48 protein-coding genes (2 of these 48 running past the window's edge) are annotated in these 56,856 nt (G+C 72.8%); 26 read left to right on the top strand and 22 right to left on the bottom strand.

Going from position 1 to position 56,856, the window contains the following annotated elements:
- The 4 genes from ACH4UK_RS09405 to sodN all read right to left on the bottom strand — a co-directional run.
- Positions 1-750 carry the 5' portion of an acyltransferase gene (locus ACH4UK_RS09405; RefSeq protein WP_398355713.1) on the bottom strand. Its footprint begins 423 nt before the window's first position, so 750 of the gene's 1,173 nt are visible here — the first part of the coding sequence; it begins with the start codon at positions 748-750; the stop codon falls past the left edge of the window.
- A 4-nt stretch (positions 751-754) separates the two neighbouring features.
- A complete protein-coding gene (locus tag ACH4UK_RS09400; protein ID WP_398355431.1) occupies positions 755-1,723 on the bottom strand; it encodes an alpha/beta hydrolase in 969 nt (322 codons plus the stop codon).
- A gap of 139 nt (positions 1,724-1,862) precedes the next feature.
- Complete coding sequence (locus ACH4UK_RS09395) at positions 1,863-2,735, bottom strand: alpha/beta fold hydrolase (RefSeq protein ID WP_398355430.1); 873 nt, start codon at positions 2,733-2,735, stop codon at positions 1,863-1,865.
- A 297-nt stretch (positions 2,736-3,032) separates the two neighbouring features.
- Positions 3,033-3,428, bottom strand: coding sequence for a superoxide dismutase, Ni (gene sodN / locus ACH4UK_RS09390; RefSeq protein WP_018959076.1), 396 nt, complete (start codon positions 3,426-3,428; stop codon positions 3,033-3,035).
- A 189-nt stretch (positions 3,429-3,617) separates the two neighbouring features.
- On the opposite strand from sodN, the gene sodX reads away from it, so the two are divergent.
- Entirely contained in the window at positions 3,618-4,046 is a 429-nt protein-coding gene (gene sodX / locus ACH4UK_RS09385) for a nickel-type superoxide dismutase maturation protease (protein WP_398355429.1), read from the top strand.
- On the opposite strand, the gene ACH4UK_RS09380 is transcribed toward sodX, so the two are convergent.
- Complete coding sequence (locus ACH4UK_RS09380; protein WP_398355428.1) at positions 3,959-4,579, bottom strand: CGNR zinc finger domain-containing protein; 621 nt, start codon at positions 4,577-4,579, stop codon at positions 3,959-3,961. The two genes, sodX and ACH4UK_RS09380, sit on opposite strands and share 88 nt — an antisense overlap.
- A gap of 97 nt (positions 4,580-4,676) precedes the next feature.
- On the opposite strand from ACH4UK_RS09380, the gene ACH4UK_RS09375 reads away from it, so the two are divergent.
- Positions 4,677-5,429: a class I SAM-dependent methyltransferase gene (locus tag ACH4UK_RS09375; RefSeq protein ID WP_398355712.1), complete on the top strand. Its 753-nt coding sequence runs from the start codon at positions 4,677-4,679 to the stop codon at positions 5,427-5,429.
- A 156-nt stretch (positions 5,430-5,585) separates the two neighbouring features.
- Here the strand turns inward: ACH4UK_RS09375 and ACH4UK_RS09370 are convergent, their stop codons facing one another.
- From ACH4UK_RS09370 to ACH4UK_RS09360, 3 genes are read right to left on the bottom strand one after another with little or no spacing between them, the layout of a single operon-like run.
- A complete protein-coding gene (locus tag ACH4UK_RS09370) occupies positions 5,586-6,353 on the bottom strand; it encodes an amino acid ABC transporter ATP-binding protein (RefSeq protein ID WP_398355427.1) in 768 nt (255 codons plus the stop codon).
- Positions 6,350-7,291: an amino acid ABC transporter permease gene (locus ACH4UK_RS09365; protein WP_398355426.1), complete on the bottom strand. Its 942-nt coding sequence runs from the start codon at positions 7,289-7,291 to the stop codon at positions 6,350-6,352. Before ACH4UK_RS09365 ends, ACH4UK_RS09370 begins: the two co-directional genes overlap by 4 nt.
- A 29-nt stretch (positions 7,292-7,320) precedes the next feature.
- Entirely contained in the window at positions 7,321-8,280 is a 960-nt protein-coding gene (locus ACH4UK_RS09360) for an ABC transporter substrate-binding protein (protein WP_398355425.1), read from the bottom strand.
- Positions 8,281-8,806: 526 nt separating this feature from the next.
- Between ACH4UK_RS09360 and ACH4UK_RS09355 the strand changes: the two genes are divergently transcribed.
- The 6 genes from ACH4UK_RS09355 to ACH4UK_RS09330 all read left to right on the top strand — a co-directional run bounded on the left by ACH4UK_RS09355 (position 8,807) and on the right by ACH4UK_RS09330 (position 14,054).
- On the top strand, positions 8,807-10,048 hold the full coding sequence (locus ACH4UK_RS09355; protein ID WP_398355424.1) for an NADP-dependent malic enzyme: 1,242 nt from the start codon (positions 8,807-8,809) through the stop codon (positions 10,046-10,048).
- Between the two features lie 187 nt (positions 10,049-10,235).
- The gene (locus ACH4UK_RS09350; RefSeq protein WP_398355423.1) at positions 10,236-11,204 is read left to right on the top strand and encodes a zinc-binding dehydrogenase; all 969 of its coding nucleotides are present in this window, start codon (positions 10,236-10,238) and stop codon (positions 11,202-11,204) included.
- Between the two features lie 89 nt (positions 11,205-11,293).
- Positions 11,294-12,715 carry a cellulase family glycosylhydrolase gene (locus ACH4UK_RS09345; RefSeq protein ID WP_398355422.1) on the top strand — a complete coding sequence of 474 codons (1,422 nt, stop codon included), beginning with the start codon at positions 11,294-11,296 and terminating at the stop codon, positions 12,713-12,715.
- Positions 12,693-13,232, top strand: coding sequence for a GNAT family N-acetyltransferase (locus ACH4UK_RS09340; protein ID WP_398355421.1), 540 nt, complete (start codon positions 12,693-12,695; stop codon positions 13,230-13,232). Before ACH4UK_RS09345 ends, ACH4UK_RS09340 begins: the two co-directional genes overlap by 23 nt.
- Positions 13,233-13,263: 31 nt before the next feature.
- On the top strand, positions 13,264-13,473 hold the full coding sequence (locus ACH4UK_RS09335; RefSeq protein WP_007447814.1) for a sigma factor-like helix-turn-helix DNA-binding protein: 210 nt from the start codon (positions 13,264-13,266) through the stop codon (positions 13,471-13,473).
- Positions 13,473-14,054: a Clp protease N-terminal domain-containing protein gene (locus tag ACH4UK_RS09330; protein ID WP_398355420.1), complete on the top strand. Its 582-nt coding sequence runs from the start codon at positions 13,473-13,475 to the stop codon at positions 14,052-14,054. The genes ACH4UK_RS09335 and ACH4UK_RS09330 overlap by 1 nt, the downstream gene beginning before the upstream one ends.
- 55 nt (positions 14,055-14,109) lie before the next feature.
- Here the strand turns inward: ACH4UK_RS09330 and ACH4UK_RS09325 are convergent, their stop codons facing one another.
- The gene (locus tag ACH4UK_RS09325) at positions 14,110-15,159 is read right to left on the bottom strand and encodes a helix-turn-helix transcriptional regulator (protein ID WP_398355419.1); all 1,050 of its coding nucleotides are present in this window, start codon (positions 15,157-15,159) and stop codon (positions 14,110-14,112) included.
- Between the two features lies 1 nt (position 15,160).
- The gene (locus ACH4UK_RS09320) at positions 15,161-16,018 is read right to left on the bottom strand and encodes a DUF4097 family beta strand repeat-containing protein (RefSeq protein ID WP_398355418.1); all 858 of its coding nucleotides are present in this window, start codon (positions 16,016-16,018) and stop codon (positions 15,161-15,163) included.
- Positions 16,019-16,228: 210 nt separating this feature from the next.
- Here ACH4UK_RS09320 and ACH4UK_RS09315 point away from each other — a divergent pair, with 210 nt between their 5' ends.
- A complete protein-coding gene (locus ACH4UK_RS09315) occupies positions 16,229-17,074 on the top strand; it encodes a hypothetical protein (RefSeq protein ID WP_398355417.1) in 846 nt (281 codons plus the stop codon).
- A 43-nt stretch (positions 17,075-17,117) separates the two neighbouring features.
- On the opposite strand, the gene ACH4UK_RS09310 is transcribed toward ACH4UK_RS09315, so the two are convergent.
- Positions 17,118-17,303 carry a DUF6104 family protein gene (locus ACH4UK_RS09310; RefSeq protein WP_398355416.1) on the bottom strand — a complete coding sequence of 62 codons (186 nt, stop codon included), beginning with the start codon at positions 17,301-17,303 and terminating at the stop codon, positions 17,118-17,120.
- A 234-nt stretch (positions 17,304-17,537) separates the two neighbouring features.
- On the opposite strand from ACH4UK_RS09310, the gene ACH4UK_RS09305 reads away from it, so the two are divergent.
- From ACH4UK_RS09305 to fxsT, 7 genes are all read left to right on the top strand, one after another.
- A complete protein-coding gene (locus ACH4UK_RS09305; protein ID WP_398355415.1) occupies positions 17,538-17,837 on the top strand; it encodes a CU044_2847 family protein in 300 nt (99 codons plus the stop codon).
- A complete protein-coding gene (locus tag ACH4UK_RS09300) occupies positions 17,830-19,794 on the top strand; it encodes a trypsin-like peptidase domain-containing protein (protein WP_398355414.1) in 1,965 nt (654 codons plus the stop codon). Before ACH4UK_RS09305 ends, ACH4UK_RS09300 begins: the two co-directional genes overlap by 8 nt.
- A gap of 126 nt (positions 19,795-19,920) precedes the next feature.
- The gene (locus tag ACH4UK_RS09295) at positions 19,921-20,940 is read left to right on the top strand and encodes an AAA family ATPase (protein WP_398355413.1); all 1,020 of its coding nucleotides are present in this window, start codon (positions 19,921-19,923) and stop codon (positions 20,938-20,940) included.
- Between the two features lie 7 nt (positions 20,941-20,947).
- Positions 20,948-24,292 carry an SAV_2336 N-terminal domain-related protein gene (locus ACH4UK_RS09290; RefSeq protein WP_398355412.1) on the top strand — a complete coding sequence of 1,115 codons (3,345 nt, stop codon included), beginning with the start codon at positions 20,948-20,950 and terminating at the stop codon, positions 24,290-24,292.
- Positions 24,289-24,465, top strand: coding sequence for a YxD-tail cyclophane-containing RiPP peptide (locus ACH4UK_RS09285; protein WP_398355411.1), 177 nt, complete (start codon positions 24,289-24,291; stop codon positions 24,463-24,465). The genes ACH4UK_RS09290 and ACH4UK_RS09285 overlap by 4 nt, the downstream gene beginning before the upstream one ends.
- On the top strand, positions 24,462-25,694 hold the full coding sequence (locus ACH4UK_RS09280; RefSeq protein WP_398355410.1) for an FxsB family cyclophane-forming radical SAM/SPASM peptide maturase: 1,233 nt from the start codon (positions 24,462-24,464) through the stop codon (positions 25,692-25,694). Before ACH4UK_RS09285 ends, ACH4UK_RS09280 begins: the two co-directional genes overlap by 4 nt.
- A gap of 118 nt (positions 25,695-25,812) precedes the next feature.
- Positions 25,813-28,797 carry an FxSxx-COOH system tetratricopeptide repeat protein gene (gene fxsT, locus ACH4UK_RS09275; protein ID WP_398355409.1) on the top strand — a complete coding sequence of 995 codons (2,985 nt, stop codon included), beginning with the start codon at positions 25,813-25,815 and terminating at the stop codon, positions 28,795-28,797.
- Between the two features lie 81 nt (positions 28,798-28,878).
- Here fxsT and ACH4UK_RS09270 read toward each other — a convergent pair whose 3' ends face one another.
- The 4 genes from ACH4UK_RS09270 to ACH4UK_RS09255 form a co-directional block, all read right to left on the bottom strand.
- Complete coding sequence (locus tag ACH4UK_RS09270; protein ID WP_398355408.1) at positions 28,879-32,685, bottom strand: multifunctional oxoglutarate decarboxylase/oxoglutarate dehydrogenase thiamine pyrophosphate-binding subunit/dihydrolipoyllysine-residue succinyltransferase subunit; 3,807 nt, start codon at positions 32,683-32,685, stop codon at positions 28,879-28,881.
- Positions 32,686-32,967: 282 nt separating this feature from the next.
- Positions 32,968-34,044 (bottom strand): ATP-binding protein, encoded by a 1,077-nt coding sequence (locus ACH4UK_RS09265; protein ID WP_398355407.1) that lies wholly within the window; start codon positions 34,042-34,044, stop codon positions 32,968-32,970.
- On the bottom strand, positions 34,041-34,778 hold the full coding sequence (locus ACH4UK_RS09260; RefSeq protein WP_030079431.1) for a response regulator transcription factor: 738 nt from the start codon (positions 34,776-34,778) through the stop codon (positions 34,041-34,043). The genes ACH4UK_RS09265 and ACH4UK_RS09260 overlap by 4 nt, the downstream gene beginning before the upstream one ends.
- 233 nt (positions 34,779-35,011) lie before the next feature.
- Positions 35,012-35,713: a spermidine synthase gene (locus ACH4UK_RS09255; RefSeq protein ID WP_398355406.1), complete on the bottom strand. Its 702-nt coding sequence runs from the start codon at positions 35,711-35,713 to the stop codon at positions 35,012-35,014.
- Between the two features lie 290 nt (positions 35,714-36,003).
- Here ACH4UK_RS09255 and lon point away from each other — a divergent pair, with 290 nt between their 5' ends.
- The gene (gene lon, locus ACH4UK_RS09250; protein WP_398355405.1) at positions 36,004-38,424 is read left to right on the top strand and encodes an endopeptidase La; all 2,421 of its coding nucleotides are present in this window, start codon (positions 36,004-36,006) and stop codon (positions 38,422-38,424) included.
- 110 nt (positions 38,425-38,534) lie between these two features.
- Here lon and ACH4UK_RS09245 read toward each other — a convergent pair whose 3' ends face one another.
- Positions 38,535-39,287 carry a polysaccharide deacetylase family protein gene (locus ACH4UK_RS09245; protein WP_398355711.1) on the bottom strand — a complete coding sequence of 251 codons (753 nt, stop codon included), beginning with the start codon at positions 39,285-39,287 and terminating at the stop codon, positions 38,535-38,537.
- 254 nt (positions 39,288-39,541) lie between these two features.
- Here ACH4UK_RS09245 and ACH4UK_RS09240 point away from each other — a divergent pair, with 254 nt between their 5' ends.
- On the top strand, positions 39,542-40,024 hold the full coding sequence (locus ACH4UK_RS09240; protein ID WP_398355404.1) for a MarR family winged helix-turn-helix transcriptional regulator: 483 nt from the start codon (positions 39,542-39,544) through the stop codon (positions 40,022-40,024).
- Positions 40,025-40,091: 67 nt separating this feature from the next.
- On the opposite strand, the gene ACH4UK_RS09235 is transcribed toward ACH4UK_RS09240, so the two are convergent.
- Positions 40,092-40,886, bottom strand: coding sequence for a hypothetical protein (locus ACH4UK_RS09235; protein WP_398355403.1), 795 nt, complete (start codon positions 40,884-40,886; stop codon positions 40,092-40,094).
- Between the two features lie 363 nt (positions 40,887-41,249).
- On the opposite strand from ACH4UK_RS09235, the gene ACH4UK_RS09230 reads away from it, so the two are divergent.
- The 5 genes from ACH4UK_RS09230 to ACH4UK_RS09210 are packed head-to-tail and all read left to right on the top strand — an operon-like array spanning position 41,250 to position 47,234.
- A complete protein-coding gene (locus ACH4UK_RS09230) occupies positions 41,250-44,435 on the top strand; it encodes a nitrate- and nitrite sensing domain-containing protein (protein ID WP_398355710.1) in 3,186 nt (1,061 codons plus the stop codon).
- Complete coding sequence (locus ACH4UK_RS09225; RefSeq protein WP_398355402.1) at positions 44,432-44,923, top strand: roadblock/LC7 domain-containing protein; 492 nt, start codon at positions 44,432-44,434, stop codon at positions 44,921-44,923. Before ACH4UK_RS09230 ends, ACH4UK_RS09225 begins: the two co-directional genes overlap by 4 nt.
- The gene (locus ACH4UK_RS09220) at positions 44,920-45,336 is read left to right on the top strand and encodes a DUF742 domain-containing protein (protein ID WP_030079413.1); all 417 of its coding nucleotides are present in this window, start codon (positions 44,920-44,922) and stop codon (positions 45,334-45,336) included. The genes ACH4UK_RS09225 and ACH4UK_RS09220 overlap by 4 nt, the downstream gene beginning before the upstream one ends.
- On the top strand, positions 45,317-45,967 hold the full coding sequence (locus ACH4UK_RS09215) for a GTP-binding protein (protein ID WP_398355401.1): 651 nt from the start codon (positions 45,317-45,319) through the stop codon (positions 45,965-45,967). The genes ACH4UK_RS09220 and ACH4UK_RS09215 overlap by 20 nt, the downstream gene beginning before the upstream one ends.
- A 31-nt stretch (positions 45,968-45,998) precedes the next feature.
- Positions 45,999-47,234 carry a styrene monooxygenase/indole monooxygenase family protein gene (locus tag ACH4UK_RS09210; protein ID WP_398355400.1) on the top strand — a complete coding sequence of 412 codons (1,236 nt, stop codon included), beginning with the start codon at positions 45,999-46,001 and terminating at the stop codon, positions 47,232-47,234.
- 137 nt (positions 47,235-47,371) lie between these two features.
- Here ACH4UK_RS09210 and ACH4UK_RS09205 read toward each other — a convergent pair whose 3' ends face one another.
- The 5 genes from ACH4UK_RS09205 to ACH4UK_RS09185 all read right to left on the bottom strand — a co-directional run bounded on the left by ACH4UK_RS09205 (position 47,372) and on the right by ACH4UK_RS09185 (position 54,157).
- Positions 47,372-48,580, bottom strand: a complete 1,209-nt coding sequence (locus ACH4UK_RS09205; RefSeq protein WP_398355399.1) for an NlpC/P60 family protein — start codon at positions 48,578-48,580, stop codon at positions 47,372-47,374.
- Positions 48,581-48,782: 202 nt separating this feature from the next.
- On the bottom strand, positions 48,783-51,941 hold the full coding sequence (locus ACH4UK_RS09200; protein WP_398355398.1) for a PQQ-binding-like beta-propeller repeat protein: 3,159 nt from the start codon (positions 51,939-51,941) through the stop codon (positions 48,783-48,785).
- A 203-nt stretch (positions 51,942-52,144) separates the two neighbouring features.
- Positions 52,145-52,402, bottom strand: coding sequence for a hypothetical protein (locus tag ACH4UK_RS09195; protein WP_398355397.1), 258 nt, complete (start codon positions 52,400-52,402; stop codon positions 52,145-52,147).
- Between the two features lie 4 nt (positions 52,403-52,406).
- Entirely contained in the window at positions 52,407-53,186 is a 780-nt protein-coding gene (locus ACH4UK_RS09190) for a TetR/AcrR family transcriptional regulator (RefSeq protein ID WP_398355396.1), read from the bottom strand.
- 35 nt (positions 53,187-53,221) lie between these two features.
- Entirely contained in the window at positions 53,222-54,157 is a 936-nt protein-coding gene (locus tag ACH4UK_RS09185; RefSeq protein ID WP_398355395.1) for a diiron oxygenase, read from the bottom strand.
- Positions 54,158-54,431: 274 nt separating this feature from the next.
- Here ACH4UK_RS09185 and ACH4UK_RS09180 point away from each other — a divergent pair, with 274 nt between their 5' ends.
- The 3 genes from ACH4UK_RS09180 to ACH4UK_RS09170 form a co-directional block, all read left to right on the top strand.
- Complete coding sequence (locus ACH4UK_RS09180) at positions 54,432-55,541, top strand: ferritin-like domain-containing protein (RefSeq protein WP_398355394.1); 1,110 nt, start codon at positions 54,432-54,434, stop codon at positions 55,539-55,541.
- Positions 55,542-55,635: 94 nt separating this feature from the next.
- Complete coding sequence (locus ACH4UK_RS09175; RefSeq protein WP_398355393.1) at positions 55,636-56,535, top strand: ADP-ribosylglycohydrolase family protein; 900 nt, start codon at positions 55,636-55,638, stop codon at positions 56,533-56,535.
- A gap of 121 nt (positions 56,536-56,656) precedes the next feature.
- Positions 56,657-56,856: the beginning of a hypothetical protein gene (locus ACH4UK_RS09170; RefSeq protein ID WP_398355392.1), read on the top strand. 658 nt of this gene lie beyond the right edge of the window; only the first 200 of its 858 coding nucleotides appear in the window; the start codon lies at positions 56,657-56,659; its stop codon lies beyond the right edge, outside the window.

Below are 56,856 nucleotides of genomic sequence, written 5' to 3'. Positions count from 1 at the left end.
CCGGCCGCCCGGAACGCCGACCATGGCGGCCGGATACCCGGCCCACAGCACGAGCGCGACGGCCGCCGCGGCCCCGCCGGACAGCAGAGCCCAGCGGTTCCTCCGGCCCCGCAGCCCGCCCCGGGCCACCAGCGCCCCCAGGCAGTACGGCACCAGCCACCCCGCGACCACATTGATCCACCCCAGCTCCCGCGGACCGCCGAGTCCCAGGCGTACGAGGTCGACGTGCAGCACCACCACCAGCGGCCACAGCGGATGCAGCCGGGCCACCAGCGGAGTCAGCGCGGTCAGCGCGGCGAAGACCAGCAGGAACCACAGCGGCGACCAGACCAGCTTGACCAGCGCCCGGACCGTCGGCTCGCCCACTCCGGCCACCAGCATCGCGGCCGCCGCGAGCGTCCACACCGCGAGCACCGCCGCCACCGGCCGGAACAGGCGTGCCAGCCGGCCGCCCACCCACCGCCGGTACGGCACGCCCCGCTCCCGGGCCGAGGCCCAACTCCCGGCCGCCACCTGCCCGCCCACCAGGAAGAACACCGCGAGGGTCTGGAACACCCAGGAGACCGGCGTCAGCCGGGGCAGGTACGCCAGGGGGCTCGCCCCGCGCACCGTGCCGCTGTCGGCGACCAGCGCGGTCACCAGCCAGTGCCCGCCCACCACTCCGAGGATCGCCAGGGCCCGCAGGGCGTCGACGGCCCGGTCCCGGCCGGGCGGGGTGGCGGCCTCGATCCGCGCGACGAGTTGGCGCAGTTCCCTACGCACGCGGGGCCTCCAGCGGTTCGGCGCCTGCCACGATCCGGGCCAGGTTCGTCAGCGAACGGGAGCCGGGCAGCAGGTAGTCGCTGTGACCGCCCTCGCCCGCGTCGAACACCTCGGCCCCGAACCGGTCCGCCACCGGATCGGTCCCGAACCCCACCGTCGCGACGAACGGCACCCGCACCCGCACATGGGGCACCCGGGCGATCCAGTCCCCGCCGCCGCGGCCCGCCCACACCCGGGCCTCCGTGCGCAGCGAGCCGGCGTCCCGGGCCCCGACCCCGGGGCTGCCGTAGAGGACGAGGGCGTCGGCGGAGGTCCCCGGAGCCGACCGGGCGCAGATCACCGAACCGTAGGAGTGGCAGAGCAGGCTGATCCGGGCGGCGGGCCGCACCGCGCTCAGCCCGTCCACCAGCACCCGCAGCCCCGGCGCGGCCCCCTCGGCCCGCGCGGTGGTCAGGGCGGCCGGGCTGACGGTGGCGGGCGAGCGGTACCCCAGCCAGACGACCACGGCCGCCCCCGCGCCCGACTCCCGCTGCAACGCCACCGCTCCGCGCCGCAGCCGCCCGTACGCGTCCAGGCCGACACCGGCTCCCGGCACCAGGACGGCGATGCGCCGAGCCGTGGCCAGCTCCCCGACGACCTCCGTGCTCCGGCCGCCGTCGCGCCCGTCGAAGGACAGGAACTGCCGCCCCGGCGTGGCCATCGCCCGCAGGGAGGCCGCCCGCCTGAGGTCCCCGTGCCCGTCCGCGGCCCGTTCGGCGGCCAGGATGTCCCGCCTGCTCACCGCGTACCGCTCCGCCAGCGCCGCCGGGCTCGCGTCGCGCAGCGGCCCCGGCGCGGTCGGCGCGGGGGCGGGCACGGCGGCCGGACGGGCCGCTCCGGACACCGGCACGGCCACCGCGAGGGTGACGAGGGCGGCGAGCAGGGTGCGGCGCAGGCGGGGTCTGCGCGGGCGGTCGGCCATGGGGCGAGGTCCTTCCGTACCAGGGGCATCGGGTGCTTCCGGTACAGAAGTTAGGGACGGGGGGCGGTAGTCGGCGTCCCGCTGGAGGGGGTACCCCGTGGCTGGCTCTCAGGTATGACGCGGGGGAGGTGGCGCGGCGTCAGCTCCGGCCGGTGTGGTCCAGGATCGCGGCGGCGAGCGGGGCGTGGACCGCGCGGGGGAGGGCGTGGCCCATACCGGGGATCTCGACGAGCCGGGCGCCCCGGATCGCCTGGACGAGGTGCTCGGCGTGCGGGGGAGGGGCGACCGGTTCGGCGGGCGCCGAGATGACCAGCGTGGGCACCCGGGTCCGGGCGAGCTGCTCGGTGCGGTCCATGCCGGAGTAGTCGGCGCGGGCGTGCGCGGTGCCGGCGTGGTGGTGCCCGGTGTGTGCGATGATCCGGCGTTCCTGTTCGCGGGCGTAGTCGGCGTCGAAGGGGATCCGGCCGCCGCCGAGCGCCCGCCAGTGTTCGACCCGGCGCTCCAACTCCGCCTCCAAGCCGCGGTCCTCGACGGGCCGCGACCACAGCTCCATCAGCTCCGGGGCAACGCCGGGCAACTCCTCCGGCGGGACGCGGCGGCCGTCCGGCGCGACGTACGGCACGGAGCTGAGCGCGTTCGTCCCGATGACGGTGGCGCTCAGCAGCCGCTCGGGGAGGTCGGCGACGAGCAGCTGCGTGAGCATCCCGCCCATCGACATCCCCACCACATGCGCCCGCACCACGCCGAACGCGTCCAGCACGGCCACGGCGTCCCCGGCCAGCGCGGTGAGCGGGTAGGGCTCCGCGTCGAAGGACCAGGTGGAGCGGCCGGTGTCCCGGTGGTCGTACCGGATCACACGGTGCCGGGCGGCGAGCAGCTCCACCAGCTCGTCGGGCCAGCCGAGTCCGGACGCCTGCGCCCCCATGACCAGCAGCAGGGCAGGGGCGTCGGGAGCACCGTGCTCCTGGGCCCAGAGGCGCACGCCGGGGGCTGCATCGACGAAGCGTTCCATGGGGGACCTCGCTGTCCTGGAGAGGGGCCGACGGGGCGAGACGTATCGTCTCGTTTGCAGTGTAGCGTATCGCCCGTGGCCGGAGACGGCTGGAGCGTGCCCTTGACGCGCCCCGGGCGAGCACGCACGCCGACGGTGCGGCGGCGGCCGGCAGGACCGGGCCGGGCCGGGCCGGCCCGGGAAAAGAAGACCGCACCCGGCCCGTCATGGACGCCGTGATCGGCGACCTGCGGGCCGGGTGCGGACAGTTAGGCGACGTGACTAGCGAAACCGCAGGTCAGACGGCCTAGCCAGAGATCAGGCCTTCTTGGTCTCCCAGAAGATCCTGTCGATCTCGGCGATCAGGTCCAGGGCCTTCTGGCCCGTCTTCGGGTCGTTCGAGCCCTTGGCCGCGGAGAGCGCCTTCAGGGTGTCGTTGACCAGCTGGTGCAGCTCCGGGTACTTCTCGAAGTGCGGGGGCTTGAAGTAGTCGCTCCAGAGCACCGAGACGTGGTGCTTCGCGAGCTCGGCGCGCTGCTCCTTGATCAGGACGGCGCGGGTGCGGAAGTCCGCGTCCTCGTTGGCCTGGTACTTCTCCTGGACGGCCTTGACCGACTCGGCCTCGATGCGGGCCTGGGCCGGGTCGTACACGCCGCAGGGCAGGTCGCAGTGGGCGCTGACCTTCACCTTGGGGGCAAACAGGCGGGAAAGCATGGAGCTGTCCTCCTCGTGATCGTCTTCTCAGGTGGGACATTACTCCGTGGAGCGCCGCTTTCCGTGGCTGCCCCAGGGGCTTAGGTCAAAAGTCCGGGGTGGACACCGGGCTGTCGGCCGAATGTACGGAGCGGTACGCGGGGCGATGCGCCGACGAGGTGCTGGAGGAGGAACCGGGAGGTGCCGGAGATGCCGGAACGGCGAAAGGTGTCCGGGGGTGGGCGGGTGACGCGGCGTCCGTTGCGGGTGGTGGAGGTGACGGGCCCCTCGATGGTGCCCACGCTCTACCACGGCGACCTGCTGCTCGTGCAGTACGGGGCGCCGGTGAGCCCCGGTGACGTGGTGATCCTGCGTCACCCCTTCCAGCAGGACCTGCTGGTGGTCAAGCGTGCCACCGAGCGGCGGCCCGGCGGCTGGTGGGTGCGGGGCGACAACGCGTTCGCGGGCGGGGACAGCACCGACTACGGGACCGTGCCGGAGGAGTTGGTGCTGGCCCGGGTGCGGGCCCGCTACCGGCCCCTGGCGAAGGGTCAGCGGTCGGTGACGGCGGTGCTGGGCTGGGCGGCCTCCGCGCTGCGGCCGGTGCGCTCGGCCTCCTCGCGCTTGCGGGCCCGGTAGGCGGCCACGTTGGCCCGGGTCGCGCAGCGGTCCGAGCAGTAGCGCCTGGACCGGTTGGTGGAGGTGTCCAGGTAGGCGTTGCGGCAGGGGAGCGCCTCGCACAGGCCGAGCCGGTCCACGCCGTGCCCGGTCAGATGGAAGGCGAGGCCCATCGCCGCGATGGCCGCGTAGCCCGCGGTCGCGTTCGACGGGTGGTCGGCCAGGTGCATGTGCCAGTCCGGCCTGCCGTCCTCGTCCCGTACGTCGTGCCCCGAGATCTGCGGGCTCACCGGGAACTCCAGCAGCAGCGAGTTCAGCAGGTCGACCGCGAGCGTCTCGTCGTCGCCGTCCGCCGCCTCGAAGACCGCGCGCAGCCGGGCCCGTACGGAACGGAACCGGGTCACGTCCGCGTCCGTCGTCCGCCGCGCCGCCTGCTGATTGGCGCCGAACAGTTCCCGGACCGCCTCGACGGAGGTGAGGGCGTCCTTGTTGCGGGCCGGCTCCTCGGTGTTGACCAGGCGCACGGCGTAGTCCGAGTAATAGGCCAGTTCCACTTGTAGTCCTTACGGCGTCGGTCTAGAGTCGGGGCATCGACCAGTGTAATGGTCGGTTGACGGGAATGGGTATTACGTGGAGGTTGACGTGACGGAGATGGCTACGGGCACCGACTGGCAGTCCTGGCAGGAGAGCTGGGACCGGCAGCAGGAGTGGTACATGCCCGACCGCGAGGAGCGGTTCCGGGTGATGCTGGACATGGTCGAGGCGGTCGTCGGACCGGAACCGCGGGTGCTCGACCTCGCGTGCGGTACGGGAAGTATTACGGACCGGCTCCTCAAGCGGTTCCCGAACGCCACGAGCACCGGCGTCGATCTCGACCCCGCGCTCCTGGCCATCGCCCGCGGCACCTTCGAAGGCGACGACCGGGTCGCCTTCGTCACCGCCGACCTCAAGGACCCCGACTGGACCGCCCGGCTGCCCCACACCTCGTACGACGCCGTCCTCACCGCCACCGCCCTGCACTGGCTGCACAGCGAGCCGCTCGCCGCGCTCTACGGGCAGCTCGGCGGGCTGGTCCGGGACGGCGGGGTGTTCATGAACGCCGACCGCACGATCGACCCGGGCACCCCCCGCATCAACGCCGCCGAACGCGCCCACCGGCACGCCGCGATGGACCGCGCCAAGACCGCCGGTGCGCTGGACTGGGCCGAGTGGTGGGCCGTCGCCGCGAAGGACCCGGTCCTCGCCGGGCCCACCGCCGAACGCTTCGCGATCTACGGCGAGCACGCGGACGGCGACATGCCCTCCGCCGACTGGCACGCCCGCACCCTGCTCGCCTCCGGCTTCGGTGAGGCCCGCGCGGTCTGGGCGTCCCCCTCGGACACCCTGGTGCTCGCCGTGAAGTAGGTGGACGCGGCGGGGCGGTTGCGGGCAGCGGCAGGGCGGTGCGGACAGCGGGGCGGTGTCCCTCTTCACCGGCCGTGGACGGTCCGACCGGTCAGCAGAGTGCGCCCCGAGCCGACCGGCTCGGGGCGCACTCTGCTGACCGGCAAAACCGCCGTCCTACAGCACCTTGGACAGGAACGACTTCGTCCGGTCGTGCTGCGGATGGGTCAGGACGTCGCGCGGGTGGCCGGACTCGACCACCACGCCGTCGTCCATGAAGACCAGCGCGTCGCCCACCTCGCGGGCGAAGCCCATCTCATGGGTGACGACGATCATCGTCATGCCGTCCTCGGCCAGCCCGCGCATGACGTCCAGGACGTCGCCCACCAGCTCCGGGTCGAGCGCGGACGTCGGCTCGTCGAAGAGCATCAGCTTCGGCTCCATCGCCAGCGCACGGGCGATCGCCACGCGCTGCTGCTGGCCGCCGGAGAGCTGGGAGGGGTAGTTCTTCGCCTTGTCGGCGAGGCCCACCCGGTCCAGCAGTCTCTCGGCGCGGGCCCGTGCCACGGCCCTGGTCTCGCCCTTGACCTGGACCGGGGCCTCCATGACGTTCTCGATGGCCGTCATGTGCGGGAACAGGTTGAAGCGCTGGAAGACCATGCCGATGTCACGGCGCTTGAGGGCGACCTCGCTGTCCCTGAGCTCGTAGAGCTTGTCGCCCTTCTGCCGGTAGCCCACCAGCTCGCCGTCGACCGAGAGCCGGCCGGCGTTGATCTTCTCCAGGTGGTTGATACACCGCAGGAAGGTCGACTTTCCGGAGCCGGACGGGCCGATCAGGCAGAACACCTCACGCGGGGCGACCTCCAGGTCGATGCCCTTGAGGATGTGCGCGGGGCCGAAGGACTTGTGGACGCCCTCGGCCTTCACCATGGGGGTCGTCTTCATGCCATGCCTCCCTTGGGGCGGCCCAGGGACAGCATGTTGGCCCTGATCTTCTGCATCGGTGTCTGCGGCAGGCTCCGGCTGGAACCGCGGGCGTAGTGGCGCTCCAGGTAGTACTGGCCGACGCTCAGCACCGAAGTCATGATCAGGTACCACGCCGCGGCGAGGAAGTACATCTCCACGGGGGCGCCGGAGTTCTGCCCGATGTCCTGGGCGTACCGGAAGAGCTCGGTGAACTGGACGGCGGCCACCAGCGAGGTCGTCTTGAGCATGTTGATGACCTCGTTGCCCGTCGGCGGCACGATCACGCGCATCGCCTGCGGGATGACCACCCGGCGCAGCGTCTTGCTGTGGCTCATGCCCAGCGCGTGCGACGCCTCGGTCTGGCCCTCGTCGACCGAGAGCAGGCCGGCGCGGCAGATCTCCGCCATGTACGCGGCCTCGTTGAGGCCGAGTCCCAGGAGGGCGGTCAGCAGCGGCGTCATGAAGGACGACCACTCGTCCTTGTAGACCGGCCCGAGGTTGATGTACTCGAAGACCAGGCCCAGGTTGAACCAGACGAAGAGCTGGACCAGGACCGGTGTGCCGCGGAAGAACCAGATGTAGGACCACGCGATCGACGCGGTCACCGGGTTCTTCGACAGGCGCATCACCGCGAGCAGGACGCCGCCGACGATGCCGATGGCCATCGAGAGGACGGTCAGCAGCAGGGTCTGCCCCACGCCCCGGATGATCCGGTCGTCGAAGAAGTAGTCCGGTACGGCACCCCAGTTGATCTGGCCCTGGGAGAACGCGTAGACGATGGACGCCAGCAGGCCGATGGCGATGACCGCCGACACATAGCGCCCGTAGTGGCGAACGGGGATGGCCGTGATCGCCGCGGGTCCGGCCGCCGGGGTGGGTGGCGTGTCCGTGGGACCCGTCTTCTTGATGTCAGTCACAGGTGTTGCCTCTCACCGCCGCAATCCGGTCACGATCCGCCGTTGATCTTGGCCTCGGTGACGGCGCCGGCCTGGACGCCCCACTTGGCGATGATCTTGTCGTACTCGCCGCTCTTGATGATCGCGTCGAGCGCCGCCTTCACGGCGTCCCGGAGCTCGGGGTTGCCCTTGGCGACGGCGACGCCGTACGGGGCGGCCTCGACCTGCTCGCCGACGATCTGGAAGTCCTTGCCGCCGCCGGAGGTCTTCACCGCGTACGCGGCGACCGGGAAGTCGGACGAACCGGCGTCGGCGCCTCCGGCGCGGAGCCGGGTCTGGGCCTCGAGGTCGTTGTCGAACTGCTCGATGGCGATCTTGCCCTTGCTGCCGCACTTGGCGCTCTCGGCCTTGGCGAGGTCGTGGGAGACCGTGCCGCGCTGGACGGCGAGCTTCTTGCCACAGAGGTCGGACCAGGCCTTGATGCCCTGGTCGTCGCCCTTCTTGGTGTAGATCGAGACACCGGCGGTGAAGTAGTCGATGAAGTCGACGCCCTCGCCGACCTTCTTCTTCGTCTCGGAGTCGATGCCCTCCTGGCGGTCCTTGGTGTCGGTCATCGCCGACATCGCCAGGTCGTAACGCTTCGAGCGGAGACCCGTGATGAGGGTGTCGAACGTTCCGTTCTGGAACTCGAAGGTGACTCCGAGCTGCTTGCCGAGGGCGGCGCCGAGGTCGGGGTCGATGCCGATGACCTTGCCGGAGTCGTCCTTGAACTCCACCGGCGGGTACGCGATGTCCGAACCGACCTTGATGACGCCCTTGTCCTTGATGGCCTGGGGCAGCAGGTCGGCGAGCGGCGCGGTCTCCGCCGCCTTCGAGGAGCTGGACTTCTTCGAGCCGCTGTCCGTCTGGTCGCCACAGGCGGTGAGGAGCAGCGTGCCGGCGACCGCGATGGCGCCGACCGCCGCAATCCGGGACTTCGCGGTCGTACGACGCGTGATGCTTGCGGTCATGTCGGGATCCTCCGGCAGGTGAGGGTGAGGTGCTGATGGGCGGCTTGGCACGCACCTTCGAGTGTCGCCACCTTGTGTGATGACGGCATCCTGCCATTTGGACTGGCCCATTCAGGGGTCCGGCCATGTCAAAATCGGATAACGGGCGACCCCCGAACATCAACGGCCGGTACCTCGGGACCGGACCATCTGTGGGGATTCATTCCCCTCGCCGGAGAATCTTCGGTACGTCTCGACTAGTGGGCGGCATTTATGCCGGTTTGCCGACTTGTCCAGATATTCGACTATGAGTCACGTCACCGCGTCGATATGGACTCGTCCGTAACATCGTTCGTCCGGTAAGAAAGACGTTTACACCCCTCATCCGGGGCTCAGGGCGCGTGTGCGGCGCGCCCGCGCGTATGTACCTCTTCCCTGCCGGGGCGGGCCAACCCGCTCGGTGCAGGGCACGTACGCGGTGCCCGCCCACCCCTCCTCAACCAGGAGTGGCCACCCTCAAACGATGAAGACTTAAGGGGTCAACACCATGGCAGCGGAGATCGTCAATCCTCGCAGCGACAGCACTACTGACAGTGGCACCCAGCGCACGAGCGCAGCGGACACCGGGGTCGACGAGCCCTTCGATCCGGCCTTCGCCCTCCACCGGGGCGGGAAGATGGCCGTGCAGGCCACCGTCCCGATCCGGGACAAGGACGACCTCTCCCTCGCGTACACGCCCGGTGTGGCGAAAGTGTGCAGCGCCATCGCCGACAACCCCGAGCTCGTCCACGACTACACCTGGAAGTCCCAGGTCGTGGCCGTCGTGACGGACGGCACCGCCGTGCTCGGCCTCGGCGACATCGGGCCCGAGGCGTCCCTCCCCGTGATGGAGGGCAAGGCCATCCTCTTCAAGCAGTTCGGCGGTGTCGACGCGGTGCCGATCGCGCTCGCGACCACCGACGCCGACGAGATCGTCGAAACCGTGGTCCGGCTCGCTCCGTCCTTCGGCGGCGTGAACCTGGAGGACATCTCGGCGCCCCGGTGCTTCGAGATCGAGCGCAAGCTCCAGGAGCGCCTGGACATCCCGGTCTTCCACGACGACCAGCACGGCACCGCCGTCGTCACCCTCGCCGCCCTGCGCAACGCCGCCAAGCTCTCCGGGCGGACGCTCGGCGACCTGCGCGGCGTCATCTCCGGCGCGGGCGCGGCCGGCGTGGCGATCGCCAAGTTCCTGCTGGAGGCGGGGATCGGCGACATCGCGGTGGCCGACCGCAAGGGCATCGTCAGCCGCGACCGCGACGACCTCACCGAGGTCAAGCGCGAACTGGCCGAGCTCACCAACCGGGCCGGGATCTCCGGTTCGCTGGAGAACGCGCTCGCCGGTGCGGACGTCTTCATCGGCGTCTCCGGCGGTACGGTCCCGGAGGCGGCGGTGGCCTCGATGGCCCCCGGCGCGTACGTCTTCGCGATGGCCAACCCGAACCCGGAGGTCCACCCGGAGGTCGCGCACAAGTACGCGGCCGTCGTGGCGACCGGCCGTTCGGACTTCCCGAACCAGATCAACAACGTGCTGGCGTTCCCGGGCATCTTCGCCGGTGCGCTCCAGGTCCGGGCCTCCCGGATCACCGAGGGCATGAAGATCGCCGCGGCGAACGCGCTGGCCGACGTGGTCGGCGACGAGCTGGCGGCCGACTACGTGATCCCGTCGCCGTTCGACGAGCGGGTCGCCCCGGCCGTCACCGCCGCGGTGGCCGCGGCGGCGCGGGCGGAGGGTGTGGCTCGGCGCTGATGTCGCGTTGAGGGGTTGTGGGGTGGGCGGGGCCTGTACGGGTACGGGCCCCGCCCGCTTTTTGCTCTCCGGGGCGTGGGGCGCCCATTTCAGCCCCGCCGGGAAGGGGCTTCCGGCCCGGCCCGGTTGGTGTGCGTCACACCCGCAGGCGCTTACGCGGGCGCCCCGCCCCGCCTATCGTCGAGCCATGTTCGCCGCCTACGCAGCCCGCATCGACCCCGACCGGCCCCTCGACGGCCTGGAACTGGGCGACCGTCCCGCCCCCGAGGCGCGTCCCGGGTGGACCACGGTCACCGTCCGGGCCGCCTCCCTCAACCACCACGACCTCTGGTCCCTGCGGGGCGTGGGTCTCTCGTCGGACCGGCTGCCGATGATCCTCGGCTGCGACGCGGCCGGCGTCGACCAGGACGGCAACGAGGTCGTCCTGCACTCCGTCATCGGGCAGTCGGGGCACGGCGTCGGGCCGAAGGAGCCGCGCTCCATCCTCACCGAGCGCTACCAGGGCACCTTCGCCGAGCAGGTCACCGTCCCCACTTGGAACGTACTGCCCAAGCCGAAGGAGCTCAGCTTCGAGGAGGCCGCCTGCCTGCCGACCGCCTGGCTCACCGCGTACCGGATGCTGTTCACCAACGCCGGGGTGCGGCCCGGCGATTCCGTGCTCGTCCAGGGCGCGGGCGGCGGGGTCGCCACGGCCGCGATCGTGCTCGGGAAGGCCGCCGGGCTGCGGGTCTTCGCCACCAGCCGGGACAAGGCCAAGCGGGAGCGGGCGGTCGAACTCGGCGCGCTGGAGGCGTACGAGCCCGGCGCCCGGCTGCCGCAGCGGGTGGACGCCGTCATCGAGACCGTGGGGGCCGCCACCTGGTCCCACTCCGTGAAGTCGCTGCGCCCCGGCGGCACCCTCGTCATCTCGGGGGCCACCAGCGGCGACCGGCCCGCGCACGCCGAGCTGACCCGGATCTTCTTCCTGGAGCTGAAGGTCGTGGGCTCCACCATGGGGTCCAAGGACGAGCTGGAGGACCTGCTCGCGTTCTGCGCGACCACCGGGGTGCGCCCGGTGATCGACGAGGTGCTGCCGCTGGACCGGGCGCGGGAAGGGTTCGCGCGGCTGGAGTCGGGCGACCTCTTCGGGAAGATCGTGCTCACGCCGACCTCCTGAGGTCCACCCAAGAACTCCTCGGTGACAGAGACTTGAGGGATGTTCAGCTTTGCTGGTGAGATCTGCCCATGCGAATGGGCAGAGCACTCATGGCAGTTGTCGTCGCGTCCGTGCTCGCGGCGGGGGCCCTCGCCCCCGCCGCCTCGGCGCGCCCCGTGCCCGCACCGGCCCCCGCGCCCCCGGGGAAGCCCGGCATCCCGCCCCTGACCGACGATCGGGGGCGCACCCTCACCCTGCGCGGCTGGAACGTCGAGGACAAGGCGAACCGGGGCGAGGACGCCCTCACCGCCATCACCGAACGGCACTTCCGCGACCTGCGGGCAGCCGGCTTCAACTTCGCCCGGCTGCTGGTCTTCTGGGACGACCTGGAGCCCCGGCGGGGCCAGTACAGCGAGCGCTACCTGCGGCGCATCGAGCGGATCCTGGACTGGGCGCGCAAACACCGCGTCCATGTCCTCATCGATGCCCACCAGGACGTCTTCGGGCCCGCGTTCGGGCACCGGGGCATTCCCGCCTGGGCCACCAGGACCGACGGGCTGCCGTTCACCCCGAACCCCGACGACTGGTTCTCCGAGTACTTCCAGCCCGCCGTCCAGCGGGCCTTCACCCACCTCTACGAGGACCCCGACCTCCAGCGCGCCCAGGCCGGCCTGTGGCAGGTGCTCGCCGGGCGGTTCGGCCGCCACCCGGCCGTCATCGGCTACGACCTGATCAACGAGCCGATGGGGGAGCTGCGCGAGGGCGAGGAGCTGCCGGCCGCCGCCCGCCGCATCGAGGCCCAGCACCTCACCCCGATGTACAACCGGCTCGCCCGCGCCGTCCGGGCGAAGGACCGTGACACCTGGCTCTTCGTCGAACCCACCCCCATCGTCGGCGAGGGCGTGCCCACCGGACTCGGCCGCATCGAGGACCGGCGGACCGTGTACGCCCCGCACTTCTACAACACCGCCATGGAGGCGGGCGCGGACTACGACCCCGGGGCGGGCTGGATCGAGGCGTACGAGGCGGCCGTCACCGCCTATCCGGCCCGGCACCGGATGCCGGTCGTCGTCGGGGAGTGGGGGCCGCTGAACAACGCCCTGCCGAACATGGGCCGCTTCTACCGCGAGGCCGTCGCCTCCCTGGACCGCTACAGCTCCGGCTGGGCCGGGTACGTCTGGTGCTACGGCGGCGGCTACTGCGCCCTCGACGAGCGGGGCCGCTTCCGTACGAACAAGGAGCGGACGGCCACTCCCTACGCCCCGGCCGTCGCGGGAACCGTCCGCTCCGAGGCGTACGACGCGGACACCCGCACCTACCGCCTCGCCTACCGGGCGGCCTCCCGTCCCGGGCTGACCGAGCTGTCCCTCCCGCCCTCGGCCCGGGGCCGGCACGTCTCGGTCACCGGTCCTGCCCGCGTCCTCGGCGACGCGTCGCACGGGGGGTGGCCGGTCGTTCTGGCGCGGCCCGGGGGCGAGGTGGTGGTGACCGTGCGGGAGGCTGGCCCGCATGGACGAACTGACCGCCCCTGAAGGGTTTCTGCTGCGCCCCTGGGAGCCCGCCGACGCCCAGGCGGTGCTCCGCGCCTTCGCCCCGGCCGAGATGGGCCGCCAGACCGACCGGCCCGTGTTCGATCTGCCCGGAGCGCGGGCCTGGATCGCGGACCGCACGCGCGAACGGGAGACGCGTACCGGCTGCTCCTGGGCCGTCGTGGGGGAGGAGGGCGTTGCCCTCGGCTGCGTCGCCCTCGGTGCCGTCAACCGGACCCATGAAACCGGCTGGGTCTCCTACTGGACCGCGACGGAGGCGCGCGGCCGGGGTGTCGCCCCGGCCGGGGTCCGGGCGCTGGCCCGCTGGGCGTTCGGTGAGCTCGGGCTGTACCGGCTGGAACTGGGCCACCGCACCGACAACCCGGCCTCCTGCCGGGTCGCGACCCGGTCGGGATTCGCGGCCGAGGGGATCGACCGGGCCAAGCTGCGGTACGGAGACGCGCGGTACGACGTCGAGCGGCATGCGCGCCTGGCCGACGATGATGTCAACTTTGATTGACGGGAGACGCGTGTCAATGTAGGTTGACGTCATGACCGAAGCAACGGATCTGGCCGCACGTGCCGGTGACCGCGACCCGCGCGTCGGGCTGCGGTCGGTGGCCGCGCTGCGGCGGCTGCTGGAGCAGCTCGAAGCCGTACAGGTGAGAAGTGCCCGGGTGCAGGGTTGGTCCTGGCAGGAGATCGCCGCCGAGCTGGGCGTCAGCCGGCAGGCCGTCCACAAGAAGTACGGGAGGCGTTGATGTTCGAGCGATTCACCCAAGGGGCCCGCGCGACCGTGAAGGGCGCCGTGAGCCAGGCCGAGCGGGCGGGGGCCGACTCGGTCACCGAGGAACACCTGCTGCTCGCGCTGCTGGAACAGGAGGGCGGCCGGGCGTCGTTCGCCGTCGCCGCCCTCGGCCTCCAGGACCGCCGCGCCTCCCTGGACGCCTCCTTCACCGAGGCCCGCCGCCGCGGCGGCCTCACCAAGGCCGACAGCGACGCCCTCGCCGGCATCGGGATCGACGTCGGCGCGATCGTCTCCCGGGTCGAGGGGACCCACGGGGAAGGGGCCCTGGCCGCCGGCCGGGGCGGCCGCCGATGGTGGTCGGGGCACCGCGCCTTCACCCCGGGCGCGAAGACGGTCCTGGAGAACTCACTGCGGGTCGCCCTGGGGCGCGGCGACCGGTTCATCGGCGAGGAGCACCTGCTCCTGGCCCTCACCGCGAAGCCCGGAGTCGTCGCCGACGTCCTCGCCGAGCACGGGGCGACCTACGCGTCCGTGCAGCGCGCGCTGTACGGCCCCGACGCCGACGGGGACCAGGGGCACGCCCGAGCCGGGTGAGCCCGCGGCGCGGCGGCGGGCGTCCGGCCCCCGTTCCTCGCGCGTCGCCGGCGGCTCAGGTCTTCCCCTCCTCCTCCGGCGTCAGCAGCGCCTCGATCCGCGCCGTCGCCGCGCCCAGGTGGCGGCGGGCCTCCGCGAGCTGGGTCTCCGTCACCCCGTGGTCGCGGGCCGCGTCCCGGATGCCGTCGCGGAAGTGGTCCAGCAGGCGGTCCAGATCGCGCACCGGATCGCCCGTCACCGGCGCGTCCTCGCCCCAGCCGGAGGCCTCGTCGGGGGCCTGGGCGGCCGGTGCGGCGTCCGGCTCGGGCTTGCCGAACGGGGGCCAGGCGCCGGACCGCGCGAAGCCGCCGAGCTGGCCGGTGATCTCCGCGAGCCCCTCCCGTACGCCGGAGGGCCAGTCGCCCCGCGCGAAGTGCTCCTGCACCTGGCGGGCGGCGGTCTGCATCTGCTCGCGCGCCTTGTCCTGGGCCTCCTTGGCCTGGCGGCGGGCCTGCTGGGCGTCCTCGCGGGCGCGCCGGGACTCGTCCTTCGCCCGGCGGGCCTGCTCCTTCCACTCCTGCTTGGCCCGGCGCAGCTCCTCCTTGGCCGTGCGCCACGCCTCGCTGTCGCCGAGGTCGCCCAGGCTGCCGAAGTCGCCGAAGTCACCGAAGGGGGAGGACGGTTCGCCCTTCGCCTTCTCTCTGCCCTTGTCGCTCCCGGTCTCCGGCTTCGTGCCGTGCCGGGACTCCGACGCCGCCGCCCTCATGTCGCTGCGGAGCCGGCCCGCCGCGCCCCGTACGTCGTCGCGTATCTCGGCGGCCAGCTCGGAGACCGAGTCGCGGATCTCCAGCTCCAGGTCGGCCAGCTCACCGCTGCGGCCCGCCAACTCCTCGCGGCCGGCGTCGGTGATCGAATAGACCTTGCGGCCGCCCTCGGTGGCATGGGTGACCAGGCCCTCGGCCTCCAGCTTGGCCAGTCGCGGGTAGACCGTGCCGGCGGACGGGGCGTACAGCCCCTGGAAGCGCTCCTCCAGCAGGCGGATGACCTCGTAGCCGTGGCGGGGCGCCTCGTCCAGGAGTCCCAGCAGATACAGCCGCAGACGGCCGTGGGCGAATACGGGAGGCATGTCAGAGAACCTTTCCGGTCGGCTCGACGGCGTACGCGTCGTCCTCGGCGGGCGGCCTGCGCAGGAGGGCGATCGAACCGGACACGGTCGTCGCCCGCAGGGTTCCGGTCCCGGCGCCCAGCGTGCCGGTGATCTTCTTCGCTCCCCACTGCCCCCCGACCCTCAGGTCCTCGAAGGCGTTGGAGACGGCGCCGCTCGCGGTGTTCGCCTCGACCTTCGCGTCCGCCGGGTGCGGCAGCCGGATCGCGATCTCGCCGGACACCGTGGTCAGCCGGATGTCCGTGGGCTTCCCGGACGGGTCGACGTCCAGCACCATGTCGCCGCTGACCGACTCGGCCCGGACGGAGGCCCCCGCCCCGTCGACCACCGTCAGATCACCGGAGACGGAGTGGAAGCGCAGGTCCCCCGTCACGCTCTGGGCCTCCAGGCTGCCCGACACGGACTCCCCGCGCACCGTGCCGGTCACCCCGACGAGCGTGGAGTCCCCGGTGATGCCGCGGACCTCCGTACGGCCGCTGATGCCGGAGACGACCGCCCCGGCGCCGATCACGCCGACCTCGACCGAGGAGGCCGCCGGCACGACGAGCGAGACGACGGCGCTGCGGCGGCGGCCCTTGGGGTCGAACCAGCGCAGGAAGTCCTGCCAGGGCAGGTCCTCGTACGCCACGGTGAGCCGGCCGTCCTCCTGCGTCACGATCAGCGGCGGGCCCTCTACCGCGGAGATCTCCAGCCGGGCGTCCGGCTCGTCGGTCCCGACCACGTTGACCGTGCCGTCGACGATGCGCACGTGGAGCGCCGCCACCGGATCCTCGAAGGCGAGCTTCCGCGGCTCGGCGATGGTCCATGTCGACACAGGCATGGATGTGACCTCCCGGAAAGCGCGGCGACGCAACATATCGCGTCTTGTTCAGAACACGATATATCGCGGATGGGGGAAGTCAAGGGAAGTCGGGGGAGGTGTGCGGCGGCGCGAGAAGGGGTGGGGGGTGTGAGGGGGTGCGGCGAGTCGGTGTGGGTGAAACGCGGGCAACAGCGTCAAATAAGTGCATATTGCCCTAGCGTGTGAGCCATGAACGCGACATCCACCGGGGCCCTCCTGCTGTGCCGGGCCGACCCCGAGACCGTACGGCCGCTCGCCCACCTGCTGCGCGAGCAGATGCTGCTGGCCCGTGCGGGCGAGGAGTGGAGCGTGCTCGTGCCGGAGGGGAAGCCCTGGCGGAGCGACGGCGCGGGACAGGACGCCGAGCCGGTGGACCGGGTCCTCGGCGGCTGGGCCACCGCGCTCGCCGTCGGCTCCACCTGGCCGGTGCTCGCCCTGTGGTGGGACGGGGACCGGGCCGGCTACACCCTGGCCGCCGGCTTCCGCCGCCCCGTGGGCTACATCTGGCTGACCGACGGCACCCCGGTGGGCGAGGACGAGGCCATGCGCACCTTCGCGGCCCGGCTCGGGCTCGACCCGGTGCTGGACGTGCAGGCCCTGGAGGGGCTGACCCGCCCCGACCCGGACGCGGGCGCGGACGCCCGGCTGCGCGGACTGCTCGCCGTCCTCACCGGCACGGGGCTGACCCTGCCCGCCGGTCTCTCACCGGGCGAGAGCGCCGACCGGCTGCGCAGCGTCGCGGCCGTGCAGCGCGAGGTGGAGCGCGTCGAGTGGGCCGGCTGGCGCGATGCCGTACGCGTCGAACTGGACGCGGTCGAGAGCAGCCGGATCGGCCCGTGGGTGCGCGGCCCCCGGGCCCGCGCCATCGCGGTCGCCCAGCTCGCGGCCGGGCTCCCGCTCCTGCTGTGGGGCGCCCGCCGCCGGGGCGGCGGCTGGGCGCTGGCCGGCGCCGTGCTCGCGGCGCAGGGCGCTCTGGGGCTCGCCTACGAGCGGGCCAGGGCCGGCGCGGACGCCGTCCCCCGGGACCTGCTCTGAGCGTCCCCGAACGCCGGGCGGCGGGCGGTCCCGCAGCCGCGGGTCACGCGTCGTCCTCGTCCTCGTCGTCCAGCCGCGCCAGCCAGGTCGCGAGGCGCTCCACGGGCACCTCGAAGTCGGGGTTGAGATCGACGAACGTCCGCAGCTGCGCGGCCAGCCACTCGAAGGTGACCTCCTCCTCGCCGCGCCGCTTCTCCAGTTCCTCGATGCCACGGTCCGTGAAGTACAAGACGTGCTCCTGATGTCTGCGGATGTTCTCCCCTGAAGAGTAGGACGTCCGCACGGCGGCCGGATATCGACGGTGCCCCGGCGGCCCCCTCGCCCGGTGGGCCCCGGACCCGTAATCTTGGCGGCCGCATCAAGTCAACTGCAGGGCAAGCGCCTTGACGCGCGGATCGGGGGAGCCGTGAGTGGTCGCGTACAACGCATCGATCTCGGTGACGGAAACATCGTCCATGCGCGCGTGAGCGCCGCCGCGGGCTACGGCTCGTCGGACCGGGACGTCGGCGTCGTCGACGGTGCGGTGGCCCGTCTCGAACAGCTCGACGAACTGATCTCCCGCGTCGGCGGCACCGTGCTCCGCGCGGCCGCGGCCGTCAAGCCGCACGAGGCGTCGGTGACCTTCGGGGTGGAACTGACCGCGAAACCCGGCAAGGCGGTCGCGATCCTGGCGGACGGCGAGGCCAAGGCATCGGTGCAGGTCACCCTCGTCTGGCGGCTGGGCGACCAGGACCCGGAGGGGCCGGCCGGCACGGATGCCTGAGGGCCTGCCCAGCCTCGACGCCCTCGTCCGGGCGGCCACGGTCCGCTTCCTGCCGCACGACGATCCGCACACCCCCCAGATGTGGGGCAGCGGCTTCTTCGTCGCACCGGGCTGGATCGTGACCGCCGCGCACGTGCTGCTGCCGCACCTGCGCGAGGACACCGACCGGCCCTTCTGGGCGGCGGGCGACGAGCTGGGCTACGGCATCGCGCCGACGCGGGTGAGGCTGCGGCAGTGGCTGGTCACCGACGTGTGGAGCGACTCGGTCCCGGCCCAGCGCGACCTCGCCCTGGTGCGGCTGCTCGACGGGCACGTCGACCACGAGTGCGTCTGGCTGGGCGACAGCGCCGTCTCGACGGGCGGCGAGCGGGTCTCCTTCGGATTCCGGCCGACACCGGACGAGGACGACCGGGCCTATGGACTCTGGCGCGGCGAGGTCCGGGCCAATGTGGACGACGGAGCCGTCGCCGTCCGGTTCGGCCCCCAGGCCGAGTTCCCGCCGGGAGTCTCCGGCGGCCCCGTCCTGGACCCCGCCACCGGCGCCGTACGGGAGATCGTCAAATCCGGCCGGGCCGGGCAGGACGGCGGCCGGGCCGTGTCGGCCGCCGCCCTGCGCGGATTCGGCCCCCTCTACCGCGAGGTGATGGACGCCCACGACCGCTGGCACCACGCGCGGCGTGAGGACACCGGCAGCTGGACCGCGCACCAGACCCGGCTGGAGGCCGCCCGGACCGCCGGACCCGAGCAGTGGTCCAGCGAGGACCGGGTCCAGGCCCTCCACCACCTCACCGCCCTCGCCCCGCCACCGGAAGGCGTCGTGGCGGACCTCGCCGCACACGTACGCGACCAGCGGCTGCCCCGGGTCGGCCCGCGTCCCGTCACCTGGCGGGACGGGCACGGGCTGCTCTACGACGAGGGCGGCAGACCGCTGCCCGCCTACGTCTTCATGCACTACCTGCGGCTCGCCGCCCTGCTAGCCCGGGGGTACGGGGCCGACACCGGCGGGCTCGACAGCTGGCTCGGCCGCCGGCTCCACCGGCTCCCCCCACAGCTGCGCCGCCTCGTCGAACAGGCCCGGCTGCCCGACACCGGGCAGGTGGACCGGATCGTCATCCCCTACCCGGGCCCGGACGATCCCGGCCACATCGTCGTCGTCGAACTCGACGAACTGCCGTACGGCACCCTGCACTGGCAGATCAGGATCGACGACGGCAGCGCCGACGACGAGATCTTCGCCGCCGAGGAGGACCCGAACGGCGTAGTGCCCGCCCGGCTCCGGACACATCTGCGTGACCCCCTCGTCCAGGCGTTCCGGATCGCCGACCAGGCCGGCGGCGGAGCGCCCGCGCCGTGCGAAGTCGTGCTGCCCGCCGCGTACTTCGACACCCCGGTGCACCGCTGGCAACTGGCCGACGAGGCGCCCCTGGGCGACCCCGCCCATCTGCCGGTGGGCGTGCGGCGACGGATCGTCCTGCGGAACGTGGACCGGCGGGGGGAGCCCGACCTGCCCCGCCTGGAGCGCTGGCCCGCCGCGGCGGGCTCCGGCCCGTTCTCCGCGGGCCGGATCCCGCCCGCCGGAGGGCTCCTGAGAGAACGGCACATCGCGGAGCTCCCCTCGTCGGGCATCCCGGTCCTCTGCCACCGCGCGGGCCTCGGGACCGGCCATCTGGCCATGGAGTCCCTGCTCGCCGCAGGGCACGGCATCGCCCTGTGGCGCATCGACGGCCACGACGGCGGGCCGTGCGGCGCCGACTGCGAGAACCTCCACAAGGGCGTGGCCGAACTGCTGGCCGGAACCGGCTCGGCGCCCGAACTGCCCGACCGGCTGCGCCGGATCAGGGAGGAAATCCACGAGGGCCGCACGATCGGGCACTGGGCCGAGGCCGTCGCCCTCCTGTACGACGATCCGCGCCGGCCGATCCCCGAACGTCCGGTGGGACCGGTGAATTCACCATGACGATGTGGCCGGAAAGCAGCTTTGGCCGGACCCTGCGGGGGTACATTCCCCGGAGTCCCTCACGGGCGCTCCCCGCCCCGTCGGCCGGAGCGTGGAAAGGCACCGACCGCCGACGAGGAGTGGAAGATGAGCGACTGGCTGATTTACCGGGGCGAGGGCGATCCGGCCCCGGACCGGATCGGCGCGCTCCCGCCCCCGCCCCCCTGGCGGACCTTCACCGGCGAGCCGACCGGACTCCCGGTCCCCGGGCCGGACTCCTCCACGACGCGCCGTCTGGGCAGCCGCCCGCTCCTGCCCGTCCAGGACGAGGAGGCGATCCAGCTCATCAACGCCGCGCTGTATCTGCGCCGCCCGCTCCTGGTGACCGGCGAGCCCGGCTCCGGCAAGAGCACCCTCGCCCACGCCGTCGCCCAGGAGCTCGGTCTCGGACGGGTGCTCCAGTGGTCCGTCGTCAGCCGTACGGAGCTGAAGCAGGGGCTGTACGAGTACGACGCGATCGCCCGGCTCCAGGACGCCCAGCTCTCCCGCGAGCACGACGGCCCGGCCGCACCCGGCGGCCATGACATCGGCGAGTACATCAAGCTCGGCCCGCTGGGCACGGCGCTCCTGCCCGCCGAACGGCCCAGGGTCCTGCTCATCGACGAGCTGGACAAGAGCGACATCGACCTGCCGAACGACCTCCTGAACGTGCTGGAGGAGGGCGAGTTCCGCATCCCCGAACTGGAACGCGCGGCCAAGCGCGAAGGCGGCGCGGCCATCGAGGTCCTGGACGACGACGGCCGGACGGTCCCGGTCAGCGGCGGCCGGGTCCGCTGCCGGGCGTTCCCCTTCATCGTGATGACGAGCAACGGCGAACGGGACTTCCCCCGGCCCCTGCTCCGTCGCTGTATCCGCCTGCACCTGGAGCCGCCGCGCAACGAACGGCTCGCCGCGCTGGTGCACGCCCACTTCGGAGAGGGCGCGCACGAGGTCAACCGCGATCTTCTGGAGCGCTTCGGCCGGGGCGACGACGGGCTGCGTCCCACCGACGAGCTGCTCAACGCGATCTTCCTCACCCAGCACACCGCCGTGGAGGGTGGCAGCCGCAGGGAGGACATCGCCCGGCTGCTGATGCGCCCCCTGGAGCAGCATCCACCGCAGCGGTGACATCGTCATGAACTCCGCAGTTCCCCCAGGCCCCCGTTCCGCAGCCGACGCGGCCCCCGGCCCCCCGCACGGCACTCTCACCGCCCTGGTCACCCGGCTGCGGGAGGCCGGGCTCGACGCCACCGCCGAGGAGGTGGCGGACGCCCTCTGGCTGGCCCGCTGGGCGCAGCCCTCCCCGCGCCGGCCGGAGGAGTGGCCGGGGCCGGAGGGGCACGCACCGGACGGTCCCGCCCTTCCGCCGGACGAAGGACGTCCCACCGCGCCACCGCCGGCGCCGCCGCCCGCCTCCGACGCCCCGCCCGCGGAGCGCGCCGCCCTGCATGTCCCGGCCGGTGGCGGCGGGAGCCCCGGCGACGTACGCCGGGGCGTGTCCGGGACCTCCGTACGGGTCCCCACCGCGTCGACCCTGCCGGACCCGCTCGCCCTCCAGCGGGCGCTGCGTCCCCTCCAGCGGTTCCGCGCCCCGTCGCCGGCCGGGCGGGGCACGCTCGACGAGAACGCCACCGCGCACCGGGCGGCGGAGACGGGAATCCTCCAGCCCGTGCTGCGTCCCGCCCACCGCCGCGAGGCACGGGCCCAGTTGCTCATGGACGTCTCCTCCTCGACCGTGGTGTGGGAGCAGACGCTCGACGAACTGCGGGAGACCTTCCTGCGCTGCGGCGCGTTCCGCGAAGTCCGCGTCCACTACCTCCACGAGGACCCGGACGGCGCCCCGGGCGTCTCCACCGGGCCCCACCCGCCCACCGGCCCCCTGCTGCCCCCGGCCCAGCTGACCGACCCCACCGGCCGCCGGATCACCCTGCTGCTCAGCGACTGCGCCGGGCCGATGTGGCGCAGCGGCGTCCTGCACCGGCTGCTGCACGACTGGGCCGCCGCCATGCCGGTCGCGGTCGTCCAGCCCCTGCCCCAGCGCATGTGGCGCAACACCCATCTGCCCGCCCGGCCCGGTCTGCTCCGCCGGCCCGAGCAGCAGGCCGGACGGCTGGAGTTCGACTCCCCGGGGGGCCGGCCACCGCGAGCGGTCCCCGTTCCGGTGCTCGCCCTGCACCACGTGTCGATGGGTGCCTGGGCGCGGCTGCTGTCCGGCAGCGGTCAGGTCACCCAGCGCGCGGCGGCGGCCTGGGTCGGTCCCGGACCGCGCCCCGCCGCCGCCGGGCCCGCGGACACCCCCGCCGTCCCGGCCCCGGAGCGGGTCCGGGTCTTCCGCCGCCACGCCTCTCCGACCGCGGTCAGGCTGGCCCAGTGGCTGACCACGACCCCGCTGGAACTGCCGGTCATGCAGCACCTCCAGCGCGCCATGCTCCCCGACAGCGGACCCGACGCGCTGGCGGAAGTGCTCCTGGGCGGTCTGCTCACCCGGGTCGAGCGGGAGACCGGTGGCGGCCTCGCCTACGCGTTCCGCGAGGGGGTCTGGGACGAGCTGCACCGCAGGCTCGACCCCGGGGACGCCGACCGTGCCCTGAACCACCTCTCGCGCTACGTGGAGGGACGCTGGGGCCGCACCGCCCGCAACTTCCCCGCCATGGCCGTGGCCTATCTCTCCGGCACGGTCGATCCGCCCGGCCCACCGGGCGGCCCGGACGACCCTCTGCTGCGGGAGTTCGCCGTCGTCTCCACCCGGGTGCTGCGCGGCTCGCTGCCCCGGCCCCACACCGGCGGGGCACAACCCGCCGGTGCGCTGGCGGCCGGCGCCCGGGAGCGGCTCAGAAGCTTCCGGCGGCAGGGCACCGCCCGCGACCTCGACCTCGGCATCGCCCTGCTGACCGAGGCCACGGAGGCGGAGCGCCGCCGCCCCGACCGGTCCCGGCTCTTCGCCGACCTCGCCGCCGCCCTCGCCGAGCGGTGGGAGGCGCGCCGGCTCGGGGAGGACCTGAGCGGCGCGCTGGCCGCCGCCGAGCGCGCGATCCCCGACGTGCCCCGGGCGTACGGCACCCTCGGCGCCGTCCTGCGGACCCTGTCCGAGGAGATCGCGGTGGGCGGGGCGGGCGCCGATGCCGTGCCCGAGCGGTACCACCGGCGGGCCGCCGAGGCCGGAGCGCCCGGGGACACCGACGCCGTACGGTTCCTGCTGCTGGACGAGGCCCAGCGCGTGCTGGGCCGTGCGGCCGCCGAGGACGGCGACCCAGGGCGGTCGGCGGCGATCGCCCGCGTCCAGGTGCTCCAGCAGTTGGGCCGGGACTTCGGCGATCAGGCGCTGCGGCTGCACCGCCCGCCCCCCGAGGGGCCGGACCAGTGGTACGGGACGATGGCCCTCCGGTCGCTGGAGGTGCTCGACGCGCTGATCGCGGCGAGCCCCTCTCCGGCGCTGTTCCACCTGCGCGGCCGCTCACGCGTCCTGCTCGCCCGGCACCACGCGGACCGGGCACACCGCCCGACGAGCGGGGACCACGAGCGGGTCCGGGCGCTCGCGGGCCCGGCCGCCCTCGACCTGGCCCGGTCGCTCGCTCAGATGGACCACGCCCCCGCCGCCGACCTCGTCGAGGCGTGGAGCGCCCTGGCGGAGGCCCACGAGCTGGCCTGGTTCGGCAGCGGCGCGGCCACCGGGCAGGACCAGGCGCTGTCGGACCTCGCCGAAGCCCTCATGGCCGCGGAGGCACTGCCGCCGGGCGGCCACCGGGACGCGACGCGGCTGCGCTGCCTGGAGGCGAGGGCGCTCGTCGAGACGCGGCGCTCCCGCCTGCCGGGGATCGACCGGCGGGCGGCCCTCGACCGGATCGTGGACACCTGGGCCGAGGTACTGGAGCTCACCGCCCCCTCCGCTCCGGGCCGCGCGGGGAGTCTGCACCGCCACGGAGTGGCGCTGATGCGGCGGGGACAGCTCGACGGCTCCGAGGACGGGCTGCTCGACGCGGTGCGGGCGCTGCGCCGGTGTGTGGCGGAGACCTCCGAGAAGAGCCCCGAACTGGCCGTGCGCAGACTCGACCTGGGGCTCGCCCTGCTCCTTCGCTACCGGGTCGCGGGAGCCGTCGTCGACCTCTACGAGGCCGACTGGATCGTGGGGGCGGCCGGGCGGGGCACGGATTCCGCCGAGACCCGGGCCCATGCGTACGGGGTCCGGGGCGAGGTGGCCGAGGCGCTCGGTCTCGCCACCACGGCCGAGGTGAGGTTCGCCGAGGCGGCGGGCCATTTCCTCCAGGCCGCCGACAGTTCGCTCGTCGCGGGGTCGGCGGTCGCGGCCGCCGGACACCTGGAGAGCCGGGCCCGGATGCTGGAGCGGATCGCCGGTCCGGACCGCGCACTGGTCGAGTACGACCGGGCGCTGGCCGTCCTGGCCGATCACGGCGAGGAGGACTCCCCGGTCGCGTCCCGGCTCAGAGAGGCCACGCGCCGGCTCGGAGCGGGTGACGAATGACGCCGATGCACGAGGACAGCAGCAGCCCCCTGCCCTCTTTCGGGCGGCTGGCCGCGCTGGCCGAGGACGGCGGCACGACCGGCCACCCGGTGCTGGACGCCGTCCTCACCGGTCTCCGCAAACGCTCCGCCGACGCCGGAACCCCGGTCGCGTACTACGAGGACGCCCCGTGAGCGCGGACACCCTGCCCCTGTGGCCGCACCGGACGCTGACCAGCGCCGGGCTGACCCCCGTCCCGCTGCGGCAGTTCGTGCTCAAGGTGCACAGCAGATGCAATCTCGCCTGTTCCTACTGCTACGTCTACCGCAGCCCCGACGAGAGCTGGCGCGAGCGCCCGCCCCGGGTGGCCCAGGAGACCATGATCCGCACGGCGGAGCGGATCGGCGAGCATGCGCGCACCCACGGCCTGGACCGGATCCGGGTGGAACTGCACGGGGGCGAACCCCTGCTGGCGGGCCCCGATCCGCTGCTGGCCCAGGTCCGGGCCGTCCGCCGCGCCGTCCCCGCCGACTGCGAGGTGGTCTCGTCGGTGCAGACCAACGGCACCCTGCTCACCGGCCCGGTCCTCGACCGGCTCGCCACCGAAGGCATCCGGGTCGGCCTCAGCCTCGACGGCGGGAACGCCCGGCTCAACCGGAGGCGGGTGGGCCACGGCGGAGGCTCGTCCTGGCCGGCCGCGGCCCGTGCCGCCGCTCTGCTGGCCCGCCGCGACGCCCAGTACGCGGGCATCCTCAGCACGATCGACCTCGGCAGCGACCCGGGCGAGGTGTACACATCACTGCTGGAGCTGGGCCCGCCCGCGCTGGACTTTCTGCTGCCGCACGCCAATTGGGGGGCGCCCCCGGCAGGCCGGGCAGCCGTCCCGCCCGGCCGCCACCGCCCGAGCCCGGCACCGTACGGGCAGTGGCTGGCGGAGGTCTTCGACCTGTGGTGGCAGTCGGACGGGGTGCGGGTCCAGGCCCGGCTCTTCACCGAGATCCTGGCCCTGCTGCTGGGGTGGGCCAGTGCGGCCGAAGCCGTCGGCCTCTCCCCGATGGTGGCCGTCGTGGTCGACACCGACGGCGCCATCGAACAGGTCGACTCGCTCAAGTCCGCCTACGCGGGCGCCCCGGAGACCGGTCTCGACGTGTTCGCCAACTCCTTCGACGAGGCCCTGCGCCATCCGGGCATCGCCGCCCGGCAGCTCGGTGAGGAGGGACTCGCCCCCGAGTGCCGGGCCTGCCCCGTGCTCCGGGTGTGCGGCGGTGGCAACTACGCCCACCGCTACGCCCCCACCAGCGGCTTTCTGCATCCCAGCGTCTACTGCGCCGACCTCGAGCACCTCATCCGGCACATCGCGCGACGACTCGGCGGGACACCGCTCCGCCGGGGGACACCGGGGGGCGACGAGGCGTCGGTGTGACACGGGAGACAGCGACAACCAAGGTAATCGATCGCCAACTGCCCTTCATCGCACGGTATCTGACGCACAATGGGATTGTTTGAGCACCGGCGGACAGGTGGGCCGAGGAGGTACCCGTATGACCGATGGTTCCGACCGCATCACCGTCCTCTTCGCGGGCCAGAGCGAATCCTGGGCCAAGTGGGTCGAGGAGGAATGCGAGACCGCGGGCATCGTCACCCGCCTCGTCCGCTGGGACCCTCTGCGCCGCCCGCCCAACGGTGAGGCGCTCATCGAACTGCTCGCCGAACAACGCGTTCTGCTCGTGCTGGACGACTGGTACCTCCGCTTCGACGCGGGACGGTACCGGGCCTGGGCCGCCGTGCTCGGCGAGCTGCTGCCCAACCACCGGTCACAGATCCGCGCCGTCACCGTCACCCCGCACCGCCTGCCCGAGGCCGCCCGCGCCCTGGACCCCGTCAGCCTGCACGGGGTCCGCCGCGAGGAGGCCAAACAGCGACTGCTCACCGTCTGCGGACTGGTCCTGGACAAGCGCACCGGGGTCGACCTCGACCGCGGGCTGCGCTTCCCCGACGAGCCTCCGCCGGTGTCGAACGTGGAGCGGCGCAACCGGCGCTTCGCCGGGCGCGACCGGGTGCTGGAACGGCTGCACCGACTCCTCGACGGCCGGAACCGGGACGGGACGCCCGCGTCCGGCCGCTCGGCCCTGGTCGCCCTGCAGGGTTCCGGAGGCATCGGCAAGACCGAGGTGACCCGCGAGTACACCCACCGCTACGCGGGCGAGTACGACCTCGTCTGGTGGGTCAGGGCGCACACCCCGCTCATGGCCCGGGAGGACTTCGCGGCCCTCGCCACCGCGCTCAAGGCCGGCGAGGGAGACGAACTGCGCGGCCTCATCACCGCCGCCCACCAACGCCTCGCCACCATGCGGCGGCGCTGGCTCATCGTGTTCGACGGGGCCGAGAACCCGCAGGACCTGGCCGAACTCGTCCCGCACGGCGCGGGCCATGTGCTGATCACCACGCGCGATGCCTCATGGTCCGCGCACGGGGCCGAGGTGGTCACCCTGCCGCGCTTCGACCGGGCCGAGAGCATCGACTTCGTCTGCCGCCGGGCGCCCCGGCTCACCGAGCGGGACGCCGACCAGCTCGCCGACGTGGTCGAGGACCTGCCGCTGCTGCTCGACCAGACAGCCGCCTGGCTGGACGCCTATCCGCTCACCGACGTCGGACGCTATGTCGCGGACATTCGCGACGGGGACCCGCACACCCTGGGCGTCGTGCCCTCGGGCGGCGACCCGCAGCGGTTCCAGGCCGTGTGGTCCACCACGCTCAACGCACTCGACGAGGACGCACCGCACGTCCACCAGCTCCTCAAGCTGCTGGCCCACTTCTCCGCCGACATGGTCCCGGTCGGCCTGCTCAGGTCGGCCCGCGCCTCCGACCTCCCCCCTCACCTGGCTCGCCTGGTCGCCGAGCCCAGCGACTGGAACTCCGCCCTGCGCAGGCTCTCCGAGACGACCGCCATGTCCCTGGAGTACGAGACGGGACCGCAGAACGACATCCTCACCGTCGGTTCCCTGCGCATGCACGGGCTCTTCCACCGCTTCGTCCGCAGCACCCTGTCCTCCCGGGACCGGGAGCAGGCCTCCGAGACCGCCTGCCGGGTTCTGGTCGCGGCCGACCCCCGGGACCCGACCGCCCCCCGCCACTGGCGACGCTACGCGGACCTGATTCCCCATCTGGAGCCCTCCGGCGCCCTGGAGTCCGCGGACGAGGACGTGCGCAGCCTGGTGCTCAACTGCGTCGAGTACCTCCGGATGCGCGGCGAGTACGCCAACGGCTGGGACATCACCCGCAAGGCCCTCGACCACTGGCGCACGGTGTCCGGGCCCACCGACCGGACCGTCCTGGTCGCGACCCACCAGTACGCCAACATGCTGCGGCGCCTGGGGAGGTACGTCGAGGCCGAGGACGTCGGCCGGGCCATCCTGGAGCAGCTGCATCGCGTACCGGAGGCCCAGGGCATCGAGCTGCTGCGCGCGATGAACGGCCTCGGCGGCACGCTGATGGCCCTCGGGAAGTACGACGAGGCGCACCGGCTCTACGAATCGGCGACCGCCATGGCCGTCGAGCGGCTCGGTGACAGCACGGTGCCGCGCACGCTCGCCCTCCGCAGCAACCTGGCCCAGGCCATCGCCCTGCGCGGCCGGTACGGGGACTCCCTCGACCAGCACCGGTCGATCATGGAGGCACGGGTCCGGCTGCTCGGCCCCCGCAACGCCCTGACGCTGCTCTCCGCCCTGCACACCGCGTGGACGCTTCGCCTGCTGGGCCGCTATCCGGAAGCCTTCGCGCTCCAGGAGCGCAATGCCTCGCTGCACAGCCAGGTGCTCGACCGGGAACACTCCCAGACCCTGCTGGCCCAGCACAACCTCGCCCTGTGCGCCCGACGGGAGGGCAACCTCCCCTTCGCCAAGTCCCTGATGAAGGCGGTCCGGGAGAAGATGACGCACCGCCGCGGCAGCCACCACCCCGAGACCCTGCTCGTCTCCACCGACTACGCCATGCTCCTGCGCGACATGGGCTTCCTCGACGAGGCGCGGAGCCTGGCCGAGTCCACGGCCCGCACCTACGCCGCACTGCTCGGGGAGAAGCATCCGTACGCCATCGGAGCCCGGGACAACTGCGGCGTCATCCTGCGCACCCTGGGCGAGCACGACACCGCCCGGGTGACCGCCGAGCAGACGCATACGGCGATGGCGGCCGTGCTGGGCGCGGAGCACCCCTGGAGCATCGGCTGCGCCCTCAACGCGGCCTCGGCCCGTGGGGCGGCGGGCGATCCCGAGGGCGCGGCGGAGCTGGGCCGGGAGGCTCTGGCACGGGCCGGGGCCGCCGTCGGGCCCGACCACATCCTGACGGTCGGCCTCAAGGCGGGGCTCGCCGTCGAGCTGCGGACCACGGGCCGCACGGCGGAGGCCGAACGGATGGCCGAAGACGTGGCGCGCACGCTCACCCGGTCGTTCGGCGGCGGCCACCGGCCCGACCGGTCTCCGGCCACCGGCGAGCGCCCCTACTGGGACTTCGAACCCCAGCCGATCTGACCGGCCGGACCGGAACGCCCCGGCCCCCCGTCGAGAGGATGTCGACGGGGGGCCGGGGCGTTCGCGGATCCGGTGTGCCGGTCAGGCCTCGAAGACCTCTTCGAGCAGCTGCGTCTGCTCCGCCTGGTGGCGCTTGGCCGAGCCGACCGCCGGGGACGAGCCGTGCGGCCGCGAGATGCGGCGCAGGCGCTCGCCGTGCGGCACGTCCGAGCCGACGGCGAGGTCCAGGTGGTCGATCAGGTTGAGCGCGATGAACGGCCACGCACCCTGGTTCGCCGGCTCCTCCTGCGCCCAGAGGTACTTCTCGGCGTTCGGGTACTTCGCGATCTCGGCCTGGATCTCCGCACCCGGCAGCGGGTACAGGCGCTCCAGCCGGATGATCGCCGTCTCCGTGTCGCCGCGCTTCTCCCGCTCGGCGTCCAGGTCGTAGTAGAGCTTGCCCGCGCAGAAGACGACCTTGCGGACGTTCTCCGCCTTGACCGACGCGTCGCCGATCACCGGGCGGAAGCCGCCGACGGTGAACTCCTCGATCGTCGAGGCCGCAGCCTTCAGACGCAGCATCGACTTCGGGGTGAAGACGATGAGCGGCTTGTGGTGCGGGTTGTGCACCTGCCAGCGCAGCAGGTGGAAGTAGTTCGACGGGAGGGTCGGCATCGCGACCGTCATGTTGTCCTGCGCGCACATCTGGAGGAAGCGCTCGGGGCGGGCGGAGCTGTGGTCCGGGCCCTGTCCCTCGTAGCCGTGCGGCAGCAGCAGCGTGACGCCGGAGGTCTGGCCCCACTTCTGCTCGGCCGAGGAGATGAACTCGTCCACGACCGTCTGCGCGCCGTTGACGAAGTCACCGAACTGGGCTTCCCAGATGACCAGCGACTCCGGACGGGCCAGCGAGTAGCCGTACTCGAAGCCCATCGCCGCGTACTCCGAGAGCAGCGAGTCGTAGACGTTGTACCGGGCCTGGTCGTCGGCCAGGTACAGCAGCGGGGTGTAGTCCTCGCCGGTGACCTGGTCGACCAGGACCGCGTGTCGCTGGCCGAACGTGCCGCGGCGGGTGTCCTGACCGGCGAGCCGGACGGGGGTGCCCTCCATCAGCAGCGAACCGATGGCCAGCGTCTCGCCCATGCCCCAGTCGATCGTGCCGTTCTCCACCGAGCCCGCGCGACGCTGCATCTGCGGCATCAGACGGGGGTGGACGGTGATCGACTCGGGGATGTTGACCTGCGACTCGGCGATCCGCTTGACGACCTCGGCGGAGACGGCCGTCTCCACGGTCACCGGGAACGCGGCCTGCGGCTCCGGGACATGCGGGGCGGCCGGCTGCGAGGTGGCCTCGCGGACCTCCGCGAACACCTTCTCCAGCTGACCCTGGAAGTCCTGGAGCGCCTGCTCCGCCTCTTCCAGCGTGATGTCGCCGCGACCGATGAGGGACTCGGTGTAGAGCTTGCGCACCGAGCGCTTCTTGTCGATCAGCGTGTACATCTGCGGGTTGGTGAACTCCGGGTTGTCGCCCTCGTTGTGACCGCGGCGGCGGTAGCAGATGAGGTCGATCACGACGTCCTTGTTGAACGCCTGCCGGAACTCGAAGGCGAGCCGCGCCACGCGGACCACGGCCTCCGGGTCGTCGCCGTTGACGTGGATGATCGGCGCCTCGATCATGCGCGCCACGTCGGTGGCGTACATCGAGGAGCGCGAGGACTCCGGGGCGGCGGTGAAGCCGACCTGGTTGTTGATCACCACGTGCACGGTGCCGCCGGTGCGGTAGCCGCGCAGCTGCGACATGTTGAGCGTCTCGGCGACGACGCCCTGGCCCGCGAAGGCCGCGTCGCCGTGGAGCGCGACCGGCAGGACCGTGAAGTCCGTGCCGCCCTTGTTGATGATGTCCTGCTTGGCGCGGGCGATGCCCTCCAGGACCGGGTCGACCGCCTCCAGGTGCGAGGGGTTGGCGGCCAGCGAGACCTTGATCTGCTCGCCGTCCAGACCGGTGAAGGTGCCCTCGGCGCCCAGGTGGTACTTGACGTCGCCGGAGCCGTGCATCGAACGCGGGTCGAGGTTGCCCTCGAACTCCCGGAAGATCTGCGCGTACGACTTGCCGACGATGTTCGCCAGGACGTTCAGCCGGCCGCGGTGGGCCATGCCGATGACGACCTCGTCGAGGCGGGCCTCGGCGGCGGAGTCGAGCACCGCGTCGAGCAGCGGGATGACGGACTCGCCGCCCTCCAGCGAGAACCGCTTCTGGCCGACGTACTTCGTCTGCAGGAACGTCTCGAACGCCTCGGCCGCGTTCAGCCGGCGCAGGATGCGCAGCTGCTCCTCGCGCTCGGGCTTCGGACGCGGGCGCTCCACCCGGTCCTGCAGCCACTTGCGCTGCTTCGGGTCCTGGATGTGCATGAACTCGATGCCGGTGGTGCGGCAGTACGACTCGCGCAGCACGCCGAGGATGTCGCGGAGCTTCATCATCGTCTTGCCGGCGAACCCGCCGACCGCGAAGGACCGCTCCAGGTCCCACAGGGTGAGGCCGTGCTCGGTGATGTCCAGGTCGGGGTGCTTGCGCTGGTGGTACTCCAGCGGGTCGGTGTCGGCCATGACGTGGCCGCGGACCCGGTAGGAGTGGATCAGCTCGAAGACCCGCGCGGCCTTGGTGACGTCGTCGTCGTGCGAGGCGTCGATGTCCTTGAGCCAGCGGACCGGCTCGTAGGGGATGCGCAGCGCCTTGAAGATCTCGTCGTAGAACTCGTTCTCGCCGAGCAGCAGCTGGGACAGCACCCGCAGGAACTCGCCGGAGGCGGCGCCCTGGATGACCCGGTGGTCGTAGGTCGAGGTCAGCGTCATGACCTTCGAGATGCCGAGCTTGTTCAGGGTGTCCTGCGAGGTGCCCTGGAACTCCGCCGGGTAGTCCATCGCGCCGACGCCCATGATGAGGCCCTGACCGGGCATCAGGCGGGGCACCGAGTGGACGGTGCCGATGCCGCCGGGGTTGGTCAGCGAGGCGGTGACACCGGAGAAGTCGTCCATGCCGAGCTTGCCGATGCGGGCCCGCCGGACGATGTCCTCGTACGCCTGCCAGAACTCGAAGAAGTTGAGCGTCTCGGCCTTCTTGATGGCCGCGACGACCAGCTGGCGGTCACCGTTCGGCTTCACCAGGTCGATGGCCAGACCCAGGTTGATGTGCTCCGGCTTCACCAGGGTCGGCTTGCCGTCCTTCGTGGCGAAGGAGTAGTTCATCGACGGCATGGCCTTGAGGGCCTGGACCATCGCGTACCCGATGAGGTGCGTGAAGGAGATCTTCCCGCCGCGGGCGCGCTTGAGGTGGTTGTTGATGACGATGCGGTTGTCGAAGAGCAGCTTCACCGGGACCGCGCGGACGGATGTGGCCGTCGGCAGCTCCAGCGAGGCGTTCATGTTCTTCGCGACGGCGGCCGAGGGGCCGCGCAGCGTCACGTACTCCGGGCCGGACGGGGCCTCGGTGGCCTCGTCCGCCTTGGCCTTGGCGGGCGCGGCAGCGGGCTTCGCCGCCGCGGGCTTCGCCGGGGCCGGGGCGGCCGGGGGAGCCGGGGCTGCCGGAGCAGCGGCGGCGGGCGCGGCCTTCGCCGGAGCCGGAGCGGCTGCGGGAGCCGGTGCGGCCGGGGCGGCGGCGGGCGCCGGGGCCTCGGTCACCGGGGCCCCCGAGGCCCCGGCGCCGGGAACGGGCTTGTCCGCCGTGCCGGAGGCACCCGGCTTGTAGTCGGCGAAGAAGTCCCACCAGGCGCGATCGACCGAACTGGGATCCTGGAGGTACTGCTGGTAGATCTCGTCGACGAGCCATTCATTGGCACCGAAGGCCGCGGCCGGGTTGGTGCCCGGACTGGCTTGGTCGGTCGAGATGCTCGAGTTACTGGGGGACTGAGACGACACGGCGGCAACCGCCCTCTTCCGCTTCACAAGGTGATGGACAGCGGAAATCAAGGCTACGCCCCCCAAACCGTTCCTTGCAGGCCGGGCCGGTGCTTCGTCGTGCACATCACATCGGAAGGCGGGTTTCGGCGCAGGAAATGGCGGGAAACAAGCGAGGTTCCACTGCACTTCGGGTACGCAGGACCGCGGGTACGGTCTCGCGACCGTATCCCTTTGAGATCCCCTTCTGGCAGGACACGGATGAACGTGCTCTTCCGGTTCGACCCTATGTCAACGGCGTCGTCAACCGCGCGGCCGTGAGATTCCCGGGAGGGTGACCTGGATGCGGCAGCCCCGTGCGGATTCGGCCACCCCGATCCGGCCGCCGTGCAGATCGACCGCCCAACGGGCGATGGCCAGCCCCAGTCCCGTACCGCCGTCGCTGCCCGGACCGTGCGGGGACGGCGCCTGGCCCCGGTTGAAGCGCTCGAACACCCGGTGGCGTTCCGCCTCCGGGATGCCGGGCCCCTCGTCGATGACCTCCAGCTCCAGCGACTCGGGATAGGCCCCGCGCCGCGCGAGCACCGTCACCCGGCCGTGCGGCGGGCTGTGCTTGACCGCGTTGTCGATGAGGTTGGCGACCACCTGGTGCAGCCGCTCGGCATCCGCGTGCGCGGTGAGCTCCGGCGGTGAGACGTCCAGATGGAGATGGACGTCCGTACGGGAGTGATTGCCCGAACCCGAGGACAGACGGCGCTGGGAGGCGGCGAGATTGGCCTCTTTCAGTACGCCCGACAGATACGGCCACACCTCGAAACGGCGTGCCTTGAGCGTCACCACCCCGTTGTTCAGCCGCGACAGGTCCAGCAGCGTCTCGACCAGCCGGCCGAGCCGCTCCGTCTGCTTCAGGGCCGTACGCATCGTCTCGGGATCGGCGGCGGACACCCCGTCCACCACGTTCTCCAGCACGGCTCTCAGCGCCGCGATGGGGGTGCGCAGCTCATGGCTGACATTGGCGACCAGCTCTTTTCGATGCCGGTCCTCCGCCTCCAGATCGTCCGCCATGCGGTTGATCGTCTGCGCCAGATCGCCCAGTTCGTCCCGCCGCCCGGCGCCGCTCACCCGGCGGGTGTAGTCGCCGTGCGAGATGGACCGGGCCACCGCTCTCATCTCGTCCAGCGGCGCGGTCAGACCGTGCGCCACGAACTGGGTGATCAGCAGCGTGGCGATCACCGAGAACACCGTGATGAAGCGGAACTCCGTACGGGTGCGCAACGCGACGATCAGCAGTCCCGTGGTGATGAACACCGAGACCACGACGAGCGTGCCGAGCTTGGCCTTGATCGAGAAGGGCCGCAGTCCGGACCCTGGCCGGCTCATGGCGCGGGAGTCTCCAGGGCATAGCCCACGCCGTGCACGGTACGGATGCGCTCCGCGCCGATCTTCCGGCGCAGCGCCTTGATGTGGCTGTCGACCGTGCGGGTGCCCGAGGCGTCCGCCCAGTCCCACACCTCGGCCAGCAACTGCTCCCGGGAGAGCACCGCGCGCGGGGTGTTGGCGAGGCAGACCAGCAGGTCGAACTCGGTCGGCGTGAGATGGACGTCCTCGGCGCGCACCCGGACCCGGCGCTGCGCGTGGTCGATCTCCAGCTCACCCAGACGCAGGATTCCGCTGCGCGGGGTGACGGCGGCCAGCGCGGCCCGCTCCACCCGGCGCAGCAGGACGTGCACCCGGGCGGCCAGTTCCCGCATCGAGAACGGCTTGGTCATGTAGTCGTCCGCGCCGACCCCGAGCCCGACCAGCATGTCGGTCTCGTCGTCGCGTGCGGTGAGCATCAGCACCGGCACCGGGCGCTGCGCCTGCACCCGGCGGCAGACCTCCAGGCCGTCGAAGCCGGGAAGCATGATGTCGAGGACCATCAGGTCGGGCTGCCAGGCCTCGGCCGCGTCCACGGCCGCGGGGCCGTCCAGCGCGGTCTGCACCAGGAAGCCCTCCGCCCGCAGTCGGGCGGAAATGGCGTCGACGATCGTGGCGTCGTCCTCGACCACCAGCACCCGGCGCTGAGCCCCCGGGGTGGCCGCGACGCCGTTGTGGGTGGTGTGTGTCTGTTCCATCGCCCCGCCCCTGCCCGTTCTCGCGGGAGCCATTCCCCCGGAGGCACGGTCTTCGCTCGTGGATTTCGTGGGTGATCCTGTGTGCCGGTCAGCAGCGTAAAGGCAGCGGAGGGCTCCCGGCTACGCAGGGTGTTGTCCCGTCGGTGCGAGTTCGGGCCGGTCGGGCGGCCGGATGGTCGCCCTTGTGCCGGTTGGCCCGTGCCACTGCCGGGCCGTGCATACCGGGAGGGGGTTCAGACCGCCCTCAGTGCGAGATGGACCACGTCGGGCACACCTCGGGCAACGGCCACCTCTTCGGTCCTAACCCCGCTGAACCCGGCATTCCGCAACGCCTGTTCGAAGGCCGGCGACGGCTGCGCCGACCAGACGGCGAGCACTCCGCCCGGGGTCAGCCGGTCGCGGCAGGACGCCAGACCGGCGGGGGAGTAGAGGCTTTCGTTGCCTTCCGTGACGGTCCAGTCGGGCCCGTTGTCGATGTCCAGGCACAGGGCGTCGTAACGCTCCGTGGCCGTACGGAGGTGGGCGACCAGGTCCGCACGGAGGATCCCGGTCCGGGGGTCCGCCAGCGCCGGCCCGGAGATCCGCTCCAGCGGCCCGGTCAGGTGCCAGTCCACGATCGCCTGCTCCCGCTCCACCACCACGATCCGGCCCCAGCGTCTCTCCTCGGCGGCCCGCAGCAGGGAGAACCCGACGCCCAGACCGCCGATCAGCACCGAGGGGCCGGACCGCCCGGCGGGCAGGGCGGCCAGCGCGGCGTCGATCAGCAGCCGTTCGGAGCGCCCGTCGGAGGTGTCCATCAGGAAGCAGCCGTTGGCGATGATCTCGAAGTGTTCCCCGCGCTCCCGCAGCACGACCTCGCCGAAGGGGCCCTCGCGGCGGTCCAGCACGACGGGGGCGTCGGGCAGACGCGTCGGCAGCGGGGCAGGGACGGACATCGCGGACATGATGTGGCTCTCCGGTCTCCGGTGGTAGCGGTCGGTGCCCGCCCATCCTGTCCGCCGCCCGGGACGAAGGCCAGCATGTTTCCCGCGCCGGAGGTGGGAACAACGGTCCGCCCCGCAGCGCTCCCGTACACAGAGGTCCCGCACCGGCCGGGCGGGCGGGACGGCCGGTCCGCAGAGGGTGGGGCCACCTGATCGCTCAGAGCGAACAGCACTGGGGGAACATTCGGCGGCTCAGGAGCATTGAGCCCACATAGCTCAACTTGCCTGCCGAAGGGGAGATCATGACTAACGAGTCCCAGGCGTTCACACCGATCGACCTGCCTGTGCTGCCGCTCGACGACGAGGTCGTCCTGCCCGGCATGGTGGTGCCGCTGGACCTGTCCGACGCCGAGGTGCGCGCCGCCGTCGAGGCCGCGCAGGCCGCCGCCGACCCCGGGGGCGGCAAGCCCGAGGTGCTGCTGGTCCCGCGGATCGACGGGACCTACACGGGGACCGGTGTCCTCGGCACCGTCGAGCAGGTCGGACGCCTGTCGGACGGCGACCCGGGCGCCCTCATCCGGGCCCGCGACCGGGTCCGCATCGGCGCCGGGACCAGCGGGCCCGGCCGGGCGCTCTGGGTCGAGGGGACCGTGCTCGACTCCGTCGTCCCCGACCCGCTGCCCGGATCCGCCGCCGAGCTCGTCAAGGAGTACAAGGCGCTCGCCACCAGCTGGCTGAAGAAGCGCGGCGCCTGGCAGGTCGTGGACCGGGTCCAGCAGATCGAGGGCGTCTCCGCGCTCGCCGACAACTCCGGATACTCGCCCTTCCTCACCACCGCCCAGAAGGTCCGGCTCCTGGAGACCGTGGACCCGATCGCCCGGCTGAAGCTCGCCATCCAGTGGCTGAGCGAGCACCTCGCCGAACAGGACGTCGCCGAGTCCATCGCCAAGGACGTCCAGGACGGCGTCGACAAGCAGCAGCGCGAGTTCCTGCTGCGCCGCCAGCTGGACGCCGTGCGCAAGGAGCTCTCCGAGCTCAACGGCGACCCCGAGGGCGAGTCCGACGACTACCGGGCCCGCGTCGAGGCCGCCGACCTGCCAGAGCACGTCCGTGAGGCCGCGCTCAAGGAGGTCGAGAAGCTGGAGCGCTCCAGCGACCAGTCGCCCGAGGGCTCCTGGATCCGCACCTGGCTGGACACCGTCCTCGAACTGCCCTGGACCGAGCGCACCGAGGACGCCTACGACATCCGCGGCGCCCAGGAGGTCCTGGACGCCGAGCACGCCGGCCTCGCCGACGTGAAGGAACGCATCACCGAATACCTCGCGGTGCGCAAGCGCCGTGCCGACCGGGGCCTGGGCGTCGTCGGCGGTCGCCGCGGCGGTGCGGTGCTCGCCCTCGTCGGCCCGCCCGGCGTCGGCAAGACCTCGCTCGGCGAGTCCGTCGCGCACGCCATGGGCCGCAAGTTCGTCCGGGTCGCGCTCGGCGGCGTCCGGGACGAGGCGGAGATCCGCGGCCACCGGCGCACCTACGTCGGCGCGCTGCCCGGACGCATCGTGCGGGCCATCAAGGAGGCCGGTTCGATGAACCCGGTCGTCCTGCTCGACGAGATCGACAAGGTCGGCTCCGACTTCCGGGGCGACCCGGCCGCCGCCCTCCTCGAAGTCCTCGACCCGGCCCAGAACCACACCTTCCGCGACCACTACCTGGAGGTCGAGCTCGACCTCAGCGACGTCGTCTTCCTCGCCACCGCCAATGTGCTCGAAGCCATCCCGGAGGCCCTGCTCGACCGCATGGAGCTGGTCCGCCTCGACGGCTACACCGAGGACGAGAAGGTCGTCATCGCCCGGGACCACCTGCTCCCGCGCCAGCTGGAGCGGGCCGGCCTGGAGAAGGACGAGGTGGCCCTGGAGGAGTCGGCGCTGCGCAAGCTGGCCGGCGAGTACACCCGGGAGGCGGGCGTACGGAATCTGGAGCGGGCCGTCGCCCGGCTGCTCCGCAAGATCGCGGCCCAGCACGAACTGGGCGACCGCGAGCTGCCGTCCACGGTGACCGACGCGGACCTGCGCGGCCTCATCGGCCGTCCGCACCACGTGCCCGAGTCCGCCCAGGATCCGGCCGAGCGCCGCACGGCGGTGCCGGGCGTGGCCACCGGGCTCGCGGTGACCGGGGCGGGCGGTGACGTCCTCTTCGTCGAGGCGTCGCTCGCCGACCCGGAGACCGGGGCCTCCGGACTGACCCTGACCGGTCAGCTCGGGGACGTCATGAAGGAGTCGGCGCAGATCGCGCTGAGCTTCCTGCGGTCGCACGGCGCGGAGCTGGAGCTGCCGGTCGCCGACCTCAAGGACCGGGGCGTGCACATCCACTTCCCGGCGGGCGCGGTCCCCAAGGACGGCCCGAGCGCCGGCATCACCCTGACGACCGCCCTGGCCTCGCTGCTCTCCGGACGCCTCGTCCGTACGGATGTGGCGATGACCGGTGAGGTGTCGCTGACCGGACGGGTGCTGCCGATCGGGGGCCTCAAGCAGAAGCTGCTGGCCGCCCACCGCGCGGGCATCACCACCGTCGTGATCCCCCAGCGCAACGAGGCCGACCTGGACGACGTCCCGGCCGAGGTGCTGGAGAAGCTGGACGTCCACCCGGTCACGGACGTCCGCCAGGTGCTGGAGATCGCCCTCAGCCCGGCTTCGGCCAGGGCCGGGGGGAGGATCCCGGCCGCGGCCTGAGCGCCACGCTGTGACGGGCGCGGCATCCGGTGCGCGGCCGGTACGGACGGCCCGCTTCCCGAGTCGACGGGGGCGGGCCGTTCCGCGTTCCCGGTTCCCGGTTCAGGTGCTCAGGGGCGGTAGATCGTGCCCGGCTCCGGCTCGGCGGGGGCCATCAGCTCGGGGACGGTCACGAAGGTGTAGCCGTCCTTCCGGAGCGCGTCGATGATCCCGGGCACGGCGGGCACGGTGCCCGGGTAGATGTCGTGCAGCAGGATGATGCCGTCCTTGCCCGCCTGGTCCAGGATCCGCTTCTGGATCAGCGCCGAGTCGTTCGTCGAGTAGTCCTTGGCGGTGGCGCTCCACAGCACCTGGGAGAGTCCCAGGTCCTTGCTGATCTCCGAGACCGTGTCGTCGGTGCGGCCCTGCGGCGGGCGCATCAGCCGGGGCTTCTTGCCGGTGATCTTCTCGATGGCCAGCTGCGTCTTCTCCAGCTCGCCGCGTATCTCGTCCGGCTTCCGGTCGGTCAGGATCTCGTGCGTCCAGGTGTGGTTGGCGACCTCGTGGCCCTCGTCCTCGATGCGCCGCACCGTCCCGGGGTGCTTGATCACGTGGTGCTTGCCCAGCAGGAAGAAGGTGGCGTGCACCTTCTTCTTTTTGAGGATGTCCAGCAGCTTCGGGGTGTCCTTGCCCGGACCGGCGTCGAAGGTCAGGGCGATGCACTTGGCCTTGCGGCAGTCCACCGGCCCGAACGTGCCCTTGGCGTCGCCGGCCGCCTCCCCGCGCGCCGAGCCCGGGGCCGTCGTGTCCATCGAGCAGCCGCTCACCAGCAATGTGAGCGCCGTCACCAGCGCCGCGGCCAACCCCGCCCCTGCCAACGGCATCTTTCCGGGCACGACACATCACTCCTCTGTGCGGGAAATCCGCACAGGTGTGCGGTACGTCGAGGACTATACACAGCATGTATACATCGAGTGCATAGTGGAGCCTCGAACCGCGAGAACCCGCCCCGCGACCCGGGGTGCGGTCGCCGGGCTGCCGACGTCGGTCCACTCCTGCGAAATACTGGCCGAGCTGCGGCGTCGACCGGTCGCGGAAGAGACTTTCATCGGCAGGAAACCGTACGAGGGGTACTGACGTGCGCGGGAACGACAGCGAGCCGGAGCCCGGCGCTCCGGACGACCGTGGCGTCGACCACGAATTTCTGGCACTGGAGCGGGAGTTGGCCGTGTTCCTGCGCCGGGCGCGCGCCAGCTCGGGCGAGATGGCGCGGGAGGTCCACCCCGAGCTGGAGCCCGCCGCCTACGGGCTGCTCGTCCGCCTGGAGGCGGCGGGCCGGCAGCGGGCCACCGAGCTGGCCGCCTACTTCGGCGTCGGCAAGGCCACCATGAGCCGTCAGCTGCACTCCCTGGAGAACCTCGGGCTGGTGGCCCGCGAACCCGACCCGGCCGACGGGCGCGCCTGGCTCGTCCATCTCACCGACGACGGCCTGGCCCGCTTCCGCAGCGTCCGGGACGCCCGCCGCGGGCGCTACGTGCGCAAGCTGGCCGACTGGGACCGGGCCGAGGTCGCCGAGCTGGCCCGGCTGCTGCACCAGCTGAACGCCCGCGCCGAGAGCTGAGCCGCGGCCGCCGGGAGCCGCGACGGCGCGGTCGGGCCGCCCGTGAGCCGCCGCGCCGCCGCCGCGCTCAGCCCAGCTCCACCAGGAGCGCGGTGGCGTCGTCGTGCGGCTTGCCGCGCCGCAGTCGTACGCCTCCGGCCGCAAGGTCCGCGTCCTCCAGCTCCCGCACCCGGTCGATCAGCCCCTGTGGCCCCGCCTTCCGCAGCAGCCCCAGCGCACCCGCCCAGTCGCCCGCGCCGAACACCTCGTTCCAGCGGGTCGCCCCGTCCGTGAGGGCGGCCAGGGCCCGGACGCCGGCCACCGGGGTGCTGCCCGTCACCGCGCGCGCCGCCACCGACGGGTCGGCGGCGGCCGTGAAGAAGCCGCCCTCCCGGTTGCGCACCGTGGAATCGGCGATCTCGTGCGAGGCGAGCGAGCCCGGCGGCAGCCGGTCCAGCCGGTCGTCGAGGACCGCCCGGACCGAGCCGTCGGCGGACTCCAGCAACAGCGCCGAGTCGGAGAGCACCAGGTGCTCGACCGTGCGTTCGTCCCACCGTGCCAGGACCACGGTCGCCTGAGGCGTACGTACGTGAGAAAGGTCACAGGTGACCCGATGGGCGTCGGCTGTACGGGAGATGGCCGCGGCGAGAATCCCGGCCAGTGTCAGATCGGGGCGGGAACCGGACAGTTCCACCAGTGCGCCGCCCAGCCGTGCGGTGAACCACGGGACCGAGTGCACACAACCGTCGTCCCCCGGCGGCGGTGTGACGCCGTCGAGCAGGACCAGCACGCCGCCCTGGCCGGACGCGGGAAGGGCTGCGGAGGCCCAGTCCTCGTTGGGGCGTTCGGGACTGCCGGGCGCGGTGGCGAGTTCGATGCGCATGCCGCCAGTCTGCACGAGCCCTTCACCGCCCCAGCACGCGACCGGACATGGCCTGTACCAGCAGGTCAGCGCGGCACTCCGGGCGGAAGGGCCGGCTCCGAACCGCGTGCGGGCGGGCATCCTGCCAAAGGCGGACCGGAACTTCCACCCCACGGTCCACGCATGGTCAGGAGCGCCCCGGGGGAGACTTGTTCGCCAACTCCAGAGTGATGTTCACTCCTTCGAGTGGCGGAGCGGTTGATGCGTGCCCCCCTCTCAAAAGCGCTGGAATGGTCGGAAGCCGTACCAGGAGCGGGGCGCCCTTCCATGTGACCGTGCGTCACCTCTGCTTCAAGGGTGGACGAGTCAAGATTGCGAGCACCGGTGCAGAAGAAGCGGCCGCGGAGCAAGGGCACGACGCGCGACGGTTCCGGGGCGACGCCTCCGGCGCCCGGTGCGGAGAAGCGGACCGTGCGGGTGCGCAGCCGACTGGTCGCCGGTGTCGCGGTGGTCGGCGTCATCGTCCTGGCGGCGGGCGCCCCCGCCGTGCTCGGGGCCTCCGCCGATCTCACCGAGTCCCAGCGGCTGGTCACCCTCGCCGAGCTGAACCAGCAGGCGGTCACCCTCGGGCACTCCCTCGCCGATGAGCGGGACGCCATCACCGCGTTCATCGCCGACGGCCGGGACGAGAAGGCCGACGACGACGGCGCGAAGAACCGCACCGCCCGCACCACCCGCGTCGACCAGCAGATCGACGAGATCCACGAGGCGGCCTCCGCGGCCCTGCGCCGGGACCTCTCGACGGTCCCCTCGCTGCGCCGCGATGCGCTGACCGGCAAGGGCTCGGCCCTGGAGGCGCACCAGGCGTACTCCGACATCATCGCCAAGCTGCACGGCATCGCCGCCGAGCTGGCGGAGAAGACCCCGCCGCGCGCCGCCGACGCCACCCGGGCCCCGCTCACCCTCGGCGGCGCGTCCGAACAGGCCTCCGCCACCCGCGGGCTCCTCCTCGCCGCGCTCGCCGTGCCGAGCCCCGAACCGACGGCTCCGCAGACCGACCCCCTCACCGGGCTGCCCGTGCAGACCCAGGACGAGGGCGGCACCCGGGCCGACCGCGAACGCGACGAGCTGAGCGCCGCCGCCCAGCAGGCCCGCGTCCGGGAGCTGGCCGCCCTCGCCGACTTCGACCAGGCGGCGGACCCGGAAGCCCGCGACAAGCTCTCCGCCACCGTCACCGGACCCGAGGTCAACGACGCGGAGAAGTACCTCACCCGCCTCACCGACCGCCCCGAGCTCTCGGCAGCGGAGCGCAGGGTCAGCCCCAAGAAGCTGGAGGCCGTGCTCTCCGCCCGCGTCGACCGGATGCGCAGCGTCGAGTCGGCCCTGACCACCGGCCAGGTCCAGCACCTGGAGGGCCTCCGCGACGACGACGTCACCGCCCTCGAACTGAGCATCGCCCTGCTCGGCGGCTGCTTCCTGCTCGCCGTCGGCATCTCCACCGCCGTCGCCCGCACCCTCACCCAGCCGCTCGCCGTCCTGCGCATCGGCGCCGCGCGCCTCGCCGAGGACCCCGAGAGCGCCGAAGCGGTCCGCTACACCGGCCGCAACGACGAGTTCGCCCAGGTCGTCCGGTCGATGAACGCCCTGCACGGCCGGCTCACCACCCTGCACCGGGACGTCACCGGACGCGTCGAGGGCCTCACCGGCGAACGGTCCAAGCTGATCGCGGGCCGGGAGGCCCTCGTCGCCCAGCGGACCGAACTCCAGACGCAGGCCACCGAGCTGACCACCCAGCTGGAACAGCTGCGGAACACGGTCAACCACACCTTCGTCAACCTCTCGCTGCGCACCCTCGGACTGGTCGAGCGGCAGCTCGGCGTCATCGAGGGCCTGGAGGAGCGCGAACAGGACCCGGAGCGCCTGGCCACCCTGTTCAAGCTGGACCACATGGCCACGGTCATGCGCCGCCACAGCGAGAACATGCTCGTCCTCGCCGGCGCCGAGCACGGCCACGGGCACGCCGGGCCGATCCCGCTGGTCGACGTGGCGCGCGCCGCCGTCAGCGAGATCGAGCGGTACGAGCGGGTCACCATCCAGTCCCTGCCGCCGCACGCCCAGATCGCCGGGTTCGCCGCCGACGACCTGAGCCATCTCCTCGCCGAACTCCTGGAGAACGCGACCTCCTTCTCGCCGCCCGACTCCCATGTCGAGCTGTCCGGCTGGCTCCTGGAAAGCGGCGAGGTGATGCTCTCGGTGTCGGACGCGGGCATCGGCATGTCGACGGTCCGGATGGGCGAACTCAATGCCAGGCTGGCCGACCCGGCCTCGTTCGAGCCGGGGGAGCGGCACATCGACATGACCGGGGCCGGGCTCGGCCTCCAGGTCACGTCGTTGCTGGCCGCCCGGCACGGAGTGCGGGTCCAGCTGCGCGAGCAGAAGGGGAGTGGTGTGACGGCCGTCGTCGTCCTGCCGCAGGCCCTGCTGCCCAAGTCCCTGCCCGCCGCCTCGCCGCCCGCCGTCCAACTGCCGGGCGACGCGCCCACGCTCAACCTGCCCGGCTCCGTGGCGGAGGCCAACTCCAACGCGCTGCCGAGCCGTTCACCGCTCCCGCCGACGATTCCCGGGCCCGGCAGGCCCGCCGAGGCCGCCCCGGACGCCCCGGACGAGAGCGGCTTCGACGAGAGCGCCCCCGGGACAGCCGCCGAGCCCCTGCCCGCCGTCGACCCCATGATCGCCGCCGCCGAGCGGACGATCCGCGAGAACGCCGCCGCCGAGGACGCCCCGGTCGAGGCCGCCGCGGTCGACGAGGACCCGCAAGCCACCGCCGTACCGCCGCAGGCGCAGGAGCAGGCGCAGGACGAGCGGCAGCCGGTCCCCGAAGCCGAGCCGGAAGCCGGGACGCACGCCGGTTCGGACGCCGAGCCGGACGCCGAGCCCGAGCCCGAGCCCGAGCCCGAGTCCGAGTCCGAGATCACGATGCAGGTCCGGCTGCCGGAGCCGCCGGCCGACCCGGTGGCCCCCGCCGCCCCGGCGGCCGTGGAGACCCCCGCCACCGACCCGTACGCCATCGGTCCCGACCGCCACGAGCGCCCGGCCGAGACCGGCCCGGCGGACCAGGATCCGGACGGCCCCGCGTTCCGCCCCGCACCCCACGCCGAGGCGGCCGCCGACACCGTCCCCGGCCCCCGCAGGCCCGAGGCCGAGCGGATCACCGACAAGGGGCTGCCGAAGCGCACCCCCAAGGTGGTCCAGCCCGACACCGACGCCGCCCCCGCCACCGGGCGCACCGGCAGCCTGGACCGCGACGCCCTGCGCCGCCGGCTCGGCAGCTTCCACCAGGCGGCGAAGGAAGGCCGGCGCGACGTCGAGGCGGAGATCGCCGGGGCCGGAGGCGTCGCCGTCGCCGACCCCGGGGGCGTACCCACCGACCGCACCGGGCACGAGACCACCACCGCACACGCCACAGGCTCCGCACAGGACGCAAGCACCGCACGGACCGCCCGGAGCGGCGGCCGGGCGGACGGCCGGAACGAAGAGACGGGGGACACAGTCGAGGAGGCACGCAGTTGACTGCGCCCAGCACATTCGGGCTGAGTACCGAAGCCCGGAACCTTCACTGGTTGCTGAGTAATCTCGTGGAGGAGGTGCCAGGGGTCCACTCGGTCACCGTCGTCTCGTCCGACGGCCTGATGCTGCTCTCCTCCGACCCCGGCCATCTGACCGCGAAGGCGGCCGGACCGCCGGCCGGGACGACGGACGGCCCCCGGGGGTCCAGCGCCGACCTGGCCACGATCGTCTCCGGCATCGGTTCGCTGACCGTCGGAGCCGCGAAGCTGATGGACGGCGGCGGCGTCAAACAGACGATGGTCGCCATGGAGGAGGGCAGCGTCTTCGTCATGTCGATCAGCGACGGCTCCCTGCTCGGGGTGCACGCAACCCCCGACTGCGACATGAGCGTCGTCGCGTACCACATGGCCCTCTTCGTCGGCCGGGCCGGACACGTACTCACCCCCGAACTCCGCAACGAGCTGCGCACATCGATGGAGAGCGCCCAGTGACGACCGCCGCCGCCGAACCCGCCCCCAGGCTCCCCGTCCGCGGGGCCGACAAGCGCCCCGCCCGGGTCCGCCCGTACTCGCTCACCGGCGGCCGCACCCGGTTCGGGCACGTCCTGCTCGTCGAGACGTTCGTCGCGGCCCTCGAAGCGCCCGACGAACGCCGTGAACTCACCAACGGCAACCTCGCCTCGCGGGTCATGCCGGAACTTCAGGCCATCGTCGAACTCTGCCGCCGGATGCGTACGGTCGCGGAGATCTCCGCCCTGTTGAAGATGCCGCTCGGAGTCGTCCGGGTGCTGCTCAGCGACTTGGCCGACCAGGGAAAGATCCGCGTGTACGGCACCGGGCACGGCACCGGCCAGCCCGACCGCGCACTGCTCGAAAGGGTGCTCAATGGACTCCGCCGTCTCTGAGGCGCCGCTCTTCACCCCGCGCCGGCCGGGGCCCCGGGACCAGACCGAGGAGGCACTCCAGGCCTGGCAGCTCGACCACACCCGCGCACCCACCGCCACCAAGATCGTGGTGGCGGGCGGATTCGGCGTCGGCAAGACGACGTTCGTCGGCTCGGTCTCCGAGATCACGCCGCTGCAGACCGAAGCGCTGATGACCCAGGCCGGCGAGGAGACCGACGACCTCTCCGCGACGCCCGAGAAGACCACCACCACCGTGGCCATGGACTTCGGCCGACTGACGCTGGAGGACGACCTCGTCCTGTACGTCTTCGGCACACCGGGCCAGCAGCGCTTCTGGTTCATGTGGGACGACCTGGTGCGCGGCGCGATCGGCGCGGTCGTTCTCGCCGACACCCGCCGGCTCGCCGACTGCTTCCCCGCGCTCGACTACTTCGAGAGCTGCGGACTGCCGTACATCGTGGCCGTCAACCACTTCGAGGGAACACCCGGTTACGCGGTGGAGGACGTCAGGGAGGCCCTGACCGTACCGCCCCGCGTACCGATAGTGATCATGGACGCGCGTCACCGGATCACGGTCGTCGAGTCGCTCCTGGCCCTGGTGGGCCACGCGCTCGACGCCACCCCCGCCTAGACCGCCTCGATCAACACAACGGAGAGCCGCGATGCGGAAGATACTCATAGTCGGAGCCGGCCAGTCCGGGCTCCAGCTGGCCCTGGGACTGCAGTCCAGAGGCTACGAAGTCACCCTGATGTCCAACCGCACCGCCGACGAGATCCGCACGGGCCGGGTCATGTCGACGCAGTGCATGTTCCACACCGCGCTCCAGCACGAGCGGGACTACCAGCTGAACTTCTGGGAGTCCCAGGCCCCGAAGATCGAAGGCCTCGGCGTCTCCGTCGCCGCCCCCGACTCCTCCCGCGCCATCGACTGGGTCGGCAGGCTCGACGGGTACGCCCAGTCCGTCGACCAGCGGGTGAAGATGGCCGGCTGGATGGAGACCTTCGCCCAGCGCGGCGGCCAGCTCGTCATCCACGGGGCGGCCGTCTCCGACCTGGACTACTTCTCCCGCACCTACGACCTGGTGATGGTCTCCGCCGGCAAGGGCGAGCTGGTCTCCATGTTCGGCCGGGACGCGGACCGTTCGCCGTTCGACGCCCCGCAGCGGGCGCTGGCCGTCGCCTACGTCCACGGCATGGGCCCGCGCCCCGAGCACCCGGAGTTCGACGCGGTCCGCTGCAACCTGGTGCCGGGCGTCGGCGAGCTGTTCGTGATGCCGACGCTCACCACCTCCGGCCGCGCCGACATCCTCTTCTGGGAGGGCATCCCGGGCGGACCGCTGGACGCCTTCCAGGGCATCAAGGACCCCTCCGAGCACCTCGCGAAGACGCTGGAGCTCATGGAGCGGTTCACGCCCTGGGAGTACGCCCGCGCCACCAAGGTCGAGCTGACGGACGCCAACGGCACCCTCGCGGGCCGCTACGCCCCCACGGTCCGCAAGCCGATCGGGCGGCTGCCCGGCGGCGGCCTGGTCCTCGGCGTCGCGGACGTCGTCGTGGCCAACGACCCGATCACCGGCCAGGGCTCCAACTCGGCCTCCAAGTGCGCGAACGCGTACCTGGACTCGATCATCGAGCACGGTGAGAAGGCGTTCGACGCGGAGTGGATGCAGTCCACGTTCGACCGCTACTGGGAGACCGCGCAGCACGTCACGAAGTGGACCAACGCGATGCTCGGCGTCCCGCCGGAGCACGTGCTGAACCTGATCGGCGCCGCCGGCGGGCTCCAGCCGGTGGCGGACCGCTTCGCCAACGGCTTCAACGACCCGGCCGACTTCGACAACTTCTTCTTCGAGCCGGAGAAGACGAACGCGTATCTGGCCTCGGTCTCCGGAGCCTGACCGGCCCGCCCACCGCTTCGGCGGCCGGACCCGCACCGCCGGTCCGGCCGCCGAGGTCTGTCCGCAACGGTCTGAGGGATGCCCTGCCTGAGGGGTCTCCGGGCCGAGGGATGCCTGGCGCCTGAGGGATGTCCGGTCTAAGGGGTGTCCGGCGCCGTGTCCGTGCTGTACCCGGTGTCCGAGCCCTCGCGTGCGCCTTCGGGTAGTTCCGGGAGCGTGTACGTGGACAGCGGGGCGCCGCCGGGGTCGGGACGGACGGCCCCCAGCAGCGGGTTCGACGCCACCGGGGAGACCTTGACCTTCGTGCCGGGACGGGGCGCCTGCACCACCAGCCCGTTGCCGATGTACAGCGCCACATGGGTCGCCTTCGGGAAGTAGATCACCAGGTCCCCGGGGCGCAGCCCGGAGACCGGCACCTTGGGCAGTCGCCTCCACTGTTCCTGCGAGGTGCGCGGGATCGCCCGGCCCGCCGCCGACCAGGCCCGGGACGTGAGCCCGGAGCAGTCGAAGGAGGCGGGGCCCTCGGCCCCCCACACGTACGGCTTGCCGATCTGCCGGACCGCGTACGCCACGGCGTCGCCGCCCTGCCGGGTCGGCGGCCGGGTGGAGCTGAGCGCTCCGGAGGCGACCAGTTCGCGCTGGGCCTCGTCCACACCCTGCTGTTCGAGGCCGGCCAGCTGGGCCAGCTGCTCCTCGGAGAGCGTGGCGAGCAGCGCCTCGACCTCCTTCAGCCTGCCGTGCACGGCGTCGCGCTGCTTCTTCTGCCGGCCGGCCAGCTCCCTCTGCTGGTCGAGCGCCTTGCGGGAGGCGGCGGCCAGTGCGTCGGCCCGCCGGGCGGTGTCCGTCAGCCGGTCCACCGTCGCCGCCCGGTTCGCGGCCAGCCGCTCCACGACATGGCTCTGTTCCAAGGCCCGCAGAGGGTCGCGGGCGAGCAGCAGTTGGAGGTAGGCGGAGAACTCGGTACGCCCCTGGTACTGCTCCCGGGCCAGCCGCCCCGCGTCCCCGCGGCTGAGCTCCAGCGCGGACCGCGCCTTCGCCAGGTCGGCGTTCACCTTCTTCGCCTGCGCGGTCCGCTGCTTCAGCTTCTCGGCCGTGGCGTTGTAGGTCTCGCTCGCCTCCTCCGCCGCCTGGTAGCGGGTCTGCAGATCGCGCAGCAGGGCGACGACGCTCCTGGGCGCCTCGGGTGCGCCGAGAGCGGTCTCGGCGTCGACCTCCGGCGCGTCCGTCCCCTCGGCTTCCCCGGAGGGTACGGGGCCCGGCTCGGCCGGTGCGGCGGTGGCGGGGGAGGCCGTGAGCGCCGCGGCCAGTGCGGTCGTGCAGGCCGCGCGCAGGAGTCTGCCTGACATGACATCACCTCCGGGACGGAGACGTAGCCCGGCAACAGGCTCGTCCATAAATGGGCGAATCTGAATAATCCGGTCACTGGATGTCGGGTGATGCAAGCACCGCGCGGCGCGCCGTCCGGGGGATCCCCCGGACGGCGGTGGTGGTGGTGGTGGATGCGGGCGGGGCTGCCCGGGGCTCGGGCGGTCCTCGGACGGACGGTCCTCAGGCCACCGGGAAGGCGTAGAAGGCCCGGTCCCGCTGGACGATGACGGTCTTCCCGGCGGCGAGCGCCCGGTACGGTGCGCTCACCGTGGCCCCCTTCGGGTCGGCCGACCCGACGTCCTGGAACTTCCACAGCCGCTCGCCGTCGGCCGCCGAGAACACCGTGACCTGGACGGCGTCGGCGGCGATCAGGGTCTTCTCGCTGCTGCTCAGCGTGAGCGACGGAGCGTTCCCGATGCCCGGCACCTCGGTGGAGCGCCGCCACACGAGGCGGCCGCTCTCCCGTTCCACCGCGCCGACCAGCCGGCTGCGTTCGGTGGTGTGGATCAGGGGCCCGGCGACCAGCGGGGTGCCGAAGACCGAGCCGGCGCTGCCCTCGACGCGCCACAGCGGCTTCGACGTGTCCGTCTCGAAGGCCTGGAGGTCGGTGCCGACCGCCGCGTACAGCGTCCCGTCCTCGTCGCCCGCGGTGGCCGCTTCGGGGGAGGCCGCGCCGTACTGCTTGGTCCACAGCAGCTTGCCGGTCTTCTGGTCGAACGAGCGGACCGAACCCTTCCGCTTGGCCGCCTTGACCTCGGCCGCCGTCAGGCTGACCGCGTCCTGCCGAACGAGGACGTCGGCGGAGCGCTCCGCGACCACCCGGTAGGCGGGGGTGCCGGGGGCGCGGCCCGCGGGCACGGGGGTCCGCCACAGCTCCTTGCGCTGCACGATGTCGTACGCGAAGAAGTAGGCCTGGACGACCTTCTTGTCCTTGCCCTTCTTCTTCCCCTTCTTCGGCTTCGGCGCCTTCACCGTGACCGAGTGCGACCCGGTGAACCAGATGACCGGCCCGGAACTCCCGGCCAGCCGCCCGGCGGTGAGGCCCGGCAGGTCGGCGAAGGCGTCCGTGTAGCGCACGCGGTGCGCGACGCCGCCGTCCTTCGGCGACAGCCACAGGAACTCCGTCGGGCTCGCCACGAAGACCAGGTCGCCGCCCGCCGCCAGCGCGGCCTGCCCCTTCGCCGCGTCCGCGCGCTGCCACAGCCGCTTGCCGGTCCGCAGGTCGACGGCGCTGGCCTGGCTCTCGCTGGTCACCACGAGCAGCCTGTCCTGCCACACCGCGGTGGTGAGCGGGGACGACTCGGAGGCCGGGTGCGCGTAGATCCAGCGCGGCTCGGGTGCCTGTCCGGGGAGCGTACGGCGGGGCTTCGGCGCGGGCTTGTCGTCCGTGGCCACGGCGGTGTCGCCGGACCCGAGCGCGGCGACCGAACCGCCGCCCACGATCAGCCCGCCGACGGCGGCCGCCGCGATGGTCAGCAGGGTCCGGCGGCTCGCGGCCGGGTCGGGCGCCGGTACCGGCGCGGGAGGCAGCGGCAAGGAGACCATCGGCCCGCCGCCGGGACCCCCCGGCCCGGCGGGCCCGGACGGCAGCGCGGCGGCCGGGTACGGAGCGGGCCCGCCGTGCGTGTGGCTCGGCTGCCGGGGGGCGAGAGGCGCGGCGGGCAGCGCGGGCGGCATCGGGTGCGCCGCCGGGGCGAGGGCGGCGCCCGGGGGTGCGGTGAGTTCGTGGGGGATGGCGAGCTGCGTCGTCGGGCGGTCGTTCCGCGGCGGTCGCGGCCCGGTGTTGAGGAACCGGGTGGTGCCCCGGTCCTCCCCGGTGTCCCCGTCGCCCGCGGGCACCGGCGCGGGGGCGTTCACCTGCGGTGCGGGTGCGTCCGACGGCCGGGCGTCCTCGGGCCCTCCGCGTGCGCCCTCCGGCTCCTGGGCCGTGCGGGGGTCTTCGGGCCGGGCGTCTTCGGGGGCCGGGGTCGTGGAGGCGTTCACGGGCGGTGCGGGTGCGTTCGACGGGCGGGCGTCCTCGGGTCCCGGGGTCGCGGGGGCGTTCACCTGCGGTGCGGGTGCGTCCGACTGGCGTGCGTCTTCGGGGGCCCTGCCCGCGCCCTCCGGCTCCCGGACGGTGCGGGGGTCTTCGGGCCGGGCGTCTTCGGGTCCCGGGGTCGCGGAGGCTTCCACCTGCGCGGCGGACGCGTCCGACGGCCGGGCGTCCTCGGGGGCGGCGAGGGCATCGGCCTGGCCGGCGGCAACGGCCTTGTCCGCCTCCGCCGCCTTGTCGGCCGCAGCGGCCCCGCCTGCCCCGTCCGTCGTCTCGGCCTCACCGGCCGAGGCGGCCCCGCTGACCGCAGCGGTCTCACCGGCCGAGGCGGCCTCGTCAGCCGCACCAGCCCCCTCCACCCCATCGGCCACCCCGGATTCCTCCTCCGGCGGCACCTCCAGGGCCAGGACCCGTACCTCCTGGTCCGCGACCGCCACCGCGAGTGCCTCGGGGAGCCAGCCGCCCCGGGCGAGGCCCGCCGCGCCTTCCAGGGCCAGTTCGGCGGCGACCGTGCCGGCCGAGGGCCGGCGGGCCGGGTCCTTCGCCAGGCAGCTCGCGATCAGCTCGCGCAACGGCTCCGGTACGGTGCCGAGTTCGGGTTCGTCCTCGGCGATCCGGCGGGCGGCCTCCTCGGGCGGGCCTTCCGTGAACGGGGTCGTCCCGGTCGCCGCGTACGCCAGCAGCAGACCCAGCACGAACAGGTCGGAGGCGGCGGAGACCTCCTTGCCCTCGATCTGCTCGGGTGTCAGATAGCCCAGCCGCACCGAGAGCTGGCCGCCCGGCCTGGCCTCGGCCGACGCGGCGGCGCCCAGCGGGCCGAACGCGGTGAGGCGGGGGCCGTCGACGGCCAGCAGCACCGTGCCCGGGGCCAGCCCCTGGAGCACGGACCCGGCGGCGTGCACCCGGGAGAGGATTTCGGCGATGCCCGCGCCCAGTATCCGCAGGGCCCGCTCGGGCAGCGGACCGGCGATCCCGATCGCCTCGGCCAGCGGCAGCGCGGGGACGTAACCCGCCGCCGTCCACAGCGGTTCCGGCCCGTCCACGGGAGCGTCCGGCTCGTCGCCCGCGTCCAGGGGCGGGGTCACCCAGCCGCCCGCGAGGCGTTCGGCGGTGCGTGCCTCGGCCTGGAAACGGCGGCCGAAGGCCGGTACGGCGGCGAGCTCGGGGCGCGCGGCGGTGACCACGGCCACCTCGCCCGATGCGGTGTCCCGGGCCACGTACTGCACGGCGCTCGCGCCTTCGTGGAAACGGGCCAGCGCGGTGAAGCGGCCGAAGTGGCGTGGATCGTCCTGACGCAGCGCCTCCATGGCGCACCCCCCTTGTGACCGTCCTCCGGCGACCGAATGACCCGTCCCTCGGCGCCTGACCGTCGATCTTAGGGCCTGCGCCGCACCGGCGGTCCGGCCCACCGCTCAGTCGCGGTGCGGAGGCCGGGGGGCGTCTTGCCGGTCAGCCCGGCGTGACCGGCAAGACACCCCTTCGGGCGACGACGGGAGTTTGACGACAGACCCTAGGACCAGGGCCACTTGAGGGTGCGCCGCTCGCGGCCCCCGGGCGCGTACTCGTACACCCAGCCACGCTGGAGCCCGAGCCGCTTGGTGTGGCCGGCGGGGACCCGCCGGTAGGCGTACACCGTGGCGGGGGCGCCGTCGGGGGACGGCACGGGGACTTCGTACCACTTCGGCGGATGGCCGGTCGGGCCCAGCAGGATCGGCAGGACCCGGCCGTCCAGGGGGCCGCCTCGGAAAGGAGTGTTCTCGCTCTTCACCCGGTCAGTCTGACGCAGCGGCCGGGGGCAGCAGGTGCGCCGCCTCCGCGACGACCGGAATCACCCGTTCCGCGAGCAGTCCGGCCGGGCCGTCGGACCGCTCCATGGCCAGCAGGTCGTTCACCACCGCCGCGGTCTCCCGGTCGGTGGCGGCGGTCGCGGCGAGCAGCGCGATCAGGTGGTCGACCAGCCAGCCGCGCAGCTCGGCCGCGGCCGGCTGCTTCCCGTCGTCCAGCCAGATCAGCGAGGCCGCCTCGACCGCCGCGATCCAGCTGCGGACCATCATCCGCAGCCTCGGCCCGGCGGGCCGCTCCCCGGCCCCGCCGAACCGCCCGAGGTGGCGCAGGATCTCGTCGGCCGCCGCCCGTCGCACCCCGTCCACGATCGTCGTCGTACGGGAGGTCTCCACGACGCTGCCGCCCCGCAGCAGCGCGCTGAACCCGGTGTCGTGCTCGTCGACGAAGCGCAGATAGCGGTTCAGGACCCGGGCGACCCGCTCGGTGGGCGGGCCCACCGGCGGTTCGGCGAAGCACAGGGTCAGCTCGTCGGCCGCCGAGCCGAGCGCGGCCTCGTACAACTGCTGCCGCCCGCCCGGGAAGTAGCGGTAGACGAGTGGCCGGGACACCCCGGCCGCCACCGCCACCTCGTCGAGCGAGACCTCGTCGGGCGCCCGGTGGGCGAAGAGGCCGAGCGCGGCGAGCAGCAGCTGGGCGCGCCGCTCCTCGACACTGAGCCTGCGGTACGTCGCACGGGGCGGCGGCGGGGCTGCGGCGGTGGAGGTCATGCCACCGAGACTAGAGGGTGTCCGCCGGTACACCCTCAGGCCAGCAGCCCCGAGCTCCGCCACAGCCGGCGCCCGACGCCGTTCAGCAGTCCGATGTCGTCGAAGAAGTCGGTGAGCCGTTTCGCGCCGGACTGCATGACCTCGGTGCGGTGGCCGCTCGCCTTCACCTGGGCGACGGCCTCGCGGCGGTCCAGCCCGATGTTCTCGTACACCTGCGGGTTGACGAAGCAGGTGGCGAAGACGCGGGCCGCGTCGCCGCAGCTGACCTTGGTGAGTTCGCGCTCCCAGCGCGGGGCGGTCACCATCTGGCGGCGCAGCTCCTCCCGGGCGTACCGGACGTGCCGGGCCTCCTCGATCACATGGATCCGGGTCACCCCGCGCACCAGGGTCTGCACCCGGTCGTCCGGGAACGTCAGGCGCTGCATCCAGTCGAGGATCTCCTCGCCCAGCAGGGTCGCGGCGAACGAACCGGGCGTGGTGGAGACGGTCTTCAGGATCCGCGCCAGGTTGTGGTAGACGCGCGGCACCGGGTAGGTCGGGGCGCCGCCCCAGTCGATCATGCGGCCGAACATCATCGAGTGCCGGCACTCGTCGGCGATCTCCGTGAGCGCGTAGCGGACGTGGTTGCTGGTCACCGGCTTGTCGTAGATGTGCCGGACCAGCAGCTGCATCAGGATGATCTCGAACCAGATGCCGAGCGAGGCCAGCGCCGCCGCCTCGTGCCGGGAGAGGTCGAGGCGCTGCTCCTCGGACATGCGGTCCCACATCGGGGTCCCGTACAGCGAGAGCAGCTCCGGCGGCCAGAACCACTTGCCCTCCTCGACGGCCGCGTCCCAGTCGAGTTCGGTGTCGGGGTCGAAGGAGTGCCTGGCCGAGGATTCGAGCAGCCGCAGGGCGATCTGCTCGCGGTCGCGGAGCGGCCCGAGCGCGTCTCGGAGCACGGTCGCGTCGCGAGCGGTGACGGTCGTCATGGCGGGAGCACCTCACACGGGGGTTGCCGGAAACGGGAGTTACCGGTGGTCACCCCTTATGAGACTGTCTGTCAGCAAGGCCGTCAATCCCTTGCGCACGACTTGTTGACCCGCTGTCTACCAACGTGTGAACCTGCCGGGGGGAGGAGGCCGAGCCACGCGCTCGACTTCCTTCGGAGCCACGGAACTTGTCGAGCCGGTCGAGCCGGCAGAGCCGGTGGAAGCCGGTCCAGCCGGTCCAGCCACCGAGCCAGTCGAGGCGAAGGAGCCGTCCGTGTCCACACATGACCTCTACACCACCCCGCCGACCGAACGGATCTGGCAGGTCCCCGCCACCGGGGCCGCCCTGTTCAGCTGGGACTACGACGACGGCCGCGAACGCCTCCTCGCCCTCTACCAGAAGGGCAAGGACAAGCAGTGGGACGGCAACAAGCGCATCGACTGGTCCCTGGAGGTCGACCCCGCCGACCCGCTCGGCACCCCCGACGACGCGCTCCCCCTGTACGGCACCCCGCACTGGGCGAAGATGACGGAGAGGGACCGGGGCGAGCTGCGCAAGCACTACACCTCCTGGCAGTTCAGCCAGTTCCTGCACGGCGAGCAGGGCGCGATGATCTGCGCGGCCAGGATCGTGGAGTCCGTACCCGACCTGGACGCCAAGTTCTACTCCGCCACGCAGACCATGGACGAGGCCCGGCACGCGGAGATCTACGGCCGCTTCCTGCACGAGAAGATCGGCATGCTCTACCCGGTCAACGACAGTCTCCAGGGCCTGTTGGGCGACACCCTGCGCGACTCCCGCTGGGACATGCCCTACCTCGGGATGCAGGTCCTGATCGAGGGCCTGGCGCTGGCCGCCTTCGGGATGATCCGCGACACCACGACCAAGCCGCTGCCCCAGCAGATCCTCGCGTACATCATGCAGGACGAGGCACGGCACGTCGCCTTCGGACGGATGGCCCTGCGCGACTACTACAAGCAGCTCGGCGACGCCGAACTGCGTGAGCGCGAGGACTTCGTCATCGAGGGCTGCTACCTGATGCGCGACCGGCTCAGCGGCGTCGAGGTGCTGGAGAACTTCGGCTTCGGCAAGCAGGAGGCGAAGGAGCTCTCCGAGCACTCGGAGTTCCTCCGGCTCTTCCGCAAGCTCCTCTTCAGCCGGATCGTCCCGTGCGTCAAGGACATCGGCCTGTGGGGTCCACGGCTCCAGAAGGCCTATGTCGACATGGGCGTCCTCGAACTCGGCGACTCCAACCTCGACCTGCTGATGTCCCAGGACGAGGAGATAGCCGAGGAACTGGACCGCGTGCGCTTCGCCGCCGAGGAGCAGTCCCGGGTGGCGGAGGTCGCGGAGGCGATAGACGAAGGTGGGGTCCCGGCCTGACCGGCCGCCCGACGGCCCCGGGATCGTGAGGTGGACGCCGTACGCCGCCGGATATCGGATGTACGCCACCGGTCCCGGCGGCCAGGATGCGGGTATGACGACGAACCCGCCCGCAGCCACCGCCGCCGGCCGCTCGGCCGCCCGCCGCAGTCTCGAAGCGCTCGCGCTCGGCGACGCGTTCGGGGAGCGCTGGTTCCCGCTCTTCCGCAAGCCCCGGCAAGCGGTGAACGAGATCCGGGCCCGCCGCACCCCGCCGGAACCGCGCTGGCACTGGACCGACGACACGGCCCTCGCGCTCGCCCTGCAACGCTCCCTCGACGAGCGCGGCCAGGTCGACCAGGACCACCTGGCGCTCTGCTACGCCCTCGCCTTCGACGCCGACCAGGCCCGCGGATACGGCCACGGCATGCACCTCCTGCTGCCCCGGCTGCTCGACGCCCCGGCCGACTGGCGCACCCTGGCTCCCGAACTCTTCGAAGGCGGCAGCCTCGGCAACGGCGCGGCCATGCGGGTCGCGCCGCTCGGTGCCCGCTTCCACGAGGACCTGGAGCGCGTGGCGGGGCAGGCCGCGCTGTCGGCGGAGGTCACCCACGCCCACCCGGACGGCATCGCGGGCGCGGTGGCCGTCGCGGTGGCCGCGGCGCTCTCGGTGCGCGGCGCACTGACGCTGGACGCCGTCGCGGACCTGACGCCCGAGGGGCCGGTACGCGACGGAGTGCGGCGCGCCGCACGGACGCCGTTCACCACCGAACCGTGGAAGGCCGCGGACCTCCTGGGCAACGGACAGCGCATCCGCGCCGACGACACCGTGCCTTTCGCGCTGTGGACCGCGGCCCGCCACGGCGACGACCTGGAGGCAGCGCTCTGGGCGACCGCGGAGGGCCTCGGCGACGTCGACACCACGTGCGCCATCACCGGGGGCGTGGTCGGTGCGGCGACGGGGACGGCCGGGGTGTCCGACGAGTGGCTCAGCAGGCGCGAGCCGCTGGGGTGAGGCGGTGGGGGCCCGGCGGGCCGGGCGTGCCCGGCCCGCCGGGCGGAGCCGATTCTCTCGACCTGATACCGATATCGGCCGCACCGAAAGTCCGTTCGCAGCCGTGTCGTAACGTGAGCGCATGACCACCCCGCCGCACCCGCCGCAGGGCCCGTACGGGCCGCCCCCGTCCCCCCAGAACTCCCCCTACGGGCAGCCGCCGGCCGCGCCGGGGTCCGTGGCGCAGCAGTCCTACGGCTACCCGCAGCAGCCCCCGCCCCAGCAGGGCGGCTGGGGTCAGCCCGGCATACCCGGCGAGGGCGGACCGGGCGCGGTCGGCGG

This window comes from Streptomyces sp. NPDC020884, from assembly GCF_044333935.1.
In the GTDB taxonomy this organism is placed as follows: Bacteria; Actinomycetota; Actinomycetes; order Streptomycetales; family Streptomycetaceae; genus Streptomyces.
Note: the sequence above shows the minus strand (reverse complement) of the source record. Positions and strands in the feature narration are given on the sequence as shown.

Excerpts from the sequence above, each read along its gene's own strand:
- ACH4UK_RS09340 (WP_398355421.1), top strand. The coding sequence starts at position 12,693 with ATGGACGAACTGACCGCCCCTGAAGGGTTTCTGCTGCGCCCCTGGGAG.
- ACH4UK_RS09255 (WP_398355406.1), bottom strand. The coding sequence starts at position 35,713 with ATGTCCGTCCCTGCCCCGCTGCCGACGCGTCTGCCCGACGCCCCCGTC.
- ACH4UK_RS09375 (WP_398355712.1), top strand. The coding sequence starts at position 4,677 with ATGGCTACGGGCACCGACTGGCAGTCCTGGCAGGAGAGCTGGGACCGG.
- ACH4UK_RS09350 (WP_398355423.1), top strand. The coding sequence starts at position 10,236 with ATGTTCGCCGCCTACGCAGCCCGCATCGACCCCGACCGGCCCCTCGAC.
- ACH4UK_RS09335 (WP_007447814.1), top strand. The coding sequence starts at position 13,264 with ATGACCGAAGCAACGGATCTGGCCGCACGTGCCGGTGACCGCGACCCG.
- ACH4UK_RS09190 (WP_398355396.1), bottom strand. The coding sequence starts at position 53,186 with ATGACCTCCACCGCCGCAGCCCCGCCGCCGCCCCGTGCGACGTACCGC.
- ACH4UK_RS09200 (WP_398355398.1), bottom strand. The coding sequence starts at position 51,941 with ATGGAGGCGCTGCGTCAGGACGATCCACGCCACTTCGGCCGCTTCACC.
- ACH4UK_RS09320 (WP_398355418.1), bottom strand. The coding sequence starts at position 16,018 with ATGCCTGTGTCGACATGGACCATCGCCGAGCCGCGGAAGCTCGCCTTC.
- ACH4UK_RS09325 (WP_398355419.1), bottom strand. The coding sequence starts at position 15,159 with ATGCCTCCCGTATTCGCCCACGGCCGTCTGCGGCTGTATCTGCTGGGA.
- ACH4UK_RS09245 (WP_398355711.1), bottom strand. The coding sequence starts at position 39,287 with ATGCCGTTGGCAGGGGCGGGGTTGGCCGCGGCGCTGGTGACGGCGCTC.
- sodX (WP_398355429.1), top strand. The coding sequence starts at position 3,618 with ATGCCGGAACGGCGAAAGGTGTCCGGGGGTGGGCGGGTGACGCGGCGT.
- sodN (WP_018959076.1), bottom strand. The coding sequence starts at position 3,428 with ATGCTTTCCCGCCTGTTTGCCCCCAAGGTGAAGGTCAGCGCCCACTGC.
- ACH4UK_RS09370 (WP_398355427.1), bottom strand. The coding sequence starts at position 6,353 with ATGAAGACGACCCCCATGGTGAAGGCCGAGGGCGTCCACAAGTCCTTC.
- ACH4UK_RS09330 (WP_398355420.1), top strand. The coding sequence starts at position 13,473 with ATGTTCGAGCGATTCACCCAAGGGGCCCGCGCGACCGTGAAGGGCGCC.
- ACH4UK_RS09295 (WP_398355413.1), top strand. The coding sequence starts at position 19,921 with ATGAGCGACTGGCTGATTTACCGGGGCGAGGGCGATCCGGCCCCGGAC.
- ACH4UK_RS09360 (WP_398355425.1), bottom strand. The coding sequence starts at position 8,280 with ATGACCGCAAGCATCACGCGTCGTACGACCGCGAAGTCCCGGATTGCG.
- ACH4UK_RS09175 (WP_398355393.1), top strand. The coding sequence starts at position 55,636 with ATGACGACGAACCCGCCCGCAGCCACCGCCGCCGGCCGCTCGGCCGCC.
- ACH4UK_RS09400 (WP_398355431.1), bottom strand. The coding sequence starts at position 1,723 with ATGGCCGACCGCCCGCGCAGACCCCGCCTGCGCCGCACCCTGCTCGCC.
- ACH4UK_RS09300 (WP_398355414.1), top strand. The coding sequence starts at position 17,830 with ATGCCTGAGGGCCTGCCCAGCCTCGACGCCCTCGTCCGGGCGGCCACG.
- lon (WP_398355405.1), top strand. The coding sequence starts at position 36,004 with ATGACTAACGAGTCCCAGGCGTTCACACCGATCGACCTGCCTGTGCTG.
- ACH4UK_RS09265 (WP_398355407.1), bottom strand. The coding sequence starts at position 34,044 with ATGAGCCGGCCAGGGTCCGGACTGCGGCCCTTCTCGATCAAGGCCAAG.
- ACH4UK_RS09185 (WP_398355395.1), bottom strand. The coding sequence starts at position 54,157 with ATGACGACCGTCACCGCTCGCGACGCGACCGTGCTCCGAGACGCGCTC.
- ACH4UK_RS09210 (WP_398355400.1), top strand. The coding sequence starts at position 45,999 with ATGCGGAAGATACTCATAGTCGGAGCCGGCCAGTCCGGGCTCCAGCTG.
- ACH4UK_RS09205 (WP_398355399.1), bottom strand. The coding sequence starts at position 48,580 with ATGTCAGGCAGACTCCTGCGCGCGGCCTGCACGACCGCACTGGCCGCG.
- ACH4UK_RS09235 (WP_398355403.1), bottom strand. The coding sequence starts at position 40,886 with ATGCGCATCGAACTCGCCACCGCGCCCGGCAGTCCCGAACGCCCCAAC.
- ACH4UK_RS09260 (WP_030079431.1), bottom strand. The coding sequence starts at position 34,778 with ATGGAACAGACACACACCACCCACAACGGCGTCGCGGCCACCCCGGGG.
- fxsT (WP_398355409.1), top strand. The coding sequence starts at position 25,813 with ATGACCGATGGTTCCGACCGCATCACCGTCCTCTTCGCGGGCCAGAGC.
- ACH4UK_RS09215 (WP_398355401.1), top strand. The coding sequence starts at position 45,317 with ATGGACTCCGCCGTCTCTGAGGCGCCGCTCTTCACCCCGCGCCGGCCG.
- ACH4UK_RS09355 (WP_398355424.1), top strand. The coding sequence starts at position 8,807 with ATGGCAGCGGAGATCGTCAATCCTCGCAGCGACAGCACTACTGACAGT.
- ACH4UK_RS09285 (WP_398355411.1), top strand. The coding sequence starts at position 24,289 with ATGACGCCGATGCACGAGGACAGCAGCAGCCCCCTGCCCTCTTTCGGG.
- ACH4UK_RS09395 (WP_398355430.1), bottom strand. The coding sequence starts at position 2,735 with ATGGAACGCTTCGTCGATGCAGCCCCCGGCGTGCGCCTCTGGGCCCAG.
- ACH4UK_RS09315 (WP_398355417.1), top strand. The coding sequence starts at position 16,229 with ATGAACGCGACATCCACCGGGGCCCTCCTGCTGTGCCGGGCCGACCCC.
- ACH4UK_RS09345 (WP_398355422.1), top strand. The coding sequence starts at position 11,294 with ATGGCAGTTGTCGTCGCGTCCGTGCTCGCGGCGGGGGCCCTCGCCCCC.
- ACH4UK_RS09290 (WP_398355412.1), top strand. The coding sequence starts at position 20,948 with ATGAACTCCGCAGTTCCCCCAGGCCCCCGTTCCGCAGCCGACGCGGCC.